Source organism: Lentzea kristufekii, from assembly GCF_033949925.1.
Taxonomy (GTDB): Bacteria; Actinomycetota; Actinomycetes; order Mycobacteriales; family Pseudonocardiaceae; genus Lentzea; species Lentzea kristufekii.
The window spans coordinates 1-57,671 of sequence record NZ_JAXAVV010000033.1 but is presented as its reverse complement, the minus strand read 5'-3'; the positions used below and the strand labels follow the sequence as shown (position 1 = coordinate 57,671).

Below are 57,671 nucleotides of genomic sequence, written 5' to 3'. Positions count from 1 at the left end.
CAAGCTGAAGGCCGTCCGCGTGCTCGACTGCTTCGGCAGCGGCTCGGTCGCCACCGAAGCGGCGGGGGTCGACTGGGTGACCGCGAACGCCGTTCTGCCGGCCGTCGCGAACATGAGCCTCTACACCGGCACCGCGAACGAGCCGAGCCGTGTGCTCGACGACGCCGTGCGCGCGTCGATCCGCGGTGGCGTCACCTACGTCGTGGCGGCGGGCAACTTCAACGACGACAGCTGCAAGTACTCGCCGCAGCGCGTCACCGAGACGATCAACGTCATGGCAACGGATCGCACCGACGCCCGCGCGCAGTTCTCGTCCTTCGGCACGTGCAGTGACCTGTTCGCTCCTGGCGTTCAGATCGTCTCCGCCTCGCACCGCAACAACTCCGACCCGTCCACGAAGGACGGCACGTCGATGGCGTCCCCGCACGTCGCGGGCGCGGCGGCGCTGTACCTCGCGGACAACCCGGCGAAGACCCCGGCCGAGGTGCACGCGGCGATCCTCGCCCAGGCCACCCCGGGCAAGGTCGCCAACCCCGGCGCCGGCTCGGCGAACCTGTTGCTGCGCACCAACGCCGGCGGCGTTCCGGGCGTCTCGGTGACGAACCCGGGCAACCAGTCCACGGCTTTGAACGGCACGGCCGGCCTGACGCTGTCCGCGTCCGGTGGCACCGCGCCGTACACGTGGTCGGCGACCGGTCTGCCCACCGGGCTCTCGATCGGGTCCTCGTCCGGTGTCGTCTCGGGCACGGCCACGACCGCCGGCACGTACAACGTGACCGTGACGGCCACCGCGGCCGCTGGCGGTTCGGGCAGCACGTCGTTCACCTGGACGGTCGGCACGGCCACCTGTGCCCCGCAGACCAACGGCACGGACGTCCCGATCCGCGACAACGCGACCGTGACGTCGGCGGTCGTGTTCAGCGGCTGCACGGGCACCGCGTCGGCGAGCAGCCAGGTCGAGGTGCACATCAAGCACACCTACAGGGGTGACCTCGTGGTCGACCTGGTCGCGCCGGACGGCTCGGTCTACAACCTGCACAACCGCGCGGGCGGCGGCACCGACAACATCGACCAGACCTACACGGTCAACCTGTCGTCCGAGACGCGCAACGGCACCTGGACTCTCCGGGTCCGTGACGCGGCCACGGCCGACGTCGGCACCATCGACACCTGGAGCCTGACGCTCTAAAGGCTTTTGAGCGTCTCGGTGAAGTAGTGCAACGTGAGCTCCGCGTCCCGCCACCGTTCGTGCGGGGCGCGGAGCTTTTCGGCGAAGTCCGCGATGTCGTCGACGGCCCACCGCAGCGAGTAGAAGGCGCTGTCACCGCCGGCCAGCCAGAGGTCGCGTTCCGGTGGGGCCAGTCCGACGGTGTCCCAGTCGACCAGGACCAGGCCCCGCGGCGTGTTGATCACGTTGCCCGCGTGGGGTTCTCCGTGGGTGACCACCCGCTCGTCCGTGAGCTCTCCGGCGAGCAGGTCCAGTTCGGCCAGTTTCTCGCGGACGATCCCGGTGTGGGCCACGAAGACCTCGCGGGCCCGGTCCGAGAACCACTTGCCGGGCTCGTCGAGCAACGCCGTCAGCGCGGCCCTGGCCGGGACGTCGATCGGGGCGACCGGGATGTCCGCCGGTGGTTCACAGCGGTGCAACGCCGTCAGCAGCTCGGTCACCCCGGCGTGGACCGGATCGCCGAAGGACCCGGATCTCCCCGCGACGTACGGGAAGACGCTCAGCGCGTAGCGGTCGTTGAGCAGGACCACGGTCTCGCCGTCGTCCGATCGCACCGGTGCCACGACGAACGGCAGTTGCTCGCCCAGACTCGCCGCGGTCTCCATCGCCCGCCGCAGACGGGCCAGCGGCTTGGTCGTCAGGTCCGACACCGAGGTGAACCACCGGTCGTAGACGGTCCAGTGGTAGTCGCCGAAGCCGACGGGGGCGTAGACCGGTTTCCCGGTGATGCCGAACCTGGCCAGGCCGGCCTTCAGCTCGTGTTCGGGCAAGCCGCTCGGAAGATCCTCCACGGTGCACGAAGTTAGCGCCTCGAATGGCACGATGTCCCGCGTGAACGTTTCTGCCGTGTTGCGCACCCTGGCGCGGTTGAGTGCCGCTGAGCAGCCGCAGAAGCTCGTGCTCGACCTCACCAAAGCGGCCGGGCTGCTCTGGCTCGGCGACCACGAGCCGTCGTGGCGGGCGATCACGCTCGTGCAGGAGGGTCCGCACTGGACGCCGGTCTCGTGGACCGCGCCGAAGCAGGCCCGCGGCGAGGTCGAGCACCTGGCCGCGTACGACGCGCTGCACCAGGAGGACCGGTTGCTGCGGCTGGGCTGGGCGTTCCTCGCCGGGCCCGCGCAGATCGGCGGGCAACGGCGCCGGGTGTGCCTGCCGCTGGTGTCGCGGCCGGTCCGGCTGCACCACGGGCTCGGCCTCGGCTACGCCTACCACGTCGCCGGTGACGCCGGGGTGTTCCCGCTGATCGACGACTGGGCCAGGACCGCCGAACGCGAGGCCGCGCTCGCGCCCACCAAGGCGTGGATCACCCAGACGTTGCGGCTCGCCGGGTTCGAGGACGTGCCGATCGTGCACGACGACCCCAAGAAGCTGATCTCCGGCAGCGAGCTCGTCGTCGCGATGGGAGCCGGGCTGCACGCGGGTGAGCCCGTCGTGAGCACCGAGCACGGCACGGCCCTGTACGACTGGTCGGGCAAGAAGGGCATCGACGGCACGGCGTTCGCGGCACTGTACGGCGCCGCCGCCGAGCCGGACCGCCACGACGAGCCGATCAGTTCGTCGTTGCCGCTCAGCCACAGCCAGATGCGCGCGGTCGAGCACGCTCGCCGTGCGCGGATTACGGTCGTGGGCGGGCCTCCTGGCGCGGGCAAGACGCACACTCTCGCGGCGTTGGCGCTCGATGCGGTGGCAGCGGGGAAGTCCGTGCTCCTCGCCAGCCGCACGCGCAACGCCGCCGACGTGCTCGGTGGTGCGCTGCGGAAAGCGGGCGGGCCGGTGCCGGTGCTGTTCGGTGACTCCGAACTGCGGCAGGAGATGGCACGCGAACTGAGCGACGGGCTGACCGCCACGAGCAACCCCGAGCGCCTGAACGAACTCGAGCGCGTCCGGCGTGCGGCCGCCGCCGCTGTCGCCCGTGTCGAGCGCACGACCGGCGGCTCGCTCACCGACGAACAGCTGGCCGCTGAAGCCAAGAAGCACCAGGCGTTGATGCCGGCGCATCGGGCCGTGGCGCCGAAAGCGTTCGACGCGGGCGTGGATTTCGCCGCGCTGCACGGACTTCTCCAGCCGCGCACCGGTTTCCTCGGTGGACTGCGGACCGGGTGGGCGGTGCGGAAGGCGCGCGGACTCGCCGGTGCGGGCGAGGCCTCGGTCGAGGACCTGCGCGCCGCGGTCGAGGCGGCCGAGCAGACCGCGGCGTCCGTCCGGATCGGAGCGAACGGCGGCACGGCGTTCGGTGAGCTGCGGCCGTTGCTGGCCGAGCAGGACGTCGCGAGCCGCACGGCCACGGCCACGTGGCTCAAGGAGTACTCGGTGAGCCGCCGGGGTGCGGGCGCGCGCCGGGCGGTGGCGGCGCTGGCGAAGGCGTTGCGGTCCGGCCGGGCGGCCCGGCGGCGCGGGCTCGCCGAGATCGACAGCGCGGATCTGGTGGCGGCACTGCCGTTGTGGGTCGGCACGCTGTCCGATGTGGAGGACATCCTGCCGCCCGTGCCCGGCATGTTCGACCTGGTGATCATCGACGAGGCCAGCCACGTCGACCAGCCGCTGGCCGCGCCCGCGTTGCTGCGCGGCCGGTCCGCGGTGATCGGCGGTGACCCCCGGCAGCTGCGGCACGTGTCGTTCGTCAGCGACCAGGCGGTGCAGGCGGCGGTCGACGCGGAGGGCACCCAGGACCTGCGCGACCGGCTGGACGTGCCCAAGGTGAGCCTGTTCGACGCCGGCGCGGCGACGGCCGGCGTGCACTGGCTCGACGAGCACCACCGCTGCGCGCCGCACCTGATCGGGTTCGCGGCGGCGAAGTTCTACGACGGCAAGATCGCGCTGCTCACCACGCACCCGTCGATCGCGGACGTCGACTGCATCGACACCGAGCGCATTGATGGCGACCGCACCGCGAAGGGCGTCAACCAGGCCGAGGTCGACGCCGTGCTCGCCCACGTCCGCAAGCGGGTGGCCGCGGGCGTGCGCTCGATCGGCGTCGTGACCCCGTTCCGCGCGCAGGCCGACGCGCTGGAGGAAGCACTCCTCAGCGAGCTCACGCTGGACGAGATCACCACCGGTGGTGTGCGCGTCGGCACGGTGCACGGCGTGCAGGGCAGCGAGTTCGACGAGGTGGTGATCAGCCTCGCCGCGGACGCCAAGCCGGGCGCGTGGCGGTTCGTCAACGACCCCGGCCTGCTCGCCGTGCTCACCACCCGTGCGCGCCGGAAGGTGCACGTCATCACGTCCGCGCCCGAACCGCCGGGACTGATCGGCGAGTACCTGCGGCACGCCGACGTCGCGCCGACCGAGACCGCCGGTGCCGAACCCGAGGACGAGTGGACCGCCCGCCTCGCGCACGAACTGCGGGCCGCGGGCCTGACCGTGCGCACGGGCTATCCGGTCGGGCAGTGGCGAGTGGATCTCGTGGTGGGGGAGAAGGACGACGCCGTCGCGGTGGAGACGCGCCCGCACCCTTCCGGAGTGCGGGCGCATCTCGCTCGCTGGCGTGCGCTCACCCACGCGGGGTGGCGCGTGCACGACGCGTTCGGCAGCCGGTTCGGCGACGACCCGGCGCGTGCCGCCGTGGAACTGACCCAGGAACTACCTGCGGCTGGGCTTGAACAGCGGCTCGGCTGAGGCGACCGACGGCAGGAACGGGTTCGGGTTCGCCGGGCACACCGTGCCGACGGGCGGCAACGCGCCGTTGAGCAGGTATGCGTTCGTGTGGTCGGTCGCGCACTTGCTCACGCCGTACGCCGTGTGGCCCCAACCCGCGTAAGCGAGCAAGCGGCTACCTGCGAGCTGACGGTTGGCGGCCTGCGCGCCGCGGAAGTCCGTCACGCCGTCGAAGTAGTTGCCCACCACCAGAACCGGCGCGCTGGTGCGGGTGCGCCACGGCCCGGTGAAGCGGTCGGGGTTGGTCGGCCAGTTCGCGCACGCCGCGTTGCCCCACCACCACGCCGGTCCGAACTCCGAACCCGCTTCGGCGTACCGGGAGATCGCCCTGTAGGAGTGGAAGTCGCGCGGGTACTCGATGTCCGCGCACGCGTTGCCGTTGTAGGCGTCGAACCCGTTGGGGTAATCCGGTTCCGCCGCGGCGGAAAGCGACCCGGCGGCCGCGTCGGACAGCTGGTCGAAGAACGCGGCGGCGTCCGGCCAGTCGCTCGGCGAGTACATGGCGCCGAGCGCGGTGTTGATCACGGCGTCGTAGGTGAAGACCTGACCACCGAGCTCGATCGGCTTGGCGCGCACCGACTTCAGCAACGCGTCCCAGCGCTTCTCCGGCTGCGGCCCGAAGACGCACGCTGCCTCGTCGCAGGTGCGGAGGAACTCGCGGAACTCCTCCTTCGTCGCGATCCGGTCCGACTCGATCTGCCGGCCGCTCGACCACAGCTCGGGATCCAGCACGCCGTCGATCACGAGCGCGCGGATGTTGTCCGGGAACAGGTTCGCGTAGGTCGCGCCCAGGAACGAGCCGTAGGAGAAGCCCAGGTAGCTGATCTTGCGGTCACCGACGGCGCGGCGCAGCAGGTCCATGTCCCGTGCGACGTCGGCGGTGCTCATGTGCCGGGCGATCCGCTGGTCGTCGCGGCATTCGGGGCCGAGCGAGCGGTAGCGGTCGAAGAACGGCCGCTCCTGCGCCGCCTGGTACGGGAAGCCGGGGATGCCCTCGAAGAACTTGCCGAGGTCCTCCTCGCTCTTGAAACAGTGCAGCGGATCGGATTTGCCGACGCCGCGCGGGTCGAACCCGACGATGTCGAACCGGCCCTGGAGGTTCGCCGACAGGGCGTTGCCGGCGCCGAGCGCGAAGTCCACGCCCGAGCCGCCGGGCCCGCCGGGGTTGAGGAACAGCGACCCGATCCGGCGCGCGGAGTCCGTCGCGGGCTTGCGCGCCAGCGCGACGGTGGTCGTGGCGCCGCGCGGGTCGTCGTAGTCGAGCGGCACCTTCACGGAGGCGCACTCGAAGCCGGGGTGTTCGGGTCCGCACGCCGCCCAGTCGATCTTCGGGACCTGCGCGCCACCTCCCGATGCCTGTACGGCGGGTGTGCCGGTGATCATGAGCGCGGCCGCGGCGGCCAGCACGGTGAATCGCATCGACAAGCTCCCCTCTCGTCCGCAGAAGCGCTCTTCCTACCGGCTCGCGACCGGCCGCGTCGACCGCCGAAAGTCGTGACCGGCCAGTTGGGACGCGTTGTCGAGGAACGGGTTCGGGTTCGCCGCGCACACCGTCCCCTCCGCGGGCAACGAACCGTTGAGCAGGTAGGAGTGGATGTGGTCGATCGCGCACTGACTGCGCCGGTACGCGATGTGCCCCCAGCCCGCGTACTCCAGCAGGCGACTGTTCGGCAGCTGTCGCGCGACCGCCTGCGCGCCACGGAAGTCGGTGGAGCCGTCGAACCGGTTGCCCGCCACCAGAACCGGCGCGGACGTGCGGGCCCGCCACGGCCCGGTGTAGCGGTCGGGGCCGGCTGGCCAGTCCGCGCAGGCGCTGTTGCTCCACCACCAGTGGGGACCGAACTCCGACCCCGCCTCGGCGTAGCGGGACACCGCCCGGTACGCGCCGAAGGTGCGCGGGAACTCGGTGTCCGCGCAAGTGGTGCCCAGGTTGGCGTCGAAGAAGTTGTCGTAGGCCGCCGCCGTCTCCGTCGACAGGTCGGTGGAGACGGCAGAGGCGTCGGACAGCTGGTCCAGCACCGCGGCCACGTCCGTCCAGCTCTCCGAGGCGAACCCGGCGAACAGCGCCCACGCGATCACCGCGTCGTAGGTCCACACCTCGGTCCCGAGCGTGATCGGCTGGGCGCGCACCGAGTCCAGCAACGCGTGCCACCGCTGTTTCGAGTTCGGCCCGAAGGCGCACGAGGCCTCGTCGCAGAGCCGGAAGAACTCGTCGAGCACCTCTTTCGTGGCGATCCGATCGGCCTCGATCTGACGCCCGCTCGACCAGAGCTCGGGGTTCAGCACGCCGTCGATCGCGAGGGCGCGGATGTTGTCCGGGAACATGTTCGCGTAGGTCGTGCCGATGTACGAGCCGTACGAGGTGCCGAAGTAGGTGAGCTTGCGGTCGCCCAGCGCGCGGCGCAGCAGGTCGAGGTCGCGCACGACGTCGGCGGTGCTCATGTGCCGTGCGATGGGCTGATCGCAGCGAGCCGCCAATGAGCGATAGCGGTCGAAGAACGGCCGTTCCTGCGCGGGCTCGTACGGGAAGATCGGTCCGGCGGCCAGGAACTCCGCCCGCTCCTGGTCGGACGCGAAGCAGCGCAACGGGTTCGACCGGCCGACGCCGCGCGGGTCGAAGCCCACGACGTCGAACCGGCCCTGCACCCCGGCCGACATCTTCTCGCCCCAGGCCCACACGTGGTCGATGCCCGAGGCACCGGGTCCGCCGGGGTTGAAGAGCAACGACCCGATGCGCCCTGCCTGATCGGTGGCGGGTTTGCGCGTCAACGCCACCGTCGTGGTCGCACCGCGCGGTTCGTCGTGGTCGAGCGGCACCGTGATCGTGGCGCACTCGAAACCGGGGTGTGCCGGCGCGCACGCCGCCCAGGTGATCGACGGAGCGGGAGGTGCGGCCTGGACCGCCGGGGTGAGGGCGACCACGAACGCCACCACGGCGCCGAACACGAAGAAGCGCATGGGGAGTTCATAGCCGCGCTCAGTCGGAGCGTCGATGCTTTTGGCGAACTCCCAGATGGTCGGCGATCTGGTCGTGGATGGGCGTGCTCATCACGACCGGGCTCGTCGGCGGGGTCTGTGGTGTCGCCGCGGGTGTGTCCTGGTTGTCAGGCATGAAGGGAGCGTAGGGATGGTCATTGACCCCTCAAGGACGCCGATCAAGGAATCACACCAGTCGTACCCCAAGAGGTGAATCGGGTTCCCCCTATCTATACCCAGCGTGGGACCTCGGACCTGCTACCGGACCCCCTGTGGGTGCCCCCGATGGAGTTAACGGGAATTGCCCGGCAACGTGGAATCTCAGCGGACGGACGCGCGGTTGCGTGATCTCGCGGCCATGCTGAACGATCGGATCGAGGGCCGGACGAGCGTGGAGCGTGACGATGGTCAGCGGCAAGCCGGGCATCGCCAAGCGGCAGCTCATCCTGCTCAGCGGCAGGGCGCACCCCGAGCTGGCCGAGGCCGTGGCCAAGCACCTGGGCGTCGCCATCACCCCGCAGGCCGCCTACGACTTCGCGAACGGCGAGATCTTCGTCCGCTTCGAGGAGTCGGTGCGCGGCGCGGACGCGTTCGTCATGCAGAGCCACAGCGCGCCCGTCAACGACTGGCTGATGGAGCAGCTGCTGATGGTCGACGCGCTGAAACGCGCCTCGGCCAAGCGCATCACCGCGGTCGTGCCGTCCTATCCGTACGCACGCCAGGACCGCAAGTACGCCGGCCGCGAACCCGTGTCGGCCCGCCTGGTCGCGGACATGTTCAGGACGGCAGGCGCCGACCGGATCGTCACGGTCGACCTGCACACCGCGCAGGCCCAGGGATTCTTCGACGGCCCGGTCGACCACCTGCACGCGATGTGGCTGCTCTGCGACCACGTCGGCAGCCGCTACCGGGGCGAGGACCTCACGATCGTCTCCCCGGACGCCGGCCGCACCAGGCTCGCCGAGAAGTGGGCCGACCTGCTCGGCGGCTGCCCGATCGCGTTCATCCACAAGACGCGCGACCCGTTGCGCCCCAACGAGGTCCTGGCCAACCGCGTCGTCGGTGACGTCGAGGGCCGCACCTGCGTCGTGGTCGACGACATGATCGACACGGCGCTGACGAGCACGACGGCGGCCCGGCAGTTGCTGGAGCAGGGCGCGAAGGACGTGGTGCTGGTCGCGACGCACGGCGTGCTGTCCGGAGACGCCCACGACCGGCTCGTCGCGAGCAAGGCGCGCGAGGTGATCCTCACCGACACCCTGCCGATCCCGCACGAGAAGCGGTTCCCCGGCCTGACCGTGCTGAGCATCGCGCCGCTGCTCGCCCGCGCGATCCAGGAGGTCTTCGAGGACGGCTCGGTGACGAGCCTCTTCGACGGCAACGCCTGACCGTCCGGGAAGCCCGCGCGGCGCTCCCGTGTTGGTATGGGGCATGGGCGACTTGCGAGTGGAGACCTCGGCGAAGAGGGTCCGTGCGTACTTCGGTGGCGAACTGGTCGCGGACGCGACCACGCCGCGCCTGGTCTGGGAGATTCCGCACTACCCGGCCTACTACCTGCCCCTGACCTCGGTCCGCGCCGACCTGAAGGCGACCGGGGAGACCAGGGGTGACGGCGTGGTCCACGACGTCGTCACGCCCGGCGGCACGGCCTCCGGCGCGGCGTTGACGTACCCGGACTCGGCGCTGCTGCGGGACCTCGTCCGGCTCGACTTCGCGGCCATGGACGAGTGGCTCGAAGAGGACGAGCCGATCTACGTCCACCCGCGCGACCCGTACAAGCGCGTCGACGTCCTGAGCAGCTCACGGCACGTGCGCGTCGCACTGGACGGGGTGACGCTGGCGGCTTCGTCGCAGCCGCGGATCCTGTTCGAGACGAGCCTTCCACCGCGCTACTACCTGCCGTTGAGCGATGTCCGGTTCGATCTGCTCAGGCCGTCGGACACGCAGACGCAGTGCCCGTACAAGGGCACGGCCACGTACTGGTCGGTCGAGGTGAACGGTGTGACCCACGACGACCTCGTCTGGATCTACCGGTCGCCTCTGCCCGAGAGCCAGAAAGTCGCTGGAATGGCCTGCTTCTTCAGTGAGAAGGTCGACCTCTTCGTCGACGGCGAGCTCCAGGAGAAGCCGAAGACTCCCTGGTCGTAGCTACCGTGAGCGAGTCATAGTTCACACACTGCAAAGTTGCAGTGACTGCAAAACGATCCTGTACTCTTGCCTCGTGAACCAACCGGGGGAGAGCCTGCGCGACCGCAAGAAGCGCCGCACCCGTGCCGCGCTCGAGCGGGCGACCGTGCGTCTCGCCGCCGAGAAGGGCTACGACCACGTCACCGTGGAGGAGATCGCAGCCGAGGCCGACGTCTCGGTGCGCACCTTCTTCAACTACTTCGCGAGCAAGGACGAGGCGCTCATCGGCGCGGACCCCGAGGCGGGCCCGCGCATGGCCGAGCGGATCCTCGCCTTCCCCGACACCGTCACGCCGTTCGAGGCGTACCGGTCGTCGGTGCTCGCGGAGATCACCGACGAGCTGAACAACGCCCGCGACCTGTGGCTGCTGCGCAAGGAAGTCCTCATGCAGCGGCCGGACCTGCTGGTCCGCGCGTTCGCGAACAGCGCCGAGTCCGAGCAGCTGCTCGCGGACGCGGTGGGACAGCGGGCAGGGCTGCCCGAGTCCCACGTGTACCCGCGGCTGCTGGTCGCCGCCGGCAGCGCCGCGTTCCGCTGCGCGGTGACGCGCTGGGCGCGCGACGACAGCGTCGCGCTGGGTGAGCTCGTCAGCGAGGCACTCGGCCTGTTCGGCACCGGGCTGGCTCACGCACCACGTCGTCACGAAGGGGGATCATGAGCATCGAGGCGGAACCGACACCGGTCCACAGCAAACGCGAAGTCGTCCAGGCCATGTGGGGCCTGATGCTCGGCATGTTCGTGGCCATCCTCGCCGGCACGGTCGTGTCGAACGCGCTGCCGCGCATCGTCGCCGAGCTGAAGGGCTCGCAGTCGATCTTCGCGTGGATCGTGACGGCCGAGCTGCTCGCGATGACCGCGACCGTGCCGTTGTGGGGCAAGCTCGCCGACCTCTACAGCCGCAAGCTGCTGATCCAGGCGTCGCTGAGCCTGTTCGTCGTCGGCTCGCTGATCGCGGGCTTCTCGCAGAACGTCGAGATGCTCATCGTCAGCCGCGTCGTGCAGGGCCTGGGCGCCGGTGGCGTCACGGCGCTCGCGACGATCGTGATGGCCGCGATGATCCCGCCGCGTGAGCTCGGCAAGTACTCCGGCATGTTCGGCGCGGTGTTCGGCGTCGGCACCGTCGCGGGCCCGCTGATCGGCGGCGTCCTGGTCGACACCTCGTGGCTCGGCTGGCGCTGGTGCTTCTTCATCGGCATCCCGTTCACCCTCGCCGCGATCTACATGCTGCAGCGCACGCTGCGCCTCCCGGTCGTGCGCAACGAGAAGACGAAGATCGACTACCTGGGCGCGTTCCTGATCGTGTCCGGCGTCTCGACGCTGCTGATCTGGTCGTCGCTGGCCGGGCAGAAGTTCGAGTGGGCGTCGGGCTGGACCGCCGGTCTCGTCTCGCTGGGCGTGCTGCTGCTCGTGGCGGCCGTCCGCGTCGAGGCCACCGCGCACGACCCGATCGTGCCGCTGTCGATCTTCCGCAACCGCACCGTCTCGCTGGCGACCATCGCGAGCGCCCTGGTCGGCATCGCGATGTTCGGCGGCACGGTCTTCCTCTCGCAGTACTTCCAGCTCTCGCTCGGCAAGACGCCCACCCAGGCCGGTCTGCTGGGCCTGCCGCTGATCTTCGGCCTGCTCATCTCGTCCACGGTGGCCGGTCAGATGATCACGAAGTTCGGCAAGTGGAAGGCATTCCTGGTCGCCGGTGGCGTGTTCATGGTCGGCGGCATGCTGCTGCTGTCCACGATCACCGCGCAGACCACCGTGTTCATGGTGTCCGTGCACATGTTCGTGCTCGGCGTCGGCGTCGGCCTGATGATGCAGAACCTGGTCCTCGCGGCGCAGAACGACGTACCGGCCAAGGACCTCGGCGCCACCACGTCCACCCTGACGTTCTTCCGCTCGCTGGGCGGCGCGATCGGCGTCTCGGCGCTGGGCGCCGTGCTGGCCAACAAGGTCTCGTCGCTCGCGGCCGAGAAGTTCGGCGCGATGGGCGGCGTCACCGGCGGCGAGAACAACGTGCCGGACATCTCGGTGCTGCCGCCGGAGATCAAGGCCGTGATCGCCGACATCTACGCGACGGCGACCGCGGAGATCTTCCTGGTGGGCGCGCCGTTCGCGGTGCTGGCGCTGCTCGCGGTGGCGTTCATCAAGGAGAAGCCGCTCAAGGAGACGAGCGGTGACGACCGGCTGGCGGCGGAGATGGCCGCGGGTCACTGAGTCCGTTTTCATCGAGGCCCTCGACCTTCGTGGTCGGGGGCCTCGGTGCGTTCAGAGCCGCGGGAGCTGTTCGCCGGGCTGCGGGTAGCGGCCCTGTTCCAGGCGGAAGAGGTAGGCGCGCAGGTCGTTCTCGAGGTCGCCCGCCAGGTAGGCGAGGAAGTCGTGTCCGCCTTCGGCGGCGCCGAGCTCCTCGGAACTGCTGCCCGCGGACCACTCGGCGATCAGCTCGGTGATGTGCTCCTCGACCTTGCCCCGGTCGTTCCACCAGGCGCGGACGGCGTCCGGCGTCCACCGCTCGTCACCGTCGCGACCGTAGCCGTCCCAGGGATCGTCCTCGCCCGCCTGCCAGACGTTCTGGACCTCGTCCGGGGTCTTGGGCTGGCGGTAGATGAACTCGTTCTGGAACTCGCCGCCGTAGAGGACGTGGCGTGCCGCGACCCGCCGCCCGGTCCAGCAGGTGTCGGTCTGGCCCGTGTAGAAGGGGCCGGGCACGTTCAGCCAGTGCTTCTCCGCCCAGTTGTCGGTCACCCACCCATGATCCCCGACTTTCGTCAGGGGTCCACTGTGTCTTTCAGGTCGGGTCTCGCCCCGCGCTGATCCCTACGTTCTGTCTCATGGTTCTCTGGGGTGCAGCACTCACGCTGCTGGTGTCCACGTACATGGGAGAGGCGTCCCTTCCGGGCGTCGCCGTCGCGATCACCAAGGGAGACCAGGTGATCGCGGTCCAGGGCTTCGGCCACGACTCGACCGGCGCGCCGATCACCGCGAACTCCAGGATGGCGATCGCCTCGGTCAGCAAGTCGTTCACGGCGCTCGCGGTCCGGCAGCTCGCGGACGCCGGGAAGATCGACCTCGACCGTCCGGTCCTCGGCTCGCGGGTCACGCCGCGGCAGCTCCTGGCGCACGAGTCCGGGATCAGCGACCGGACGTTGCCGGAGAAGAGCCTGCCGCAGCCCGGCGACGCGGCCGGGGCGGTGGAACGGGCCCGCGAGGCCCTGCGGGAGGCCGTGCCCGACGGCGAGTTCCGCTACACCAACACGAACTACCACCTGCTCGCCCGGCTGGTCGAGCAGGCTTCGGGCGAGAACTTCAACGCGTACCTGAAGAAGCACGTCTTCGAGCCGTTGGACATGAAGGACACGGTGGCGATCGACGTGACACCGCGGGATCTGCCGCCGGACTTCCGCAAGGGGTACGGCTACGCCTACGGGTTCTCGGTGCCGCTGACCGAGCCGGACCGGTTCGTCACGGGTTCGGACGGGGTGGTCAGCACGGCCGCGGACATGGCGAAGTGGCTGGCAGCACAGCCGAAGCTCGGCCCGCGTGACGGCATGGGGTGGAAGGCGGACGCGGAGGGGCGGTTGCGGCACAGCGGGATCTGGTTCACGGGCACGGCCGGGCAGCTGCTGACGTCGTCCGGGTACGGCATCGCGGTGATGGCCAACAGCGGGGTCACGCTCGGCAACGAGGGCACGCACGCGCTGGAGAACGCGATCGCCGACGTCCTCGACGGCGAGGAACCGCCGGAGCCGGAGTCGTACCGGCTGCTGGTCGATCTCGTGCTGGCCGGGCTGACGTTGTTGTCGGCCGGGCTGGGGATTCGCGCGTTGCGGCGGCCCCGGAGGTTCCACAAGGCGTGGCAGGTGTTCAGGTTCGTGCCGCTGGGCGTGCTGCTGGCGTTGCCCACGCTGCTCGGGCTGCTGTACGGCGGTGGGCGCGACATCACGTTCCTCCAACTGGCGCACTACTCACTGCCGCTTGTGGTGTGGTTGGGCGTGTCCAGCACGGTGAACCTGGCTCTGGCGGTCGTGAGGTGGGTGCGATGAGGGTCGTGGCGCTCGGGGTCTGCGTGGCCGTCGCGTTCGGCACGTCGTTCTTCATGGAGGAGAACGTGCCGCCGTGGACGATCGTGGTGTGCGCCGGGCTGTTCGTCGCCGCCTTCCTGCTCGGCAGGAGGACGGCGCCCGGCTGGCCCGCGATCATGTTCGCCGCGGCGGGCTTCATCGGGTTCACGCAGCTGATCGTCGTCGGGCTGGCGGTGGCGCTGCCGTGGTTCCTCGGCCGCGTCGCGGGGCAGCAGGCCGCGTTGGCCGCCGCCGAGGTGGAGGCCGCTCACCTGCGCGAACGCACCCGGATCGCGCACGAGGTCCACGACACGCTGGGCCACGAGCTCAGCCTGCTGGCGCTGCAGGCGGGTGCGCTGGAGCTGAACCTGCCTGCTGAGCACCAGGAGGCCGCGGCCCAGCTCCGGGTGACCGCCTCCACCGCCACGGAACGGCTGTCGGCCCTGGTGTTCCTGCTGCGCGACGGCGAACCGCCCGCGGTGGCCGACCTGCGGGACCTCGTGGACCGCGCCGTGGCGGCCGGGATGCAGGTTGAGTTCACGGTGGAGGGCGGCATCCCGTCCACTGTGGAACGCACGGTGCACCGGGTGGTGCAGGAAGCGCTGACGAACGCCGCCAAGCACGCGCCGAAGTCCGTCGTGGACGTGAAGGTGACGTCGGGGGAGGGCAGCACCGTGGTGGAGGTGGGCAACGAGGCCGGGTTGCGGCGGGGCGCGGGCAGCCGGCTGGGACTCGTCGCGTTGCGCGAACGGGTGCGGATCGCGGGCGGTACGCTCCGGGTCAGCCGCGACGAGGGCCGGTTCGAGCTGGTCGCGACGGTGCCGCACACGGGGGAGCTGTGATCCGGGTTCTGCTCGCGGACGACGAGGTGCTGGTGCGCGCGGGTGTGCGGGCCATCCTCGGCGCCGATCCCGAACTCGCGGTCGTCGCGGAGGCGGCGGACGGCCGCGAGGCGATCGACCTGACGTTGAAGCACCGGCCCGACGTCGTGCTGATGGACATCCGGATGCCCCGCCTCGACGGCCTGGAGGCGGCACGCGAACTGGCCCGTCTCGGGTTCGGCGTGGCGATGCTGACGACGTTCAACGACGACGGCTACCTCGAACGGGCGCTGGACGGCGGCGCCCGCGGGTTCCTGCTGAAGTCGGGCGATCCGCGCGAGCTGATCGCCGGTGTGCACGCGCTCGCGTCCGGCGGCGCCTACCTGGCGCCCAAGGTGGCGGCCCGGATGATCACGCGGTTCCGCGGCGGGCGGGTCGGGCAGGCGCGGTCGCAGGTGGAGTCGCTGACCGCGCGGGAACGCGACGTGCTGGCGTTGCTCGGCGAGGGCCTGTCGAACGCGCAGATCGCCCGGCGCCTCGACCTGGTCGAAGGCACCGTGAAGGGGCACGTGAGCGCGATCCTGAGCCGCCTGGGCGCGGAGAACCGCGTCCAGGCGGCCATCGTGGCCCACGAGGCGGGCCTGATCGGTTAGAAGAGTTCGCTCAGAACGGGAAGTGGCCGTGCTCGCTGGCGATCGTCACCCAGCGCGTCGCGGAGAACGCCTCGATGCCCCAGCGGCCGCCGAACCTGCCGTACCCGCTGGACTTCACGCCACCGAACGGTGCCTGCGGCTCGTCGTCCACCGTCTGGTTGCCGACGTGCACGATGCCGGTGCGGATGCGTTGCGCGAGCCCGAGTCCGCGCCGCGAGTCCTCGGTGAGGATGCCCGCGGTGAGGCCGTGCTCGGTGTCGTTCGCGATCGCCACGGCCTCGTCGTCGTCGGCGACGGGCACGACGATGACGGCCGGGCCGAAGATCTCCTCCTGGAACACCCGCATCTGCGGCGTGACGCCGTCGAGCACTGTCGCGCCGCCGTTGCCGCCCGCACGGACGGTGGCGCCGTTCGCGACCGCGTCCTCCACCAGCGCGGCGACGCGCGCAGCCGCTCGTGGGTTGATCACGGGACCGATGACGGTGCCGGGGTCGGCGGGGTCGCCGTGCGGCAGCGAACCGACCTTGGCCGCGAGCTTCGCGGTGAACTCCTCGGCCACGGCCCGGTGCACCAGGATGCGGTCGGTCGACATGCAGATCTGGCCCGCGTTGTGGAACGCGCCGAACGTCGCCGCGTCCACCGCGTGGTCGAGGTCGGCGTCGTCGAGCACCAGCAGCGAGTTCTTGCCGCCGAGCTCCAGCACGGCGGGCTTGAGGTGTTGTGCGGCAAGGGTTCCGACGATCCGGCCGACCTCGGTGGAGCCGGTGAAGTTCACGGCGCGCACGCGGGGGTCGGTGATCAGCGCCTCGGCGACCGCGGCGGCGTCTTCGGGGGCGTTCGTGACGACGTTGAGCACACCGTCCGGCAGCCCGGCCTCGCGCAGCACGTCGGCGATCAGCAGCCCGGCCGCGATCGGCGCGTCCTCGCTGGGCTTGAGCACGACGGTGTTCCCGGCGGCGATCGGCGCCGCCACGGCCCGCGTGCTCAGGATGACCGGCGCGTTCCACGGCGCGAACGCCGCGATGACGCCGAGCGGCTCCCGCACCGCGAGCGACAGCTGACCGGGCACGTCCGTCGTCAGCACCTCGCCGACCGGCTGGGTGACCGCCGCGGCCGCCTCGCGCAGGACGTTCGCCGCGAGCACGACGTTGAACCCCGCCCACCCGCCGACGCCGCCGACCTCGGCGGCCATCAGGGCGACGACCTCGGCCGTCCTGGCCTCCAGCCCGTCCGCGGCCCGCAGCAGGATCCCGCGTTTCACGGACGGCGACGTCGCCGCCCACCCCGCGAACGCCTGCTCGGCGGCGTCGACGGCCCGTGTGACGTCCGCGGGACCGGCCGCCGCGACGACGGCGTAGACCTCGCCGGTGAAGGGGTTGAGGTCGTCGGTGGTGCGGCCGTCCAGCGCCGGAACGCTGTCGCCGCCGATGAGGAGCTCACGTTTTTCGCTTGCCACGGTCACGGATTCAAGCGGCAGACCACCTGATCATCCAAGCCCGGCTTCCGGTGGGTGGAAACTGGGCTCCAGCATCCGCGCGATTCCCCGAGCCGCCACCTGCAACGCCGCCACCAGCCGGGCCCGCACGTTGCGCAGGTCGGGCACCACGATCCCGAGCGCGGCGACGACGTGCCCGTCCACCTCGACCGGCACCCCCACGCTGCACGCCCCGAGCGTCATCTCCTCGAACGTCTGCGCGTACCCGTCCCGCCGAATCCGGTGCAGCTGAGCCCGCATCCGCCCGGGCTCCGTCACCGTGAACGCCGTGATGCGCGTCAGCCCGTGCGTGAGCACCTCCTCCTGCACCTCCTTCGGCGCGTGTGCCAGCAACACCTTCCCGACTCCGGTCGCGTGCAACGGCAACCTGCTCCCGGTGGTGCTCACGATCGGCACCGACGCGTGCCCGGAGACCCGGTCCAGGTACAGCACCTCGGTCCCCTCCCGCACGGCCAGGTGCACCACAGCGCGGGTCGCCGCGTGGATGTCGTGCAGGAACGGCTCCGCGACCCGGCTCAGCTCCACCTCACCGGCGGCCAGCAGTCCGAGCCGCCAGATCCGCCTGCCGATCACGTACTCGCCGGAGTCCAGCCGCCGCACCGCGCCCCACTCCGCGAGCTCCGCGAGCAGGCGGTGGGTGGTGCTGATCGGCAGCCCGCTGCGTCGGGCGATGCCGCTCAGCGTCTGGCGGCGGTGCCGGCTGTCGAAGGTGCCGAGCAGCGACAGCAGCTTGGAGGAGACGGTGGCGGCCACCCTGGGGATTCTGCCCGGTCCGTCCCAGCTCAGCCGGTGAAGCCCAGGGCTAGTATCGGGCGGATGGCCGTGACACCGGAGGGAAAGCTGCGCGCCCTGCACCGGGCGCTGGCCGCACACCCCGACGAGCCGGTGCTGTTCGCCGACCTGATCCGTGAGGTCTGGGGCGAGAACCCGCCCGCGGGCCCCCTGCCCGCACTCCGCAGCCTGGTGAAACGGCTGCGTCGCTCCATTCCGGACGAGATCGTCACGGACGCCTCCGGCTACCGGCTCAGGGTGCGCACGCCCGGCCCGTGCCAGCTGCCCGCCGACCTCCCGGACTTCGTCGGCCGCGAGCACGAGCTGGCGCGTCTCGAACGCCTGCCCGGCGTCACGATCACCGGCGCGCCCGGCGTCGGCAAGACCGCGCTGGCCGTGCGGCTCGCGCACCGGTTGCGGGAGCGGTACTTCGACGGCCAGCTGTACGTGAACCTGCGCGCGTTCTCCTCGGGGTCGCCGGTCACCGCGGAGCAGGCGCTCAGCGGGTTCCTGCGCGCGCTGGGGGTGCCGCAGACCGCCATCCCGCCCGACCTGGAGGCCCAGACCGAGCTGTACCGGCAGAAGCTCGACGGCAGGAAGGTGCTGGTCGTGCTCGACAACGCGGCCGAGGACCTGGTCGAACCGCTGCTGCCGCGCGCGCCCGGCTGCCTGGCGATCGTCACCAGCCGGCACGACCTGCCCGGCCAGCTGCGGCTCGACGTGCTCACCGACGACGACGCGCACGAACTGCTGACCCGCATGGGCGTTCAGGGCACGCCCGAGGAACGCGCCGAGCTCGTCAGGCTCTGCGCGCACCTGCCGCTCGCGTTGCGCATCGCCGGGGCGAACGTGGCGCACGGCCACATCGAGGACTACCTGACCGAGCTGCGCGGCGATCGGCTCGACGTGCTGGAGATCGACGGCGACGCGGCCGTGCGGGCCACGTTCGAGCTGTCCTACCGGGCGTTGAGCGACGAGGCGAAGCGCGTGTTCCGGCGGCTCGGCCTGCCGCCGGGCGCGGACACCGGGCTCGACGCCACCGCCGCGCTCGCGGGCCGTGATCCCGGGCCGCAGCTCGGCGAACTCGTGAAAGCCGGGCTCGTCGACCACGTCGGCGTTCGCTATCAGCTGCACGACCTCATCAGGCTGTTCGCCGCCGAAGCAGCGGACGACGACGACCGGGCCGGCCTGCTCGACATGTACGCGTGGTACCTCAGGACGGCGTACAACGCCATCTCGAAGGTCGTGCCCGAGACGAGCCTCCTGACCCGGCCGGACCTGGCCGGGCCGAGCCTCGCGTTCAGCGAGCGGGCCGAGGCGGCGGCGTGGCTGGAGCAGGAACACGCCAACCTGGTCGCGGAGGTGGTCGCGGCACCGTCGCCGTACGCGCAGCAGCTCGCCGACGTCCTGCGGATCTACCTGCACGTCGGCCGGTTCGAGATCGACAAGGCCATGGTGTTCCACGCCGCGCTGCGCACCGCACGGGCGGCCGGCGACGGGGAAGGGCAGTGCGCCGCGCTGTTCGGGCTCGGCATGTCCGCGTGGACCCGCAGCGAGTACGGCGACGCGCTGGACCACTTCGCGCAGGCGCTGGAGCACGCCCGGACGCCGTTCGCGATGGCGGCGATCAGGAACGGCATGGGGATCGTGCACCTGGAGTCGGGCGACACCCGCCGGGCCGAGGAGTGCTTCGCCGAGGCCCTGCGGCTGCGCCGGGAGATCGGCGACGACCACGGCGCCATCGGCACGCTGATGAACCTCGGCATCACCCACGGCACCCGCGGCGACCTGCGCGAGGCTGCCCAGCACTTCCGGGAGGGCGCGGACCTCAGCCTGCGGCTCGAGCTGTTCAACCAGGCCGCGATCACCCTCGACAACCTGTCCGTGGCCTACTTCGAGCTGGGCGAGCTGGACCAGGCACTGGCCACCAGCCTCGAGTCGGTGCGGTTGCACGAGAGCCAGGACCAGCAGCGAGCACTCGCCAACGCGCTGGCCAGTCTCGCCCGCATCCACGCCGAACGCGGCGAGATCGCCGAAGGCCTGGCGGCGGCGGAAAGGTGCTTCGAGGTCGCGAGGGAGACCGAGCACCCCAAGGCGCGCATCGACTGCCTGGTCGCGATGGCCGTGCTGGATCCGGCCGGTGCGAAGCAGCACGCGGCGGACGCGGCCGAGCTCGGCCGCAAGATCGGCTACGGGCCGGGCGTGATCACCGCGTCGATCCTGCTCGCCCGCGCCACCGGGTCGGCCGAGCTGATCGACGAGGTGCTCGGCACCATCGAGGAGACCGACAGCCTCATGGACCAGTCCCGCGCGTTGCTCGTCCGCGCGCAGATCACCGGGTCCGTCCACACGGCACGCGCGGCGCTCACCGCCGCCGAGCGCCGCGGCCAGGAGAAAGTCGCTTCGGACGCACGGGAGTTGCTGGTAACACTGGGCGGGTGACGTACCTCGGTGAGGGCTGGGACAGCACGGCCGTCCTGGTCGGCGGACGCTGGGTGGAACGGCGGCCGCGCCGTCCGGAGATCGGGCCGCAGCTCGTGCGCGAGTCGGTGGTCATGCCGTGGCTCGCACCCCGGCTGCCGCTGCCCGTCCCGGTGCCCGTGGTCGTGTCCGAGGCACCGGTGGTGGTGCGGCACGAACTGGTGCCAGGGGAGGAGCAGCACGCGCTCAACGCCGTTCAGGGTCGCCAGCTGGGCGAGTTCCTGCGTGCCCTGCACGCCGCACCCGTCGCCGAGGCCGTCGGACGCGGCGTCGGCCCGAGGCGGCTGCCGATCGAACGCTTCCGGGCGGAGGTGCGCGTACCCGGCGCCGAGGAACTGCTCGCCGCGCTCGACGGCCTGCCCGCCGACACGCTCGTCCACGGCGACCTCGGACCCGAGCACGTGCTGGGCCGCGACGGCGTGCTGACCGGCGTGATCGACTTCGGCGACCTGCACGTCGGCGACGCCGCCATCGACCTCGCGTGGGCACTGCACTCCACACCGCCCGAGTTCGCCGACGCGCTCGCCGACGCCTATGGCGTCACGCCCGACCTGCGGAAGCGGGCACTGATCTGGCACCGGCTGGGACCGTGGCACGAGGTCCTGTACGGCAACGACATCGGTGATCCCGAGGTGGTGAAGGTTGGGCTGGCTGGAGTACAGCACCGGCTTGGAATCGGGTAACCCCCCTCTGACAGCCACAGTCGAGGAGGACGAGATGCCCTGGGTTCGCCGCCACCGCCGCAGCGCCCCGTACAGCTGGTTCCGCACCACGACGGTCCGCAGCCACTACCGCAGGCCGCAGGGTTCAATGTGGATCGGGATCGTGGTCGCGATCGCCGTGATCGTGCTGCTCATCGCTCTGTTCTGAGGGTAGGGTCGGGTGCATGGGACAGTTGGGCGAGTTGTTCCCCGGCCCCAAGGTCCGCCGCGAGGCGACGGACGCGGGCACGGGCGAGGACTACGAGGAGACCGGACCGCTCGACCTCACGGCGGGCGCGGTCCGCTTGAGGCCGCGCCCGAAGCCCGCGCCGCAACCCGAGAGCACCGACGGCACCGAGTGATCACCGGTACTACCCTTGCCCGGTGCTAGCCGGGCTGCTCTTCCTCATCCCCGCCACCTTCTTCGTCATCGGCGTGGTCCGAGACCGCCGGAGGCTGAGCAACGCCGTCTGGCTCGGCATCGCGCTCGTGATGCTGCTCCTGCTGCTGGCGGAGGCCGGGCGGGACAACCCGGTGCTGAGCATGCCGCTGCTGCTCGCGTTCACGCTGGCGGTGCTGGGCCTGCTGCTGCTCCCGCTCGCGTTGCTCGCCAACGGTGTGGTCATGGTCCGCCGCGAGGGCCGTTCGCTGGGCAACCTGTTGTCGTTGCTCGCGGGCCTGGCCCTGCTCGGCGAGATGGCCTACTTCGCGTGGGGCATCACCCAGCCCAACGACTGGATCCGCGGCTCCGCGTTCGGGTTGTTCCTGGTGTCCGCGTACATCGCGTTCCTGTTCGTGAGCCTGCTGCTGTACTCGGTGATCTACGGCCGCACCGGCCGCCGCCACGGGTTCGACGGCATCGTCGTGCTGGGCGCCGGTCTGATCGGGGACCGCGTGCCGCGGCTGCTGGCGAACCGGCTCGACCGCGCGCTGCGGCTCTACCGCCGTGACCGCGAGGCCGGCCGGTCACCGGTGATCGTGGTGTCGGGCGGGCAGGGCTCGGACGAGCAGGTGTCCGAGGCGTTCGCCATGAGCCGGTACCTGCTCGAACGCGGTGTGCCGGAGGACGACGTCGTACTGGAGGACCAGGCGACCACGACCGAGGAGAACCTCCGCTACAGCAAGGCTTTGCTCGCCGAGCGGGGTCTCAACGGCCGGGTGGTCGCGGTCACGAACAACTACCACGTGTTCCGCACCGCCGTGCTCTCCCGCAAGCAGGGCCTGCGGTTGCAGGTCATCGGCGCGCCGACGGCCTGGTACTTCGTGCCCAGCGCGTTCCTGCGGGAGTTCGTGGCGCTGCTGGTGCGCAACCCCGTCGTGCACGGCCTGGCGTGCGCCGTGCTGATGGCAGGCGGGCTCGCGCTGACCCAGATCGGCTGATCCGCTCAGGCGCGGGTGAAGCGCATGACCCAGTTCGGTTCCCAGGTCTCGCCGCCGTCGTAGGAGAACCGCTGCTCCCAGACGGGTTCGTCGCCGGGTGTCCAGTTGAACCGCACCTTCACCGCGTGCCCGCCGACCACGTCGTCACCGAAGAACACCCCGTGCCCGTCGGTGAACCGGCCCTCCAGCGGTGGGTCGAGGTGGCCGGGAGCGCGGGTGGAGGCCCACCAGATGCGCCAGACGTCGGCGGCGGGGTCGTACTGGCGCAGCGTCATGCCCTCCCAGTCCTCCGCGAAGACGCTGTCGATGATCGCCGCGCCGCCCAGGAGGGGTCTGGCTTCGGCCTGCGTCTCGAACTCGACCCACTCGGTGCCTCGGCCGACGATGTCGGCGATCTTGCGGTTGGCCACCCGCCAGCGGCCGTGGAGGAAGTTGAAATCGTTCTCACTCATGGAAAAGAAGCTAAACCGATTCACTGACACCTTTTGTCAGTGATCGACTATTGACCTAAAGGTCTGGACCATTTTACCGTTCCCGGCAGTGGCCGCCGCCCTAGCCAGGAGGTCCTTCCCTTGCGCCTGCTCGCCAGAGTGGTCCCGGTGCTAGCCCTGCTAGCCGGGACCGTCATAGCCGTGACCAACGCGCCGACCGCAGCCGCAGCCCACGAGGACTGCCGGCCGGACGGCCTGTACAAGACGCCGGGCGTCGAGGTGCCGTACTGCACCGTCTACGACACCGCCGGCCGCGAGACCATGGGGGACAAGTCCAGACGTGTCATCGGGTACTTCACCAGCTGGCGGACCGGCAAGAACGGTCAGCCCGGGTACCTCGCCAAGGACATCCCCTGGAACAAGGTCACGCACCTGAACTACGCGTTCGCGCACATCGACGCCCAGAACAAGATTTCGGTCGGCGCGAACGACGCGAACAACTCGTCCATCGGCATGGAGTGGCCGGGCGTCGCCGGCGCCGAGATGGACCCGTCACTGCCCTACAAGGGGCACTTCAACCAGCTCACGAAGTTCAAGAAGCAGAACCCGAACGTCAAGACGCTGATCTCGGTCGGCGGCTGGGCGGAGACCGGTGGCTTCTTCAACGCCGACGGCACGCGCAACGCGTCGGGCGGCTTCTACAAGCTCGGCCAGAACCAGGCCGCGATCGACACGTTCGCCGACAGCGTCGTGACCTTCCTGCGCCAGTACGGCTTCAACGGCGCTGACATCGACTACGAGTACGCGACGTCGAACAACCACGCCGGCAACCCGGACGACTTCTGGATCTCCAACGCCAACCGCGGCACGCTGTGGGCCGGCTACCAGGCGATCATGAAGACGCTGCGCGAGAAGCTCGACCGCGCCGGTGCCGCCGACGGCAAGCACTACATGCTGACCGCCGCCGTGCCCGCCTCCGGCTGGCTGCTGCGCGGCCAGGAGGCGTACCAGGTCGTCAAGTACCTCGACTACCTGAACGTCATGAGCTACGACCTGCACGGTTCGTGGAACCAGTTCGTCGGACCGAACGCCGCGCTCTACGACGACGGCAAGGACGGCGAGCTCGCGGCCGGTGGCGTGTACACGGCGCCTCAGTACGAGGGCATGGGCTACCTCAACACCGACTGGTCGTACCACTACTACCGCGGTGCCATGCAGGCCGGGCGCATCAACATCGGCGTGCCGTTCTACTCGCGCGGCTGGCAGGGCGTCACCGGCGGCACGAACGGCCTGTGGGGCAAGGCCCCGCTGCCGAACCAGTCGCAGTGCCCGCCCGGCACCGGTTCGTCGGTCGGCTCGACCACGCCGTGCGGCAACGGCGCGGCCGGCATCGACAACATCTGGCACGACGTCACCGCGGGCGGCGCCGAGGTCCCGTCCGGTGTGAACCCGTTGTGGCACACCAAGAACCTGGAAGCCAAGATCACCGGCTCCTACGGGACGCAGTACGGCCTCGACCCGGTCAACGACCCGACCGACCGCCTCACCGGCACCTACACGCCGTACTACGACTCGACGCTGAAGTCGCCGTGGCTGTGGAACAACGACAAGAAGGTGTTCCTCTCCACCGAGACCGAGCAGTCGATCGCCGAGAAGGCCAAGTACGTCAAGGACAAGGGCCTCGGCGGCATCATGATCTGGGAGCTCGCCGGCGACTACAGGTTCGACTCCGGGAAGAACGAGTACTTCATCGGTGACACGCTGCTGTCGACCATCAACACCGGCCTGAACGGTGCCGCGCCCTACGGCAACCTGAAGGCCTCGACGCAGCAGACCCAGTCCCTCGCGGTCGACGTGGACGTCCACGGCTTCGCGTTGGGCGACAACAACTACCCGATCACGCCGAAGATCAAGTTCACGAACCGCTCGACCGTCACCATCCCCGGTGGCACGAAGATCGCGTTCGACTACGGCACCAGCGCGCCGGGCAGCATGGGCGACCAGTCCGGCTTCGGCCTGAAGGTCGTCTCGAAGGGACACAGCGGGCCCAACGTCGGCGGCCTGAAGGGCGACTTCCAGAAGGCGGAGCTCACGCTGCCGTCGTGGCAGTCGCTCGCACCGGGCGCGTCGATCGAGGTGACCGTCAGCTACCAGCTGCCGATCTCGACGCCGTCGAACTTCGTGTTCACGTTCGGCGGTCAGTCGTACGCGATCAGCGCGGACCACCCGCGCATCGGTGGTGGCAACCCGCCGACCTCCACCACCACGTCCACGACCACCTCGACCACGACCACCACCACCACGACGACCACCACGACCACCACCACGAAGCCGCCGACCTGCACGCTGCCCGCGTGGGAGGCCGGCAAGGTCTACACCGGTGGCAACGAGGTGTCGCACAAGGGCCGCAAGTGGCGGGCCCAGTGGTGGACGACCAACGAGGAGCCCGGAACCACGGGTGAGTGGGGCGTCTGGCGCGACCAGGGTGCCTGCTAGTCCGTCGTAGATGTCAGGAATCTGTCAGGCGCGGGGCTTAGGCTGTCCATCGTGACCGCCCAAGACCCGCGCCTGCAGGAACTGGTGCTGCTGCGCAAAGTGCGCGACCGGATCGACCGCGACTACCGCCAGCCGCTGGACGTCGCGGCGCTGGCCCGCGGCGTGCACCTGTCGGCGGGCCATCTCTCGCGCGCGTTCCGCGCGGCCTTCGGCGAGTCGCCCTACAGCTACCTCATGACCCGCCGCATCGAGCGGGCCATGACGTTGCTGCGCCGGGGCGACATGTCCGTCACCGACGTGTGCTTCGAGGTCGGCTGCACCTCGCTCGGCACCTTCAGCACCCGCTTCTCCGAGCTGGTCGGCATGTCGCCGAGCCAGTACCGCAAGGTCGCCGCCGAGGACGGCCAGGGCATCCCGAACTGCCTCGCCAAAGCCGTCATGCGGCCGATCAGGAATCGAGAAGCGGCGACCGGCCCGTCCGATTAGGTTGACCGCCATGTCAGTCATCATCGCCGCCGCGTTCCTGCCCGCAGACGACCCCGAGAAGTCGCTCGGCTTCTTCCGCGACGCGCTGGGCTTCGAGGTCCGCCAGGACGTCGGCCAGGGCACCATGCGCTGGATCACCGTGGGCCCGCCCGGCCAGCCGGAGACCGGCATCGTCCTGCACCCGCCCGCCGCCGACCCCGGCGTGAGCGACGAGGAACGCCGCACGATCGCCGTGCTCATGGCGAAGGGCGTCTACACCGCGCTCTCGCTCGCCACGAAGGACCTGCAGGGCACGTTCGACCGCGCACGGGCGTGGGTCGAGTCGTCCGGCGCGGGCGAGGTGCTGCAGGAGCCCGAGGACCAGCCGTGGGGCGTGCGCGACTGCTCGTTCCGCGACCCGGCGGGCAACCTGGTCCGCATCAACCAACTCTGACCGTGGTGCCCGGCTCGGCGTAGCCGACCGGGCCGCTGAAACGGACCGAGGCACGGGTGACCGCTTCCTGCGGGGTCAGGAAGCGGCCCACGTGCGTCACGACCAGCCTTCGCGCCTGCGCCGCGGCGGCGGTGTCGCCCGCGTCCTCGGGCGTGTGGTGGACCATGTCCGGCGTCTTCTCCGCGCTCTCGGACTCGCACAGCAACACGTCGGTGCCGTTCGCCAGTTCGGTGAGGCTCGGGCACGGCGCGGTGTCGCCGGAGTACGTCAGCGACGCGCCTCCCGCCTCGATCCGCACGCCGAACGCCGGGATGCCGTGCTCGACGGCCGCTGTCGTAAGCCGCATCGAGCCGACCGCCGCCTCGAAGCCGTCGTGCAGCTCGACCACCTCGAACGCGTCCTCGACCGGGCTGCGCACCGGACCGTTGGTGAGGAACCCGGCCAGCCGGTCGGCGGTGCCGGGCGGGCCGTACAACGGCACCGGGTCTCGTTCGACGTCTGCGAAGAGCAGCGCGTAGTAGGCGGTGAGCAAATCCGCGCTGTGGTCCGCGTGCAGGTGGGAGATCCAGATCGCGTCCAGGTCCTCCAGCCGCGTGTGGCGCTGCAACGGGCCCAGCGTGCCGGTGCCGGCGTCCATCCACACACGAGTGTCGCCGTGCGACACCAGGTAGCCCGAGCAGGGGTTGTCCGCGCTCGGGTACGGCGTCGCGCACCCGAGCACGGTCAGGCTGAGGTCCATCGGTCAACGGTAGATCACGTCCCGGTTCCCGGAAACGCGCGACAGGTACCTTGATCGCGTGGAGGAGCCCGTGTGGAACGAGTGGCGGCGGCCCGGTCCGACCGCCGCGCAACGGCGGCGCGACATCGGCATCGCCGTGATCGTGCTGCTGTGCGCGATCGAGGTGACGACGCTCGTCAACAGCATGGGCGCCTACGTCTTCCAGAACCCTCCGGGACTGCTGGTGCAGGTCGCCTGGATGTTCGTGCTGTCCGTGCCGCTGGTGGTGCGCCGCCGCTACCCGCTCGCCGTGATGCTCGTGGTGTCCGCGCTGTTCATCGCAGCGCAGGTGAACCGGGCCGGTGACACCCTGGTGCCGTCCGCGATCCTGTTCCTCGCGATCTACACGGTCGGCGCCTGGGAGCAGAACCGCCGCTTCGCGCGCTGGTCGCGCATCGGCGTGATCACCGCGATGTTCCTGTGGCTCGGGTTCAGCCTCGTGCGTGCCCTGCTCGGACCCAAGGGGGACTTCAAGGACGCGGCCGGGCCGATGGACCCGGTGCTCGCCTCCGTCCTCTACGGACTGGAGTTCAACATCTTCTTCTTCCTGCTCGCCTACGTGGTGGGGGAGATGGCCTGGTCGGGTGCCCGGCGCCGGGCACAGCTGGAGTTCCAGGCCGAGGAACTGCACCGCTCGCAGGAGCAGAACACCCGTGGCGCCATCGCGGCCGAACGCATGCGCATCGCCCGCGACCTGCACGACGTCGTCGCGCACCACGTGTCCGTCATGGGCATCCAGGCCGGTGCCGCGCGCCGCGTCCTCGACTCCGACCCCGACCTGGCCCGTGACGCCCTGCAGACCGTCGAGCAGACCGCCCGCACCGCGATCAGCGAGCTGCGCGGCCTGCTGGGCGTGCTGCGCGCGGACGCGGACACCGACCTGAAGGCGGCGCCCGGCCTCGACGACCTGCCGGAGCTGTTCGAGAGCGCCCGAGCGGCCGGCCTTGAGGTCTCGCACGGCGTGTACGGCGACGCGCGCGAGGTGCCGTCCGGCGTCGCGTTGTCGGCGTATCGGGTCGTGCAGGAAGCACTGACGAACGTGGTGAAGCACGCCGACGCGCAGCACGTCGACGTGCGGATGCGGTTCCTGGACAGCGCGCTGGAACTGGAGATCACCGATGACGGCCGTGGCCGTTCCACCTCCACGAGCCCAGGTTTCGGCCTCGTCGGGATGCGCGAACGTCTTGCCGTGCACGGGGGTTCGCTGGAAGTAGGGCCACGGCGCGAGGCGGGCTTCCTGGTCCGTGCGTCGCTGCCGACGGTGTTGGAGGAGAAGGCGTGAGTCTGCGAGTAGTGCTGGCCGACGACCAGGACCTGGTCCGCGCCGGCTTCCGGGTCATCCTCGGCACCGAGCCCGGCATCGAGGTGGTCGGCGAGGCGGGCGACGGCGCCGAGGCCGTGGAACTCGTCGCCGAGCTACGCCCCGACGTCGTCCTGATGGACGTCCAGATGCCCCGCATGGACGGACTGCAGGCCACCCGCCACATCCTTTCCGCAGGCCACGGCACCCGTGTCGTCATCCTGACCACGTTCGACCGCGAGGACTACCTCTTCGAGGCACTGCAGGCGGGCGCGAGTGGCTTCCTGCTCAAGAACGCCTCCCCGGAAGACCTCGTGGAGTCCGTGCGGGTCGTCGCGCGCGGGGACGCGTTGCTCTCGCCCGAGGTCACCCGACGGGTGATCGCGCGCTTCAGCACGGCGCCGAGGGAACGCACCCGCCCGCCCGAGCTCACCGATCGCGAGTTCGAGGTGCTGGTGGAACTGGCCAAGGGCGCGTCGAACGCGGAGATCGCCGCGACGCTGTTCCTGGGGGAGACCACCGTGAAGACGCACGTGTCGCGCGTGCTCACCAAGCTGGGCCTGCGCGACCGCACGCACGCCGTGGTGTTCGCCTACGAGAGAGGGATCGTCACTCCGGGCGGTTAGACCGTACGCAATTTGACGTACGCGAGATCAGAACGTGAGCGGATGATGCAGCCGCCCGTGGTGGCGAGAGCAGGACGCGACACCACGGGAGAAGGAGTGCATCGCGATGGCCACCATCCGCAAGCTCAGCGGCCGCACCCGCAAGGCAGTGCTGCTCGTGCACGTCCTGTCGGCGGCGGCGTGGCTCGGCATCGACCTCGCGCTGGGCATCCTCGTCGTGGTCGCACTGTCCACTGAGGACAGCACTGCCGCCGGGGTGGCGATCCAGGCGGTCGACCTCTTCGCGATCTGGCCGATGTTCGGTGCCGGCGTCGTCTGCATGATCTCCGGCGTCGTCCTCGGTCTCGGCAGCAAGTACGGGCTCGTGAGGTACTGGTGGGTCGCTACCAAGCTCGTCCTGAACGCCGGCATGTCGCTGCTGATCGCGTTCGCGCTCCGGCCCGGCGTCGCGCAGGCGGCCGAGATCGGCGAGCGGATGCTGGCGGGTGACCCGGCCGCGGTCATCCCGTCCGGCATCCTGCACCCGGTGGTGGTCGCGCCGACGCTGCTGCTGTTCGCCTACTTCCTCTCCGTGTTCAAGCCGTGGGGCCGGATCCGCAGGTCAGCGGAACCAGTCGAGCGCCAGCGCCGCGACCTCGCCCGAACGTGGCCCTGATGGCGTCTGCAAGTACCACCAACCCAACATCAACAGGCACTTTTCTACCGCCAACAGCGTGGACCGGACCAGCCAGGACGGTTCGAGTTCGGCGGGCAGCGAACAGGTTGGGTGTGGTTGACGGCGATTCGATCAAGAGTTGGTGGTACTTGCAGACGCCTGTGGCCGCCACGAGAGCCCCGAGGTTTCGGACAAGACGTCAGGCCAGGTGCTTAGAGGTCCTGGGTCAGGTTGACCGGGTTGCCGTCCGGGTCGTAGACGTGCGCCACGCGCTGTCCCCAGGGCATGTCGTTCGCGGGCCCCCGCACCCGCCCGCCGGCGGCCTCGACCAGCGGCAGCACCGCGTCGACGTCCTCCACGCCGATGCTCAGCACGATGCGCGCGGGCAGCGACACGTCCACCTCCTCGGCCACGAGCCCCAGCTCCCCGTCGCCGATCTTGAGCGTCTTGTAGAAGACCGGTCCGTCAGCGGGGTGGCGGAACACCTCGACGGCGCCGAGCACCTGCGAGTAGAACGCCTGCACCCGGTCCAGGTCGGGCGTCACGATGATGGGCTGAACAGCCATGGACTTCCTCCAGAACTAGTCGTCCACAGATGTACGGGACGGCCGCCCGGAAATGATCGGCGTGGCCGAAGACGAGGCGAACAAAGGCAGGAACTCCTCCACGTTCAGGTACGTGGTGCTGCCGGTCACCAACCCGTCCCGCACGTCGAGGAACACCAGCCCGAACGGCTTGTCCAAGCCAGGCCGCATCTGCCAGAACGCGGGCGAGGCGTTGGCCCGCACCGGCACCAGCCAGGCGCCGTCGCAGGGGGAGTTGGGAACGCTCAACGCGAGGGAGATCGACTCGCGGCCCCGCAGCCACCAGCTGAACGGCGGCATCGACATGGTCGCGTCCTCGTGCAGCAAAGCCACGAGCGTCCGCACGTCATGCCGGTCGAACGCCTCGCAGTAGCGGCGCAGGAGAGACTTCTGCACGGGATCGGACACGTCCAGCGGTGCACCGACGTCGGCTACCCGCAGTGTTGCGCGGGCTCGTTGCAGTGCGCTGTTCACCGACGCGACCGAGTCCGACAGCAGTGCGGCGACCTCGGAGGCCTGCCACGCCAGGACGTCGCGCAGGATCAGCACGGCTCGCTGGCGGGGCGGCAGGTGTTGCAGGGCGGCCACGAACGCCAGGCGGACGGTCTCGCGCCGGATCGTCTGGTCCTCCGGCAGCACGGAGGCGTCCGGCACGGGCTGCACGAAGGCGTTCTCCAGCAGAGGAGCGCCCAGTTCCCCGCCGGACGGGCCCAGATCCACGGCCAGGGCGCGCCGCTGAGCACTGCGCTGCATGTCGATGCAGATGTTCGTGGCGATCCGGTAGAGCCACGTCCGCAGCGACGCGCGCCCGGAGTCGTAGCTGTCGAACGCCTTCCACGCGCGCACGAGTGTTTCCTGCACGGCGTCCTCGGCCTCGAAGCCGGAGCCGAGCATGCGGTAGCAGTAGCCGGTCAGCTCGACCCGGAACGGCTCCAGCGTCTCGATCACGCACAAGACCCTACGCGGACCGATGAGTTCCCGTCGCTCGACTCGTACATCCGGACATGACCGAAGACATCCGCGCCGCGGTGGCGGCGGAACGGCGTGCCCAGGCAGAACTCCTGAGCGGCCTCACCGCGGAACAGTGGCACGCGCCGAGCCTGTGCGAGGGCTGGACCGTGAAGCACGTCGTCGCGCACACGACGCTGCCGTTCCGGGCGTCGGGAACCAGAGTGGTCCTGGAGATCCTGAGATCAGCCGGCCGGTTCAACCACGCCTCCGACCGCATGGCCCGCAAGGACGCCCGGCTCCCGGCGAGCGACCTGCTGAACGCGCTGAAGAAGAACATCGACCACCCGTGGACGCCGCCCGGTGGCGGCCCGGCCGGCGCGCTGTCGCACGACGTCATCCACGGTCTGGACATCACCGTCGCACTGGGACTGGACCGCAGGGTCCCGCACGACCGGCTCCGCATCGTCCTCGACGGCATGAAGCCCGCCAACGTCAGGTACTTCGGCGCGGACCTCGACGGCAAACGCCTGGAGGCCACCGACCTGGACTGGACGTTCGGTGAGGGCGAGCCGGTCAGGGGACTGGCCCAGGACCTGTTGCTGCTGGTCTGCGGACGGACGCTGCCGGCCGGCCGGCTCAGCTGACCACCTCTTCGCGCACCCGGGCCGTCGCCTCGATCGTCGCCGCGAGGAAGCGCGCGACGACCTGCCGTTCCTCCGCGCTCATCCGCCCCCACGCCGCCGCGTAGCCGCGCGCCAAGGGCTGGAAGAACGTGGAGGCGAGTTCCGTCGCCGTGTCGAGCACCCGGAGATCGACACGGCGACGGTCACCGGGATCGCGATCGCGGACGACGTGACCTGCCCTCTCGAGGCGGTCGAGCACGGACGTCGTCGCCGACGCGCTGAGGTTCAGGGCCTTCGCCAGCGTGCCGGGTGTCATCGGAGCGGTCATGATGAGGTTCAGCGCTGTCATGTCCGTGGGATGCAACTCGTGGGCCGCGCTGAAGATCTCCAGGAACCGGTTCGACTCCATCACCAGCGCGCGCAGCATCATGCTCAGCTCGTAGTCGGTTGCATCGCTCACGCGCACAGCTTACTGTTTCGACCATCGAAACGTTCGACGATCGAAGGAATGTCTGATGCGAGTGCTTGCCGGGATCCTGCTCGTCGTCTGGCTGGCCTTGGGCGGCTTCACCGGGCCGTACGCGGGCAAGCTGTCGGAGGTCGCGGAGAACGACAGCAGCGCGTTCCTGCCCAACTCCGCCGAGTCCACGCAGGTCGCCGAGCTGCAGAAGAAGTTCCAGCGCGAGAACGCGATCCCGGCGATCGTCGTGGTCGAACGGTCCAGCGGACTGACCGAAGAGGACAAGAAGTATCTCGCCGACCAGGTCAAGGGCTTCCAGGCGTCGCCGGTCATCCCCTCGCCGAACGACGACCAGGCCGCCCAGGTCGTCCTGCTGCTCGACCCGGCCAAGGACGTCAAGGACTCGGTCTTCCAGCTCCGCGACGGCACGCGAGGTGCACCTCAGGGGCTGACCGTGCTGGTCACGGGCCCGGCGGCGCAGGTCGCGGACCTCGTCGAGGCGTTCGGCGGGATCGACGGGCTGCTGCTGATCGTCGCGGGTGCCGTGGTCGCGCTGATCCTGCTGGTGGTCTACCGGAGTCCGCTGCTGCCGGTCGTCGTGCTGGTGTCGGCGGTGTTCGCGCTGGGGCTGGCCAGCTTCGTCGTCTACCTGCTCGCGAAGAACGACGTCCTGGCGTTGAACGGCCAAAGCCAGGGCATCCTCTCGATCCTGGTGTTCGGCGCCGCGACGGACTACGCGTTGCTGCTGGTGTCGAGGTTCCGCGAGGAACTGCGCGACACCCAGGACAGGTTCGCGGCCGTCAAGGCGGCCTGGCGCGGCACGGTCGAACCCATCGCGGCCTCGGCCGGCACGGTGATCCTCGGCGTGCTGTGCCTGCTGTTCAGCGACCTCGACTCGAACAAGGGCCTCGGCCCGGTCGCCGCCATCGGCATCGGCGCCGCGCTGCTGACCACGATGACCTTCCTGCCCGCGACCCTCGCACTGCTCGGCCGTGGCGCTTTCTGGCCGTTCGCCCCGAAGTTCGGCTCGAAGCACCCCGAGACGAGCGGGCTCTGGGCCCGCGTCGCGAACCTGGTGCGCCGCAAGCCGCGCGCGATCTGGATCGTCACCACGCTCGTGCTGCTCGTCGGCGCCGCGTTCCTGCCGCAGCTCAAGGCGTCCGGCACCGCGCAGTCCGACGTGTTCCTGACCCCGGTCGAGTCCGTGGCGGGACAGGAGCTGCTGTCCCGGCACTTCCCCGGCGGCACCGGCTCGCCGACCGTGATCATCGCCGCCGAGGACAAGACCGCCGAGGTCGTGCAGAAGTCCAAGGTGGACGGTGTCGCGGACGTGCGGCCGTCCGGAACCGCCGAAGGCCTGGTGCGCATCGAGGCCACGCTGAAGGACGCGCCGGACTCCGATGCCGCGGTCGAGACCGTGCAACGACTTCGTGCGGCCGTCGACGGCATCGATGCGACGTTGGTGGGCGGACCGACGGCGACGTTGCTCGACACCAGGACGACGTCCGAGCACGACCGAATGCTGATCATCCCGATCGTGCTGGTCGTGATCTTCCTGATCCTGGCGATGCTGCTGCGGTCGTTGCTGGCACCGTTGCTGCTGATCGCGACCGTCGTGCTGTCGTTCGCGGCCACGATGGGCGTGTCGGCGCTGGTGTTCAACCACGTCCTCGACTTCCCCGGTTCCGATCCCGTGGTGCCGTTGTTCGGGTTCGTGTTCCTGGTGGCGCTGGGCATCGACTACAACATCTTCCTGATGACCCGCGTCCGCGAGGAGACCCAGCGGCTCGGCACGGTCGAGGGGACGCTGCGGGGCCTCAGCCTGACCGGTGGCGTGATCACGTCGGCGGGTGTGGTGCTGGCGGCGACGTTCGCGGCACTGGCCGTGCTGCCGATCCTGTTCCTCACGCAGATCGCGTTCATCGTCGCGTTCGGTGTCCTGCTGGACACGCTGCTGGTGCGGTCGCTGCTCGTGCCGGCGCTGTCCGTGGACGTCGGCGGGCGAATCTGGTGGCCGTCGAAGCTGAGGTGAGCCAGGATCTCGGCATGACCTTCACGGCACGCCAGCTCAACCGCGCCACGCTCGACCGGCAGATGCTGCTGCGGCGCGAACCGGTCGACGTGCCGACGGCCGTGGACCGGGTCGTGGCGATCCAGGCGCAGGAACCCGCGTCGCCGTACATCGCGCTGTGGAACCGGATCGAGGGCTTCGACCCCGCCGATCTGGACGAGGCGTTCGTGAGCGGGGTGGTCCGCAAGGCATCGCTGATGCGGATCACCCTGCACGCCGTGACGTCCGCGGACCACGAGGCGTTCCACCACGCGATGCTCCCCGCGTTGAGGGCGTCACGCCTGTACGACAAGCGGTTCAAGTCGATGAACGTCACGATCGACCAGGCCGACGCGCTGCTGGAGCACCTGCTCGAGTTCGCCGCGACGCCCCGGCAGAAGGCGGAGATCGAGGAACTGCTGCACGCGCACGTCGGCGACGTCGGCGAGCCCGGCGTCTGGTGGGCGCTGCGCACCTACGGCGGACTCGTGCACGCACCGACGGGCGGGCCCTGGTCGTTCGGGCTGCGACCGTCCTATCAGGCCGTGACGACCGAGCCGCGCGAACAACTGGCCGCCGTCGCCGAGATGCTGCGCCGCTACCTCACCGGCTTCGGGCCGGCGACCGTCCTCGACATGAACCAGTTCAGCATGCTGCCGCGCACCGCGATCCGGGAGGCGCTGGCATCGCTGGACCTCGTCCGGGACGGCGACCACTACGACGTTCCTGATCGGACGATCCCCGACGAGGACACCCCGGCGCCGCCGCGGCTGATGGCCATGTGGGACAGCACGTTGCTCGCCTACGCCGACCGCAGCCGGATCATTCCGGACGAATACCGCAAGCTCGTCATCCGCGACAACGGTGACACTCTGCCGACCCTGCTCGTCGACGGCCACGTGGCCGGGGTGTGGCGCCCGACCGAGGACGGAGGTGTCGAGGCGACCGCGTTCCACGCCCTTGACGAGGAGCAATGGGCCGGGCTGGCCGACGAGGCCGCGTCCCTGCGCAAGCTCCTCGGTGATCGGGAACCGCAGGTGTACAAGCGTTACGCACGGTGGTGGAACGGCCTTCCGGCCCACGACGTTCGTATTGTGTGAAAACGTCAAGATCCACAAAGGACGATCCGTGAGTCACCATTCCTCCACCCTGCATGGAGGAAAAGTTCAATGTCTCTCACGAGCAAGCGCGTGCTGCCGGCGTTCGCCGCCGGTCTGCTCGCGGCCAGTGCGATCACCCTGCTCGGCGCTTCCCCCGCCGCGACCGCCGTCGGCTCGGCCGAGTGCGCCGACACGCACGCCGACGAGCACTCGGCTGCCCGCGGCAGGCCCGGTAGCACCGGCCACGACCGCAACGAGATCTCCGACGCCCAGGCGGCCGCGATGAACGCCGACCTGCGCGCGAAGATCGCCAAGAACAACTCGCTGGGAGAGTTCAGCGCGCAGGCGGGCGGCACGATCAACGTGGTCTTCCACGTCGTGACCACCACGGCCGGCAAGGGCGCGATCACCGACGCCACCCTGACCAAGCAGCTCCAGGTCCTCAACGACGGGTTCGCCGGCGCGGAGTCGAGCGCCGCGGCGCAGACGGGCTTCAAGTTCGTGCTGCAGCAGACCAAGCGCTACGCGAACAACACGTGGTTCAACGGCGGCGCCGACAACGCGGGCACCGAACGCAAGATGAAGACCCAGACCCGCGTCGGCACGGCCGCGACGCTCAACATCTGGTTCACCGACATCGACGGCTTCGGCTTCGCCACGTTCCCGAGCTGGTACAAGAGCGACCCGAAGATGGACGGCGTCGTCGTCGACTACGCCACCGTGCCCGGCGGCTCCGAGGTGAACTTCAACCTCGGCAAGACGGTCACCCACGAGGTCGGCCACTGGATGGGTCTCTGGCACACCTTCCAGGGCGAATGCACCGCGACCAACGACGAGGTCGCGGACACCCCGGCGCAGGCCGGCCCCACCTCGGGCTGCCCGGAGGGCCGCGACTCCTGCTCGCTCGGCGGCGTGGACCCGATCCACAACTACATGGACTACTCCTTCGACGACTGCTACAACCAGTTCACCCCTGGCCAGAACACCCGCATGCAGAGCGCTTGGACGGCCTACCGCGCCGGCAAGTGATCCGACGGGAGGGCCTGCGCCGATAGCAGAAGAAGGCGCAGGCCCTCCCGCGACGCGTCGTCCGCAGCGGTGCAGGCGACGAGCAGCTGGTCCGGGTGAGTGTCCACAGTGAACTGCTGCACGTCGACGGTGAGCGTGCCGGCCGTCGGGTGGTGGTAGGTCTTGACGAGCTGCCGCGGCCCGCGCACCTGATGCGCCGCCCACCAGGTCCGGAAGTCCGGGTCCTTCACGCTCAACTCGCCGACCAGCGAGGACAGCGCCGAGTCGTGCGGCGTGCGGCCGGCTTCCATCCGCAGCACCGCGACGCACTCCCGCGCCGAGCGTTCCAGAAGGCGAGTGGACTCGAGGAGTTCCACTGGATCGACGCGCGTCGCACGTCGACCTGCACGACAGGTACGTGCCCCAGGTCGTCGAGCGGGTCGTCGAGTTCTTCGCGAAGAACCTCTAGACGCGGGCGGCCACCGAACGCGCGTGGTCGAGTTCGCGCTGATAGCGGGCGGGGTGGAACGCGGCGAGCTCCTCGTACATGGCGAGGGCCTCGGCGATCGCGGACTCGGCCTCGGCGCGTTCGGACCGCAGCACGCGGATCTCGGCGTGGTCGGTGAGCGCGTCGGCGAGCAGGTAGCTGTACTCGTACGGGTCCTCCGCGTGGCGTTCCCGGTAGTGGGCGACCGACTGCGACGACGGCTCCAGTGCCGCGTCGAGCGAGCCCGCGTGCGCGGACGCGAGGGCGAAGGTGTTGCGCGCCATGGCTTTGTCGTCCGCCGCCTGGTACAGCTCGACGCTCTTCGCGGCGGCCTCAGCGGCTTCGGGGTACTCGGCGCGGGTGATCAGGAGGCTGGCCCGGCTGTTGAACGCCCGCGCGAGTTCCCTGCGGCCGAGTTCGCGGTCCTCGTGCTTGGTCGCGAGGGCGATGGCCTCGTCGTTGGCGGCGAGCGACTCGTCGAGCCTGCCGACGTCGTGCAGCCTGCTGCCGAGACTGACGAGCGCGACCGCGAGCCGCAACTCCACTCTCATGACCATGGCACGGCGTTCGGTGTCGGCGAGCAGCGCGCGGTAGCGGTCGACCGACTCCTGGGCGGCTTCCACCGCCTCCGCGAAGACGCCCAGGTCCAGAAGGCGATTGCCGTGGTTGTGGACTCCTCCGGCGAGGTCGTCGAGGGACTGCCGGTCGCCCTCCTCGTCCGCGTGCTTCCGCAGCACGGCCACGGCCTCGTCGGCGGACACGCGGGCGTCCTCGAACCTGCCCAGGCGCACCTGCAGGAGGCAGAGCTCCTCGAACGCGCTGTGGCCGTTGATGTTGCGCCCCGAACCGTTGTCCCGCCAGAACACCGCGTTCATCGCGGTGAACTCCGCGGCCTGCTCGTGGTCGCCGATCGCCGCGAGGCGGTGCGCGTACTCCAGCCACGCGTGCGCGAGGTCGTAGCCCGGCAGCGAGTACGGCACCAGCTCCTGGCCGTCGAGCTCGGCGACGGCCTCGCGGGCGTTCTCGGCGGCCTCGGCGTGCCGGCCGAGCCTGCCCAGCAGGTTGGTGGTCCAGTACCGGGCCGTGTTGGCGATCCCCGTGCTGCGCTTGCCCGGCACTGCGAGTCGCAGGGCGAGCGGCAGCTCCTCCTGCACGACCGCCAGCGCTTCCTCGTACCGCTCCTGGCGCATGAGGTTGTCCCGCAACGAGGTCAGCACGACCCGCAGCTTCTCCGGGTCGCCGAGCTCCCGGCGGAACTCCAGGACCTCGTGGTGGGTCCGCAGGGCGAAGTCGTCCCACCCGGCTTCCTCGAAGTACTCCGCCAGCTCCGTCAGCGCGTCCGCCAGTGCGTCCGGCGCCGGCCACTCCTCGCGGGGCTTGCCCCGCAGCTCCTCGACGACCGGCCACACGTGGCCCAGCATCTTCACGGGGTCCGGATGGCCGGTCCTGGCCGGGCGGTGCCACGTCTCGCCGCGGCGCACTGGCTTGATCACCCGCGAGTGGATATCACGCGGGGCGCACCTCCGGGACGACCTTCGCCACATTCTCCTCCGATGCAACCGAAGCGAGGCGCTCGGCCATCGTGCCGCCCTCGGGGGTTCCGATCGGCGACGGCACCTTGCCCAGCAGGTACCCGGCGTGACTCACCGCGAGCAGCACCAGGAACGCACTGGAGAACTCGGGCAGCCCGGCGATGCCGGCGGGGTTGTCCACGGCCCGGAAAGCCGAGACGGCCTGCGCGATGTAGACCAGCACCAGCAGCACGGTGATCACGAAGTTCTGGAACTTCGCGAGGTCGATCGACTTGCCCGCCGACGTGCCCTCCTCGGCCGTGAGCATCTCCCAGAACCGCCCGCCTTTCGCGCCCAGCGGGTAGGCCGCCACCGAGTCGGGCCGGGTCGTGCTCTTCGTGACCTTGATGGCGGTCGCGACCACGCCGGACCCGACCGAGATGCCCAGCAGCCACAGCACCTGGTCCGGGATCTGGAACCCGGCCACGTCGACCTGCCCGGCCGCGAACCGGCCGAACGCCATGCCGCTGACCAGCGAGAGCAGCACGACCGTCCACACCATCACCTGCACCCGCGAGAGGCTGTAGCGGCCACGGGCGTCCCTGAGCACGTTCTGCGCACTGAGACGGGAGGGGACCACCACCGCGAGCAGCACGATGACGACTGCGGACACGAACCAAGCCCAGAACGTGGTCGCCATTGCGGCCTCCTCGTTACGCCGTTCGGACGCTGTCGCCCTTACGTCGTCGAGAAGTGACCTGGCGTTATCACGTTCGGTAACGATTTGGGGGTCGGTGTGCGTCGTAGTCGATCACCAGACCGGCCCGCGACGCCGGGTCGCACGTCGCCAGGTACAGCCGCTGGCCCTCGACGTAGCGGCGGTTGCGGGGATCGTCCGGATCGGACGGGCTGCCGTCGCGCCCGGCCATGCGCGCGACGGACACGGTGAAGCTGACGTCGAGGAACACCGAGAAGTCCCAGCGCGCGACGACCTCGTCGCGGTGCAGGAAGATCCCGTCCACCAGCAGGAGCGCGTCCGGTGACGCGACCTCGGCCGGCGGGTCGACGTACTCGTCGGTCTCCAGGTCGTGGCTCGCTCGCCGGAACGGCCGTCCTTCGGCGAACGGCGTGAGCAGGTGGTCGATGAACCGCGGGTAGTCGAAGCTGTCGAGGAAGAACCCCTCGGGCGACGCCTTCCCCCGCTGCCAGCGAATCGCCCGCGGGTGGTGGAAGTCGTCCACGGAGGCCCGCACGACCTCGCGGCCGCTGGAACGCAACACCTCGGCCAGCTCGTCGCAGAACGTCGTCTTGCCCGCCCCGTCGACGCCGTCGACCGCGACCAGTCCACGTGCGGGCAGCAGAGCAGCGATCTCGTTCAGCACCCCGGCACGATTTCACACATCGTGACCGCGCCAGGCCCGATCGGCTGAGACCCAGGTCTCCCCGGCCTCAAGAACGCGTAAAAGCCGGACCCGCCCCCGTAAGGACGCTGTCAGGCATCCCCTGATCAGGGATTTCGTGATGCACGCTTCCGGGCGTCATCAAGAACATCTTGTCGTTGAAGGGAGCGGCGTCATGGCCGACCTGGCCTATGCGTTGCTGCTGATCGGGAGTTTCGTCGTGCTGGGCCTGACGGTGCGTGGACTGGAGAAGTTGTGAGCACGGGACTCGTCGCGAACGCCGTAGCCGGCGTGATCGCACTCGGGCTCGTCGTCTACCTGTTCATCGCACTCGTCAGGCCGGAGAAGTTCTGATGTCACCCCTCGTGGCCGGCCTCCTGCAGACCGGCATCCTCGTCACGGCCCTGGCGGTCGTGTACCGGCCCCTCGGCGACTACATGGCCCGCGTCTTCACCGCCCAGGGCCACTTGAAAGCCGAGCGAGCCATCTACCGCTTCGCCCGCATCAACCCGGACGCCGAGCAGAAGTGGAGCACCTACGCGTACGGCGTGCTGGGCTTCTCGTTCGTCGGCATCGTGTTCCTGTACGTGATCCAGCGCGCACAGTCGTTGCTGCCGTTCGGTTTCGACCGCGGCAACGTCGGTCCCGGCATGGCGTTCAACACGGCGATCAGCTTCGTGGCCAACACGAACTGGCAGTCGTACGTGCCGGAAGCCGTCATGGGCCACGCGGTCCAGATGATCGGCCTGACCGTGCAGAACTTCGTGTCGGCGGCGGTCGGCCTGGCCGTGGCCATCGCGCTCGTCCGCGGTTTCGTGCGGCACCAGACCGACCGGCTGGGCAACTTCTGGGTCGACCTGGTGCGCGGCACCCTCCGGATCCTGCTGCCGATCGCGTTCATCGGCGCGATCGTGCTGATCGCGTTCGGTGTCACGATGTCGCTCAAGTCCGGAGTGGACGTCGACGGGCAGATCGTGGCGAACGCACCCGTTGCCAGCCAGGAGGTCATCAAGGAGCTCGGCACCAACGGTGGCGGTGTCCTCAACGCGAACTCAGCGCACCCGTTCGAGAATCCGGGCGAGTGGACCAACCTGATCGAGATCTTCCTGATCCTGGTCATCCCGGTCGCGCTGACCCGCACGTTCGGCCGGCTCGCCGGCGACAGGAAGCAGGGCTACGTCCTGCTCAGCGTCATGGGCGTCATCTGGACGGCCATGCTCGCCGTGATCTGGGCCGCGGAGGCCAACGGCATCAGGCCCCTGGAGGGCAAGGAACTCCGCTTCGGCATTCCCGGCAGCGCTCTTTTCGCGAACTCCACCACCGGCACGTCGACCGGCGCGGTCAACTCGCTGCACGACAGCTACACGGGGCTCGGCGGCGGTGCCGCGCTGCTCAACATGCTGTTCGGCGAGATGACGCCGGGCGGTGTCGGCACGGGGCTCTACAGCATCCTCGTGATGGCGGTCATCGCGATGTTCCTGGCGGGCCTGATGGTCGGCCGCACACCCGAGTACCTGGGGAAGAAGCTGGGGCGCAAGGAGGTCACGGCGGCCGCGGTGTCGATCCTCGCGATGCCGACGGTGCTGCTGATCGGCGCCGGCATCGCCGCGATCCTGCCGAGCACGCAGGGCGCTCTCAACAACCCCGGAGAGCACGGCCTGTCGGAGATCCTCTACGCCTACGCGTCGGCGTCGAACAACAACGGGTCGGCGTTCGGCGGGATCACGGTGACGAACGACTGGTTCCAGTCGTCGCTCGGCCTGTGCATGCTGTTCGGCCGGTTCGTCCCGATCGTCGCGGTGCTCGCGCTCGCCGGATCCCTTGCGGCGCAGAAGAAGGTGCCGGTGACGGCGGGCACGCTGCCCACCACCGGTCCGTTGTTCGCGACCCTGCTGACCGGCTCGATCGTCCTGGTCGCCGCGCTGACGTTCGTTCCCGCTCTCGCTCTCGGTCCCATCGCGGAGGCACTGCTGTGACCACCAAGCCCGGTCTCGCGGCCGCTCTTCCCGAGGCCCTGAAGAAGCTGCACCCGCGCCACCAGCTGCGCAGTCCCGTCATGTTCGTCGTCTGGGTGGGTTCGTTGCTGGTCACCGTGTTCGCGGTGACCGAGCCGAGCGTGTTCACCATCGCCGTCGCGGCGTGGCTGTGGTTCACCGTGCTGTTCGCGAACCTCGCCGAGGCCGTCGCGGAGGGCCGTGGCAAGGCGCAGGCGGAGTCGTTGCGCCGCACGAAGTCCGACGCCGTCGCGCGGCTCGTCAACGGTGACGTCGTGGCGGGCACCGAACTGAAGATCGGTGACCTGGTCGTCGTCGAGGCGGGCGAGGTCGTCCCCGGCGACGGTGACGTCGTCGAGGGCATCGCGACGGTGGACGAGTCCGCGATCACCGGCGAGTCCGCGCCCGTCATCCGCGAGTCCGGCGGCGACCGGTGTGCGGTCACCGGAGGCACGACCGTGCTGTCGGACCGGATCGTCGTCCGGATCACGACCAGGCCCGGCGAGTCCTTCGTGGACCGGATGATCGCGCTCGTCGAGGGTGCGGAACGGCAGAAGACGCCGAACGAGATCGCCCTGACGATCCTGCTGTCGACGCTGACGATCATCTTCCTGCTGGCCGTCGTGGCGCTGCAACCGTTCGCGATCTACTCGGGCGGCGAGCAGTCGGTCGTCGTGCTGACGGCGTTGCTGGTCTGCCTGATCCCGACGACCATCGGCGCGCTGCTGTCCGCCATCGGCATCGCGGGCATGGACCGGCTGGTGCAGCGCAACGTCCTGGCCACCTCGGGCAAGGCGGTCGAGGCCGCCGGCGACATCGACACGTTGCTGCTCGACAAGACCGGCACGATCACCTGGGGCAACCGGCGCGCGACCGAGTTCATCGCGGTCGGCCCGACCTCCGGCGAGACGCTCGTCGCGGCTGCCCGGCTCGCGAGCCTGGCCGACGACACCCCGGAAGGCCGCAGCATCCTGGAGCTGGCGGGCGGTGAACCCGCCAGTGAGCACGAGAAGACCGGCGAGTTCGTCCCGTTCACCGCCCAGACCAGGATGTCCGGCATCGACCTCGGGGAGCGCAGCATCCGCAAGGGCGCCGCGTCGGCGTTCGAGCTGACCGACACGGCCCGCGAGATCGTCGACGAGATCAGCGCGCAGGGCGGCACCCCGCTCGTCGTCGCCGAGAACGGGAAGGTCCTCGGCATCATCCGGCTGTCGGACGTGGTGAAGCCCGGCATGAAGGAACGCTTCGCCGAGCTGCGCGCGATGGGCATCCGGACGGTCATGGTCACCGGTGACAACCCGTTGACCGCCAAGGCCATCGCGGAGGAGGCCGGGGTCGACGACTTCCTCGCCGAGGCCAAGCCCGAGGACAAGATGGCCCTGATCCGCAAGGAGCAGGAGGGCGGCCGGCTGGTCGCGATGACCGGTGACGGCACGAACGACGCGCCCGCGCTGGCCCAGGCGGACGTGGGTGTCGCGATGAACACCGGCACGTCGGCCGCGAAGGAGGCCGGCAACATGGTCGACCTCGACTCGGACCCGACCAAGCTCATCGAGATCGTGGAGATCGGCAAGCAGCTGCTGATCACGCGTGGTGCGCTGACGACGTTCTCCGTGGCGAACGACCTGGCGAAGTACTTCGCGATCCTGCCCGCCATGTTCGCGGCGATCTACCCGGCGCTGGACAAGCTCAACATCATGCACCTGGCCACGCCGCAGTCCGCGATCCTGTCGGCGGTGGTCTTCAACGCCCTGGTCATCGTGGCGCTGATCCCGCTGGCGCTCAAGGGCGTGCGGTACCGGCCGTCCAGTGCCTCGGCGCTGCTGCGGCGCAACCTGCTGATCTACGGCCTGGGCGGCGTCGTGACGCCGTTCGCCGGGATCTGGCTGATCGACCTGCTCGTGCGACTCATCCCCGGGATCGGCTGAAGCGAATGACGAACTTCCTCAAGCAGTCGTGGGCGGGTCTGCGGATCCTGCTCGCACTCACGGTGCTCCTCGGTGTGCTCTACCCGCTGTCGGTGTGGGGCGTGTCGCGGATCCCCGGCCTGCACGCCAACGCCGAGGCCACGGACACGACGCTGGTCGCGGTGGCCCGCGAGGGCGACCGGTACTTCGTGCCGAGGCCGTCGGCCGCGACGCTGCCCGCGTCCGGTGGCTCGAACAAGGGCGAGCTGAACGAGGACTACACCAGGGTCGTCGCCGAGCGCCGCACCGCTGTGGCGCAACGCGAAGGCGTGCCCGAGAGCCAGGTGCCGCAGGACGCCGTGACGGCGTCCGCGTCCGGCCTCGACCCGCACATCAGCCCGGACTACGCGGCGTTGCAGGTGCCCCGTGTGGCACGCGCGTCCGGGCTGCCGGTGGAGGAGGTGCGTGAGCTGGTCGCTGCCCACACTCACGGCACCTTCACCACCACCGTCAACGTGACTGCGCTGAACCGTGCCATCGACAGCGCAACCCAAAAATGATGGGCGTTGACGGTCGCCGGGGTGAGCTGAGGATCTACCTCGGCGCCGCTCCCGGCGTCGGCAAGACCTTCGCCATGCTCGGCGAGGCACACCGGCGCCGGGAGCGCGGCACGGAGGTGGTGGTCGGACTCGTGGAGACCCACGGCCGCGACAAGACCGCCTCCCTGCTCGAAGACCTGGAAGTGGTGCCGCGCAGGGTGATGCGGCACCGTGAGCTGGAAGTGTCCGAGATGGACGTGGACGCGGTCCTGGCCCGCCGGCCCGAGGTCGCGGTGGTCGACGAGCTCGCGCACACCAACGCTCCGGGCTCGCGCAACGAGAAGCGGTGGCAGGACGTCGAGGAACTGCTCGAAGCGGGCATCGACGTCCTGTCGACGGTGAACGTCCAGCACCTGGAGTCGCTGAACGACGTCGTCGAGCGGATCACCGGTGTCCGGCAGCGGGAGACCGTGCCGGACGAGGTGGTCCGCCGCGCCGAGCAGGTCGAGCTGGTCGACATCACCCCGGAGGCGTTGCGACGGCGGCTGGCGCACGGCAACGTCTACCCGGCGCACCGGATCGACGCCGCGCTGGGCAACTACTTCCGGCCCGGCAACCTGACGGCGTTGCGCGAACTGGCGCTGCTCTGGGTCGCCGACCAGGTCGACGTCGCGTTGCAGCGGTACCGCAACGAGAAGGAGATCACCGACACCTGGGAGACCAGGGAACGGGTCGTCGTCTCGATCACCGGCGGCCCGGAGAGCGAGACGCTGATCCGCCGCGCGCGCCGGATCGCGACGCGGGCGGGCGCGGAACTGCTGGTGCTGCACGTGATGCGCGGCGACGGGCTGTCCGGCGCCGCGCCCGAGCACATCGCCCGCTCCCGCAGGATCACCGAGGACGTCGGCGCGACGTTCCACTCGGTGGTGGGCGACGACGTGCCGACGGCACTGCTGGAGTTCGCCCGCGGGGTCAACGCCACCCAGCTCGTCCTCGGGACCTCGCGCAGGTCGCGGGTCGCGCGGGCGTTCGACGAGGGCATCGGCGCGGCCGTGGTGCAGGAGTCCGGCGCGATCGACGTGCACATGGTCACGCACGACGAGTCGCGGCGGGGTCTGCGGTGGAAGACCGGCGCGGACCCGCTGTCGCTCCGGCGCCGCCTCATCGGCTGGGGCCTGTCGCTGGCGTTGCCGGCGGCGGTGACGGCGCTGGGCATGCTGTGGCGCGACGAACTGGACTTCTCGACCGACCTGGTGGCGTTCCTGCTGGTCACGTGCGTGGTGGCGATCGCGGGCGGGCTGGGCCCCGCGTTGTTCTGCGCGGTCCTCGGAGCCGGGCTGCTCAACTACTTCTTCACCGAGCCGTACTACAGCCTGGCCGTGCGCACGCCGGAGAACGTGATCACGCTGGCGGCCATGGTGATCGTCGCGACCGTGGTGGCGCTGACGGTCGACCGGGCGGCCCGGCTGGCGGAACAGGGCGCGCGGGCGCGAACCGAGGCCGCGTTGCTGGCCTCCTATTCGCGGACCGTGCTCACGAGCCCGTGTCCGCTGACCCGGCTGCTGGAGAAGATCCGGGAGAACTTCGGCCTGGAGTCGGTCGCTCTCGTGGAGCGGCGGGACGGCACCTGGACCCGCGTGGAGTGCGCCGGAAGGGACTCCGGTCCCGTGACCGAGGTGACGGTCACGGACGACGTGCGGCTGAGGCTGAGCGGTCGCGTGCTGCCCGCGAGCGACCAGCGGGTGCTGGAGGCCGCGGCCGGGCAGACGTTCGTGGCACTGCGGCAGCAGCGGATGGCCGCCGACGCCCTGCACGCGCAACGGAAAGCGGAGACGTCGGAGTTGCGCACGGCCCTGCTGTCGGCGGTGGGCCACGACCTCCGCACACCGCTGACGTCGATCAAGGCGGCGATCGGGAGCCTGCGCGACACCTCGCTGCCACTGTCCGAACAGGACGTCACCGAGCTGATGGCGACCGTGGAGGAGTCCGCGGACCGGCTGACCGGCCTGGTGGACAACCTGCTGGACTCGTCCCGGCTCGCGACCGGTTCGGTCGAGCCGGTGCTGCGGCCGGTCGGCTACTACGAGGTCGTGGCCAGGGCGCTCGCCGGCATCGGGGGAGAGGTGACGGTGGTGGTGGCCGAGGACCTCCCGCCCGTCCTTGCGGACCTGGGTCTGCTGGAGCGCGTGGTCGCCAACGTGGTGGACAACGCCCTGCGGCACGGCAGTCCGTCGCCGGTCACGATCCGTGCCAGCCACCACGGTTCCTCCGTCGAACTGCGGATCGTGGATCACGGTCCCGGCCTGCCGAAGAAGACGGGACACAGGTTGTTCGCACCGTTCCAGCGCCTCGGCGACCGCTCCGCCACACCGGGCGTCGGGCTCGGGCTGAGCGTCGCGAAGGGCTTCACCGCCGCCATGGGAGGGGAGATCAGCGCCGAGGACACCCCGGGCGGCGGACTGACCGTGGTCATCTCACTGCCCGCCTACGAGGAGACTTCCCGATGACATCAGTGCTGGTGGTCGACGACGAACCGCAGATCGTCCGTGCGTTGAGGATCAACCTCAGCGCTCGCGGCTACGAGGTCATGACGGCCTACGACGGCAGATCCGCCTTGGGCGTCGCCGTCGAGGGCAAGCCGGACGTGGTCGTGCTCGACCTCGGCCTGCCCGACATCGACGGCGTGGACGTGATCGCCGGGCTGCGCGGCTGGTCCACGATCCCGATCATCGTGCTGTCCGCGCGCACCGACTCGTCGGCCAAGGTCGAGGCCCTCGACGCCGGGGCCGACGACTACGTGACCAAGCCGTTCGGGATGGACGAGCTGCTGGCCAGGCTGCGTGCCGCCGTGCGCCGCACCGTGGCGCGCGAGGCCGGCGATCCCGTGGTCGAGACGGCGTCGTTCGTCGTCGACCTGGCGGTGAAGAAGGTGCAGCGAGGAGGCCGCGAGGTCCACCTGACACCGACCGAGTGGGGCCTGGTCGAGATCCTGGCACGCAACCCCGGCCGGCTCGTGTCGCAGAAGCAGCTGCTGCAGGAGGTGTGGGGGCCGATGCACGTCAACGAGTCCCAGTACCTGCGCGTCTACTTCGCTCAATTGCGGCGCAAGCTGGAGGACGACCCGGCCCGCCCGAAGCACCTGATCACCGAGCCGGGAATGGGATACCGGTTCGAGCTCTGAGGTTGACGCGGAGGCGTGAGAGCGCTTCCATGGGAGTCCGCTGCCGCACGATCGTGACAGAGAGGTCATCATCGTGGCTCGAAAACTTCGGTATGCGCTCCTGGCGCTGCTCCTGGCGCTCCCGCTGTCCGGCGTCGCCCGGGCGGCGGTCCCACCGACACCGCCCGGCTGGTCGCTGGCCTGGTCGGACGACTTCGACGGTGCGAACAACACGGCGCCGAACTCGAACAACTGGATCGTCGACACCGGTCACGGCTACCCCGGCGGCCCTGGCAACTGGGGCACCGGCGAGATCCAGCGCTACACCAACGACCGCGCCAACCTGCGCCTCGACGGCACCGGCAACCTGCGGATCATTCCGTGGCGTGCGGCCAACGGCGAGTGGACCTCGGCCCGCATCGAATCCCGCCGGGCGAACTTCAAGGCACCGGCAGGCGGCGTGCTGCGCATCGAGGGCCGCATCCAGATGCCGAACATCACCGGCACCGGCGCGCTCGGCTACTGGCCCGCGTTCTGGGCGTTGGGTGCCCCGTACCGCGGCAACTACTGGAACTGGCCGAGCATCGGCGAGTTCGACATCATGGAGAACGTCAACGGCATCAACAGCGTCTGGGGCGTGCTGCACTGCGGCGTGAACCCGGGTGGTCCGTGCAACGAGACGAACGGTCTCGGCGCCTCCCGCGCCTGCCCCGGCAGCCAGTGCCCCGGCAACTTCCACACCTACCGCTTCGAGTGGGACCGCTCGGTCAGCCCGAACCAGTTGCGCTGGTACGTCGACGGCCAGCAGTTCCACACCGTGCGGCAGAACCAGATGGACGCGACCACCTGGAACAACATGACGTCCCACCAGGGTTACTTCATCCTGCTGAACGTGGCGATGGGCGGCGCGTTCCCGAACGGCGTGGCTGGCCGCGGCACTCCTGTCCCGGAGACGACGCCCGGCCGTTCGATGGCGGTCGACTACGTGGCGGTGTGGACCCGGCCGTAGTTCTTCCGGCTAGCCCTACTGTTCCACCGCCCCGAAGTCGCTAGCGTGGCAACAGGGGACTTCGGGGGAAGGTGGAGCAGTGGGGGAGCTTGCGCGCCGGGACGTGCTGTCCTGGCTGGGGAAAGGCGCACTCGGAGCGGTCGCGCTGGGTGCGGTGGGACAACCCGCGATGGCGGCGAGCGGCGTGACCGTGCTGCGAGGAGCGACGCTCATCGACGGCACCGGCCGCCCGCCCGTCCGCGACGCGACCGTCGTGCTGGCCGGCGACCGGATCCTGGCCGCCGGCCGGCACCGTGACGTGCCCCGCGGCGTGCGGGTGATCGACGTGGCCGGGAAGTACGTGATCCCCGGCCTGTGGGACCTGCACACGCATGCGACGTTCTTCGAGAACACCGTCGCGCCACTGCACGTCGTCCAAGGCGTCACGGGCATCCGCGAGATGTGGGGCCGGCCCGAGACCCACGACACCCACCGTCGCATCGAGTCCGGCGAGATCCTCGGTCCGCGCATGGTGGTCGCCAGCACGATCGTCGACGGACCCGGCTCCATCTGGCCCGGTTCGGACGTCGTCCGCACCCCGCAGGAGGCCCGCGCCGCCGTGCGCAGGGCCAGGGACGGGGGAGCGGACTTCGTCAAGGTCTACTCGTTCCTCTCGCCGGAGTGCCACGCCGCCATCGCCGACGAGGCCCGCAGGCTGCGGATCCCGTTCGCCGGGCACGTTCCGGCCCGCGTGCCGGTGCAGGACGCGCTGGCGCAGCACACCCACGAACACCTCTACAACCTGTTCACGTCCACATCGGACAACGCCGACGCCCTGTACGCCCAGCTCCGTGCCATGCCCGACGACCCGGCCGACCCGAACTGGTGGGGCCGCCACGCGGGCCGGATGGAACGCGCGGCCGTCGCCACCCACTCACCGGCCCGCGCCCGGCAGTTGTTCGCCGCTATGGCCAGGCAGGGGACGTGGCAGTCGCCGACCCTCTTCGTCGAACGGAACATGTCCCGCTCACCCGAGACCATCACGAACGACCCGGTGGCCCTCGAACGGATGCGCTACATCCCCGTCGGCCTGCGCGCGCAGTGGCAGCAGATCATGTCCGGCCGCCCCGCCCGCACGCCCGAGGAAGTCGCGGAGCTGCGGAGGTTCGGGGACGCCCGCATGCGCCTGCTCCAGCAGATGCACGAGGCGGGCGTGGGCGTCGTCGCGGGTACCGACGCGGGCTTCGCCTACGTCTTCCCGGGCTTCTCCCTGCACGACGAACTGGCGCTGCTGGTCCAGGCGGGCCTCAGCCCGGACCAGGCCCTCCAGGCCGCCACCCGCGACGCCGCGCGCTGCGTCGGCCGGGAGCACGAGTCGGGCACGGTCACCCCGGGCAAGCGGGCGGACCTGGTCGTGCTGGACGCGGACCCGTTGCGGGACATCACGAACGTGGGCCGCATCCATGCCGTCGTCAGCCGGGGCCGCTACCTCGGCCCGGCCGACCGCACGCGCGTCCTCCGGGAGATCGAGGCCGCCGCACAGGAACCGGTGGAGGCACCGGCGACGCCGATGGGGTGCTGCGCGCACTGATGTGGTCCCCGCCACCGCGATCGTCAGGATCGCGTCAAGGCGGGGCCCGCCCGTGTCAGGGTCCCGTCCGGGATCTGGGCACGGACCCGCGGCAGGCGTGTGCTGGACGCATGACACTCGCGGAGTTGTTGCCCAGCACCGGATGCTCCACCGAACCGGTGCTGGAGGACGGTCTCTGGCCGGACGGCACCCGGATCGCCGGCCAGGACCTGGTCATCGGTGGACTTCCCGTCACGCAGCTGGCGGCGCGCTTCGGCACCCCGTGCCAGGTCCTGGACGAACAGACGGTCCGCAGCAGGGCGAGGGCCTTCCTCGCCGCACTGCCCGGCGCCGAGGTCGTGTTCGCGGGGAAGTCGTTGCCCTGCCCCGAGGTCTACCGCTGGATGGCGCAGGAAGGCCTGTCCCTGGACGTGTCCTCGGCCGGAGAGCTCGCACTGGCCAGGGCCGCCGGGTTCCCGGCGACGCGGATGGTCATGCACGGCAACGTGAAGACCGCCGAAGACCTCAAGGCGGCCCTGGAGCACGGCGTCTCCAGGATCGTCGTCGACTCGTTCGACGAGATCGCCCAGCTCGGTGCCCTGGCGACCCGCGGCCAGGAGGTCATGATCCGCGTGACGCCCGGCATCGACGCCCACACCCACGCCAAGATCGCGACCGGCGTCGAGGACCAGAAGTTCGGTTTCTCACTGGCTTCCGGCGCCGCCCTGGAAGCGGTCCTGCGGGTGGTCGAGCAGCCGTCGCTGAGACTCGTGGGCCTGCACTGCCACCTCGGCTCGCAGATCAGGCTCGTGGCGAGCTACGAGGAAGCCGTGCGCCGGATGGTCCGCCTGATCGCGTCCTGCGGCACCAGGATCGAGCAGCTCGACCTCGGTGGCGGCTTCTGCGCGCCGTACCTGCGGGGCGACTCGGACTTCGACCTCGCGGGGTTCGCCCACCGGGTCCTGGGCGCCCTCAACTACGAGTGCGCGCTGCACCGCGTGCCGCCGCCGCGCCTGCTCGTCGAACCCGGCCGCTCGATCGTCGCGAACGCCGGTGTGACCCTGTACCGGGTGTGCGCGGTCAAAGAATCAGTGCGCACGTTCGTGGCCGTCGACGGTGGCATGAGCGACAACCCGCGTCCCGCGTTGTACGGAGCCAAATACGCCGTCCGGCTCGTGGGCCGAGGTGGAAAACCCAAGCCTGTCACCGTTGTCGGCAGGCACTGCGAGGCCGGCGACGTGCTCGCCGAGGACGTGCTCCTCCCGAGGGACGTGCACGCCGGGGACCTGCTCGCCGTCCCCGCGACGGGTGCCTACCACCACGCCCTGGCGTCGAACTACAACCAGGTCTGCCGTCCGCCGGTCATCGCCGTCAAGGACGGGGTCGCCAGGCCGATCGTGCGCAGGGAGACCGAGGAGGACCTGTTGCGCCGCTACGTTTGATCATTCGGGTGCCGAGTCGAACGCCTGTTCCCTAGAGTGGCGCGATGCACTCGTACGCCTACGTGGCCGACTCCCGGCTGGACGAGACACGGCGCGCCCTCGGACTGCAGACCTCCGGCGGCCGGGCGCCGAACCCGCGCTTCTTCACCGGGTTCCTCGGCGACTCGCAGCAGGCCGCGACGGCGTTGCTCGCGATCGCCAAGGTCGCCGGCACCCGGTACTTCCAGCCCACCACCGAGCGCCTGCGGGACCCGGTCGTCACCTGCAACGGCGACCGGCTGCGCTTCGAGTCGTTCTCCGGCTGCTGCGGTGTCTACGCGCGCCTGGACGTCCTCGGCGACGCCCTCGACGGCGAGGTGCACGACCGCGGCACCACGAACGTCGACGTCAACGAGCCGTTGCGGCGTGCCCTCGCCCGCGTGACCAAGGGCGACCCGCTGCACCTCACGGTGGGGCCCGACCAGGTCGAGTTCGGCACGCTCGACGGCGCGGTCGTCGAGAAGAAGGTCCCGCTGCCACCGCGCTGGTTGCGGGGCTTCGCCGAGACCCAGGTCCTCACCTCGAAGTTCGACCTGAAGGCCAAGCTCTCGGCGGCGGACGCGCAGCGGTTCCTCAAGACGCTGCCCAAGGGCCGCGCGGCGGTGTGGGCCGTGCCGTCCGGGAAGTCGTTGCGGCTCAGCGGAACGGCCTCGGCCAACGCCGTGTGCCTGGCGGGCCCGAACCGCCTGGAGACCCTCATCCCGTTGCTGCGCTTCGCGAAGGCCGTCCGGCTCTACGGCCCGCCGCCCGCCGGCAAGCCCGTCGCGAGCGGCTGGGAGGTCGACCTCGGCGCGCAACGCCTGACGCTCGTCCTGTCGCCCGAGGTGACCCGAGGCCTGTCCGGCGAAGGCGCCGTTCTGGACGGGCTCGCGGCGGGAGACGCCGACACCGACGCCGAACTGGTCGGCGCGCTGCTCGACTTCGAACCCCGCGTGGACGTCGCCGACCTGGCCGACCGGTCCGGACTCGCCTCGGCCAGGGTGAAGGACGCGCTGGCGCAACTGGGCACGGCCGGCCGGGTGGGCTACGACCTCGCCGAGGCGTCGTACTTCCACCGCGAACTGCCCTACGGCGGCATCGACGTCGAGGCCATGAACCCCAGGCTGCGCAACGCGAAGGCGCTCGTCACGCAGAACGCCGTCAGCTGGGACGGCGACACCGCGGTCGTGGGGTCGTACCGCGTCAACGGCGAGGCGTGCACCTGCCAGTGGTGGGCCGAGTACCGCGGCGGGCGCGGCAAGTGCAAGCACGTGCTGGCGGCGGACATGGTCAGGGGAAAGGTGTGACGTTCGCCCGGATCCAGGCGCTGATCGAGTCGGGTCGCGCCTACCCGCTGGGGGAAGCGCTCAAGGGCCTCACCGCCGAGCAGCGCAAGGAGTGCGCGAAAGACCTGATCGCGTACGAGAAGGCGCACCGGGCGAGCGACGGGCGCTGGCAGCACGGCGAGCCGCTGGCGATCGCGGGCGCGGGACTGCTTCCGAGCGCGTCGGCCCTCACCCCGTGGCTGGTCCGCTACCCGATATCGATGCACCACAGCCGGCGGCACGACGACAACGCCGGTGCTCTCGTCGACGTGCTGCGGCATCGCGAGCTCACGTGGATGCCGGACCTGGTCACGAGGATCGCCGCGAGGATGCCGACGCGCGAGCGCTGGCGGCAGGACCTCCTCCACGTCGTCCTCGAGTTCTGCGGCGACGACCCGCCGGACTCGGACGGCTTTCTGTTGCACTTCATGGACTCCGGCGTCCACACGAGGTGGAAGCCCGCGTTCGACACGTTGATCCCGCGGATGCTGGAGGTCGTCGGCAGCGGCGGGATCATGGGCGCCCGGCGCCAGTGGCCCGAGTTCCTGCGCGACAGGGCGGACCGGCAGGTGCTCCTCGACGGCTGCCTGGCCCGCCTGCAGCAGGGCGGAACGGCCGCCGAGGTGGGCGGTTTCCTCGTCCTGCACGAGGTCATCGAGGTCACGGTCGAGGAGATCGCCGCGCACGCGCGGGACTACGTCGCCATGCTGCCGGACTCGCGTTCGACGGTCGCCGGTCTTGCCCAGGACCAGCTGAAGCGGCTCGACGATGCCGGAAGGCTCGACTTCGGCCTGCTGTGCGAGGCGAGCCGGTGGGTGTTCGGCCGCACCGAGAAGAAGCTCGTCCGCGCCCAGCTCACGTGGCTCGGCAAGCACGGCAAGGCGAACCCGGACGAGGTGGTGCTGACCGCGGCGGAGCTGTTCGCGCACAAGTCGGACGACCTGCGCGGCCAAGCCGTCAAGCTGATCGCGAAGCACCTCGGCAACGCCCGCGACACGACGCAGGCCGAGGTCCGGGCCCTGGCCGAGCAGCTGCCGGGAGACCTGGCGGAACAGCTCGGCGGCATCACGTCCCAGGAACAAGCCCCGGAACTGGCCGCGTTCGAGCCCAGGCCGTTCCCGAGTCTGATCGCCACCCTCGACGAACTCACCGGGGAGCTGCTCAGCGCGTTCGGCCGCAACTCGAGCTACGTCGAACCGTCCACAGCGGAACGCATCATCGAGGCGGTGGTCCGGTTCGCCTGGCAGGACAGGGAAGCTCTCGGCGAGGCGATCCGGCCGTTCTCCGAGAACACCCCGTGGTTCGACGACTCCCAGCACACCCCGCGTTCCGAGCTCATCGGAGCGGTTCTCGACGCGCGCGACAAGCCGCGCCCGCTGAAGCACGGGGTGAGCACCGAAGTGGACTTCGCTCGCAACCGGAAGCCGGAGCACGGCATCGGGGCGGTCGGGGACGAACTCGCCAAGCGGCTGTACGAGATCGGGAGAGGCCTCGTGCACCTGCCGAAGCCGGCCCTGGTGTCCACGCCCACCGAGATGTCCGGCCTGATCGACCCTGCGACGCTGGCCGACCGCCTGGCCAGGGCCGAGGCCGAGGGCTGGGAACCGTGGCAGCGCGACCTGCGCCAGGCCGTCCAGCGCCTGCCGCGCGACACGGACACCGCCGTGTTCGCGTCGCTGACCAGCAAGGCGGCCGCGAAGGTGCGCGACTGGCTCGCGAGCAGGACCGACCCCGAGATCGCCATCGTGGAACGCACCTACCGGCATCCGTGGCGGTACTCGTCCTACATGGCCGAGACCGGCCTGTACGCGACCGTCACCCCCGGCTTGGAGGAGCCGGAGCAGTTCCTGCGCGACAACGACGGCTGGGGCCCGATGATGGAGTGGTGGCCCTCCTCGCTGCCCGTCCAGCGGGAGGTCGTCGCCGCTCACCTCGTTCCGCACCTGCGGGCGCGGACGGCCTCGAAGGGCGCCGACGGCCCACTTCTGCCGATGCTCGCCGAAGCCCACGGCCCAGCGGGCCCTGCCCTGCACCTCGCCCTCTCCTACGGACTCGGGGCCGAGCTGACCGTCAACCGCGCCCACGCCGTTGACGCGGTGCTGATCCTCGCCGCACGCGACCAGCTCGACGGCCGGACGCTCGGTGATTTCCTGGGACGGTTGCTCGAACGCGGTGACCTCGTGATGAACCGGGTCGTGCCCTGCCTGCGCGACGCGGCCCGCTCCGGTGCCGCACGCCAGATCTGGGACGCCCTGACCACAGCCGTTCCGCGACTGTGGACCCACAACCGGGTGGCGGACGTGATCGAGCTCGCGGTCGAACTGGCCCAGCGGCTCCAGCCGGGCGGCACGGTCGGCGGACTGGCCGAGGTCGCCGCCCGCAAGGGATCGAGCAAGGCCGTCGTGCAGGCGAAGAGGCTGATGAGCGCACTGGGAGGGACCGCGTGAGCTTCGACAGGATCCAGGCTCTGATCGAATCAGACCAGTTGCTCGCGCTCGGGGAGGTGCTCAAGAGCCTCACGCCGGAGGAACGCAAGGAACGCGCTGCCGACCTCGTCGCGTACGAGAAGAAGCGGCGGGCGTCCGGCCGGAACTGGGACCACCACGCCGCCTTGCAGATCGCGGGCATCGGGTTGCTGCCGAACGCCTCCACGCTCACGCCGTGGCTGGTGCGCTACCAGATCTGGTGGCACGGCATGAGCCAGGAGAACGGCATCACCGAGGCGCTGGACGTGCTGCGGCACCGCGACCCCGCATGGCTGCCGGACCTGGTCGCACGGGTCGCCGCGAAGATGCCCACTCGGGAACCGAGCCGGCACGACCTGATGCGGATCGTGCTGGAGTTCTGCGGCGACAACCCGCCCGACACCGACGGGTTCCTGTTCCACTTCCTGTTCTACGGCGGCTACACGGACTGGCGTCCGTCCTTCGACGCGCTGATCCCGCGCATGCTGGAGGTCGTCGGCAGCGGGGCGATCTTCGCGAACACCGGGCAGTGGCCGCAGTTCCTGTGCGAGCGGGCAGACCGGCGGGTGCTCCTCGACGGCTGCCTGGCCCGGCTCCAGCAGGGCGGCAGCGCCTCGGAGATGGAGGGTTTCCTCGCGCTGCACAAGACTCTCGACGTGACGCTGGACGAGACCGCCGAGCACGTACGCGACTACGTCGCGATGCTGCCCGACTCGCGTTCGACGGTCGCCACCCTCGCGCAGGACCGGCTGAAGTCGTTGGACGAAGCGGGAAGGCTCGACTTCGACCTGCTCGCCGACGCGAGCCGGTGGGTCTTCGGCCGCACCGAGAAGAAGCTGATCCGCACCCAGCTCACGTGGCTCGGCAAGCACGCCAAGTCCACTCCGGACGAGGTCGTGCTGACCGTCGCGGAGCTGTTCGCGCACGAGTCGGACGACCTGCGCGGCCAGGCCGTCACGCTGATCGCCCAGCACCAGGCGAAGATCGGCGACACCACCCGGACCGAACTGCTGTCGCTGGCCGGGCAACTGCCTGCCGACCTCGCCGCCCAGCTCGGTGCCGAGACGGTCGCGGAGGAGACGGTCGAGCTCGCACCGTTCACGCCGCGGCCGTGGCCGGACCCGATCGCCACGCTGGACGAGCTGACCGGCGAGGTGCACGGGCTGTTCGGCCGCAACGCGGGGCAGGTCGACCTGGTGACCGCGGAACGGATCATCGAGGCGGTGGTCCGCTTCGCCTGGCAGGACAAGAAAGCGATCGCCAGCGCGTTCGCGCCGATCTTCGAGAAGTACCCGTGGGTGCTGAACCGCGGTGCCTACGAGACGTACCCCGACCACGCCCGGCGCGACTGCTGGTCGGTGCTCGTCTCGATCATCGGCGCCGTGTCCGAGACCGCCGCACCGCTCGGCCCGATCGAGTCGGTGCTGGAGGCGGCCAGGACGTGGATGAAGCAGCTCAGGCGGGCGGAGGTGGGCTCGGTGAGCCTGCAGCTCGCCAAGCGGCTCAACGAGATCGCCAAGGGCGTCGTCGACTCGCCGCGACCGGCGCTGGTGTCGACGCCGACCGTGACGAGCGGCCTGCTCGCCGCCGCCACGCTGCTCGAACGGCTCGCCAAGGCCGAGGCGGAGAACTGGGAACCGTGGCCTCGTGACCTCCGGCAGGCCTACCACCGGCTGCCGCGAGACACCCGGCCGGAGGACTTCGTGTCGTTGACGAGCAACGCGGGCAAGCTGCTGCGCGAGTGGCTCGAGGACTCGAGTGATCCGGTGTCCGAACTGGTCGAACGCACGCGCAAGCAGCATCACGCCTACGGGACCCCGCCGCCTCCGGAGAAGCGGCTGCTCGTGACGCTCACGCCCGGACTGCCCGACCCGGAGCGGTACTGGTTCAGCTACAACGGCTGGGGCGCCATGCTCCTGTGCTGGCCCGCTGTCCTGCCGGCGCAACGAGAGGTCGTCGCCGCCTACCTCGTGCCGATCCTCGCGAACGGCCGGGAGTCGAAGGTCGACGACGGCCCGGTGCTGCCCGCACTCGCCGAGGCGGAGGGTCCGATCGGCGCAGCCACGCATCTCGCGCTCGCCTACGGGCTGGGCGCCGAGGGGACGGTCGGCCGTGCCCACGCCGTCGACGCGCTGCTGATCCTCGCGGCCCGCGACCAGCTCGACGGCAAGGCGCTGGGCGAGGTCGTCGGCCTGCTGCTGGAACGCGGCGAACTCGCGCTGAACCGCGTGGTGCCGTGCCTGCGCGACGCCGCACGTTCCGGAGCCGCCGCGCAGATGTGGGACCTGCTGGCGACCGCGCTGCCGAAGGCGTGGTCGCACAACAGGGTCGCGGACCTGGTCGAGCTCGCGGTCGAACTGGCCCAGCGCCTCAAGCCGGGCGGCACCGTCGGCGGTCTGGCGGAGGTGGCGGCCCGCAAGGGTTCCAGCAAGGCGGTCGTCCAGGCTCGGAGGCTGGTGAACGCACTAGTAGAGCGTCGCGGCTA

Annotated in this window: 52 protein-coding genes (1 of these 52 running past the window's edge); 37 read left to right on the top strand and 15 right to left on the bottom strand. The window is 70.2% G+C overall.

Annotated features, from left to right (window positions below):
* Positions 1-1,189 carry the 3' portion of a S8 family peptidase gene (locus SK571_RS41390; protein WP_319989585.1) on the top strand. It extends 629 nt beyond the left edge of the window, so the window shows 1,189 of its 1,818 coding nt (coding positions 630-1,818); its start codon lies beyond the left edge, outside the window; its stop codon occupies positions 1,187-1,189.
* Here SK571_RS41390 and SK571_RS41385 read toward each other — a convergent pair.
* Positions 1,186-2,019, bottom strand: coding sequence for a phosphotransferase (locus SK571_RS41385; RefSeq protein ID WP_319989584.1), 834 nt, complete (start codon positions 2,017-2,019; stop codon positions 1,186-1,188). The genes SK571_RS41390 and SK571_RS41385 overlap by 4 nt on opposite strands.
* A 40-nt stretch (positions 2,020-2,059) precedes the next feature.
* On the opposite strand from SK571_RS41385, the gene SK571_RS41380 reads away from it, so the two are divergent.
* Entirely contained in the window at positions 2,060-4,843 is a 2,784-nt protein-coding gene (locus SK571_RS41380; protein ID WP_319989583.1) for an AAA domain-containing protein, read from the top strand.
* On the opposite strand, the gene SK571_RS41375 is transcribed toward SK571_RS41380, so the two are convergent.
* Together SK571_RS41375 and SK571_RS41370 are read right to left on the bottom strand one after the other, a co-directional pair.
* Positions 4,808-6,301, bottom strand: coding sequence for an alpha/beta hydrolase (locus SK571_RS41375; RefSeq protein ID WP_319989582.1), 1,494 nt, complete (start codon positions 6,299-6,301; stop codon positions 4,808-4,810). The genes SK571_RS41380 and SK571_RS41375 overlap by 36 nt on opposite strands.
* 36 nt (positions 6,302-6,337) lie before the next feature.
* Positions 6,338-7,840 carry an alpha/beta hydrolase gene (locus tag SK571_RS41370; protein WP_319989581.1) on the bottom strand — a complete coding sequence of 501 codons (1,503 nt, stop codon included), beginning with the start codon at positions 7,838-7,840 and terminating at the stop codon, positions 6,338-6,340.
* Between the two features lie 422 nt (positions 7,841-8,262).
* Here SK571_RS41370 and SK571_RS41365 point away from each other — a divergent pair, with 422 nt between their 5' ends.
* The 4 genes from SK571_RS41365 to SK571_RS41350 all read left to right on the top strand — a co-directional run bounded on the left by SK571_RS41365 (position 8,263) and on the right by SK571_RS41350 (position 12,253).
* Positions 8,263-9,246, top strand: coding sequence for a ribose-phosphate diphosphokinase (locus SK571_RS41365; RefSeq protein WP_319989617.1), 984 nt, complete (start codon positions 8,263-8,265; stop codon positions 9,244-9,246).
* 43 nt (positions 9,247-9,289) lie between these two features.
* Positions 9,290-10,006 (top strand): DUF427 domain-containing protein, encoded by a 717-nt coding sequence (locus SK571_RS41360; protein WP_319989580.1) that lies wholly within the window; start codon positions 9,290-9,292, stop codon positions 10,004-10,006.
* 73 nt (positions 10,007-10,079) lie between these two features.
* Positions 10,080-10,703: a TetR/AcrR family transcriptional regulator gene (locus SK571_RS41355; protein WP_319989579.1), complete on the top strand. Its 624-nt coding sequence runs from the start codon at positions 10,080-10,082 to the stop codon at positions 10,701-10,703.
* Positions 10,700-12,253, top strand: a complete 1,554-nt coding sequence (locus tag SK571_RS41350; protein ID WP_319989578.1) for an MDR family MFS transporter — start codon at positions 10,700-10,702, stop codon at positions 12,251-12,253. Before SK571_RS41355 ends, SK571_RS41350 begins: the two co-directional genes overlap by 4 nt.
* A gap of 51 nt (positions 12,254-12,304) precedes the next feature.
* Here the strand turns inward: SK571_RS41350 and SK571_RS41345 are convergent, their stop codons facing one another.
* Positions 12,305-12,781, bottom strand: coding sequence for a hypothetical protein (locus SK571_RS41345; RefSeq protein ID WP_319989577.1), 477 nt, complete (start codon positions 12,779-12,781; stop codon positions 12,305-12,307).
* Positions 12,782-12,867: 86 nt separating this feature from the next.
* Here SK571_RS41345 and SK571_RS41340 point away from each other — a divergent pair, with 86 nt between their 5' ends.
* The 3 genes from SK571_RS41340 to SK571_RS41330 are packed head-to-tail and all read left to right on the top strand — an operon-like array spanning position 12,868 to position 15,571.
* The gene (locus SK571_RS41340) at positions 12,868-14,079 is read left to right on the top strand and encodes a serine hydrolase domain-containing protein (protein WP_319989576.1); all 1,212 of its coding nucleotides are present in this window, start codon (positions 12,868-12,870) and stop codon (positions 14,077-14,079) included.
* The gene (locus tag SK571_RS41335) at positions 14,076-14,939 is read left to right on the top strand and encodes a sensor histidine kinase (RefSeq protein ID WP_319989575.1); all 864 of its coding nucleotides are present in this window, start codon (positions 14,076-14,078) and stop codon (positions 14,937-14,939) included. Before SK571_RS41340 ends, SK571_RS41335 begins: the two co-directional genes overlap by 4 nt.
* Positions 14,936-15,571 (top strand): response regulator transcription factor, encoded by a 636-nt coding sequence (locus SK571_RS41330; protein WP_319989574.1) that lies wholly within the window; start codon positions 14,936-14,938, stop codon positions 15,569-15,571. Before SK571_RS41335 ends, SK571_RS41330 begins: the two co-directional genes overlap by 4 nt.
* 10 nt (positions 15,572-15,581) lie before the next feature.
* Here the strand turns inward: SK571_RS41330 and SK571_RS41325 are convergent, their stop codons facing one another.
* Together SK571_RS41325 and SK571_RS41320 are read right to left on the bottom strand one after the other, a co-directional pair.
* Positions 15,582-17,027, bottom strand: coding sequence for an aldehyde dehydrogenase family protein (locus SK571_RS41325; RefSeq protein WP_319989573.1), 1,446 nt, complete (start codon positions 17,025-17,027; stop codon positions 15,582-15,584).
* Positions 17,028-17,057: 30 nt separating this feature from the next.
* Positions 17,058-17,819, bottom strand: a complete 762-nt coding sequence (locus SK571_RS41320) for an IclR family transcriptional regulator (protein WP_319989572.1) — start codon at positions 17,817-17,819, stop codon at positions 17,058-17,060.
* Positions 17,820-17,882: 63 nt separating this feature from the next.
* Between SK571_RS41320 and SK571_RS41315 the strand changes: the two genes are divergently transcribed.
* From SK571_RS41315 to SK571_RS41295, 5 genes are read left to right on the top strand one after another with little or no spacing between them, the layout of a single operon-like run.
* Entirely contained in the window at positions 17,883-20,279 is a 2,397-nt protein-coding gene (locus SK571_RS41315; protein WP_319989571.1) for an ATP-binding protein, read from the top strand.
* Positions 20,276-21,001 (top strand): phosphotransferase, encoded by a 726-nt coding sequence (locus SK571_RS41310; protein ID WP_319989570.1) that lies wholly within the window; start codon positions 20,276-20,278, stop codon positions 20,999-21,001. The genes SK571_RS41315 and SK571_RS41310 overlap by 4 nt, the downstream gene beginning before the upstream one ends.
* 34 nt (positions 21,002-21,035) lie before the next feature.
* Positions 21,036-21,188: a hypothetical protein gene (locus SK571_RS41305; protein ID WP_319989569.1), complete on the top strand. Its 153-nt coding sequence runs from the start codon at positions 21,036-21,038 to the stop codon at positions 21,186-21,188.
* 16 nt (positions 21,189-21,204) lie between these two features.
* Positions 21,205-21,381 (top strand): hypothetical protein, encoded by a 177-nt coding sequence (locus SK571_RS41300; RefSeq protein ID WP_319989568.1) that lies wholly within the window; start codon positions 21,205-21,207, stop codon positions 21,379-21,381.
* A gap of 22 nt (positions 21,382-21,403) precedes the next feature.
* On the top strand, positions 21,404-22,399 hold the full coding sequence (locus SK571_RS41295; protein WP_319989567.1) for a YdcF family protein: 996 nt from the start codon (positions 21,404-21,406) through the stop codon (positions 22,397-22,399).
* Positions 22,400-22,404: 5 nt separating this feature from the next.
* Here the strand turns inward: SK571_RS41295 and SK571_RS41290 are convergent, their stop codons facing one another.
* Positions 22,405-22,851, bottom strand: a complete 447-nt coding sequence (locus SK571_RS41290) for a hypothetical protein (protein WP_319989566.1) — start codon at positions 22,849-22,851, stop codon at positions 22,405-22,407.
* 180 nt (positions 22,852-23,031) lie between these two features.
* On the opposite strand from SK571_RS41290, the gene SK571_RS41285 reads away from it, so the two are divergent.
* Genes SK571_RS41285 through SK571_RS41275 form a run of 3 tightly spaced genes read left to right on the top strand, consistent with a single transcriptional unit; the run spans position 23,032 to position 26,245 of the window.
* Positions 23,032-25,326, top strand: coding sequence for a glycosyl hydrolase family 18 protein (locus tag SK571_RS41285; protein ID WP_319989565.1), 2,295 nt, complete (start codon positions 23,032-23,034; stop codon positions 25,324-25,326).
* Positions 25,327-25,377: 51 nt separating this feature from the next.
* Positions 25,378-25,812 (top strand): helix-turn-helix transcriptional regulator, encoded by a 435-nt coding sequence (locus SK571_RS41280; protein ID WP_406602107.1) that lies wholly within the window; start codon positions 25,378-25,380, stop codon positions 25,810-25,812.
* Between the two features lie 10 nt (positions 25,813-25,822).
* Positions 25,823-26,245 carry a VOC family protein gene (locus tag SK571_RS41275; RefSeq protein WP_266033613.1) on the top strand — a complete coding sequence of 141 codons (423 nt, stop codon included), beginning with the start codon at positions 25,823-25,825 and terminating at the stop codon, positions 26,243-26,245.
* Here SK571_RS41275 and SK571_RS41270 read toward each other — a convergent pair.
* The gene (locus SK571_RS41270; protein WP_319989564.1) at positions 26,232-26,984 is read right to left on the bottom strand and encodes an MBL fold metallo-hydrolase; all 753 of its coding nucleotides are present in this window, start codon (positions 26,982-26,984) and stop codon (positions 26,232-26,234) included. The two genes, SK571_RS41275 and SK571_RS41270, sit on opposite strands and share 14 nt — an antisense overlap.
* A gap of 58 nt (positions 26,985-27,042) precedes the next feature.
* On the opposite strand from SK571_RS41270, the gene SK571_RS41265 reads away from it, so the two are divergent.
* From SK571_RS41265 to SK571_RS41255, 3 genes are all read left to right on the top strand, one after another.
* Complete coding sequence (locus SK571_RS41265; protein WP_319989563.1) at positions 27,043-28,305, top strand: sensor histidine kinase; 1,263 nt, start codon at positions 27,043-27,045, stop codon at positions 28,303-28,305.
* Positions 28,302-28,949 (top strand): response regulator, encoded by a 648-nt coding sequence (locus tag SK571_RS41260; protein ID WP_266033610.1) that lies wholly within the window; start codon positions 28,302-28,304, stop codon positions 28,947-28,949. The genes SK571_RS41265 and SK571_RS41260 overlap by 4 nt, the downstream gene beginning before the upstream one ends.
* Before the next feature lie 106 nt (positions 28,950-29,055).
* The gene (locus SK571_RS41255; protein WP_319989562.1) at positions 29,056-29,604 is read left to right on the top strand and encodes a hypothetical protein; all 549 of its coding nucleotides are present in this window, start codon (positions 29,056-29,058) and stop codon (positions 29,602-29,604) included.
* A 212-nt stretch (positions 29,605-29,816) separates the two neighbouring features.
* Here SK571_RS41255 and SK571_RS41250 read toward each other — a convergent pair whose 3' ends face one another.
* Together SK571_RS41250 and SK571_RS41245 are read right to left on the bottom strand one after the other, a co-directional pair.
* A complete protein-coding gene (locus SK571_RS41250) occupies positions 29,817-30,170 on the bottom strand; it encodes a VOC family protein (protein ID WP_319989561.1) in 354 nt (117 codons plus the stop codon).
* 15 nt (positions 30,171-30,185) lie between these two features.
* Entirely contained in the window at positions 30,186-31,136 is a 951-nt protein-coding gene (locus tag SK571_RS41245; protein ID WP_319989560.1) for an RNA polymerase subunit sigma-70, read from the bottom strand.
* A gap of 56 nt (positions 31,137-31,192) precedes the next feature.
* Between SK571_RS41245 and SK571_RS41240 the strand changes: the two genes are divergently transcribed.
* On the top strand, positions 31,193-31,783 hold the full coding sequence (locus SK571_RS41240) for a maleylpyruvate isomerase family mycothiol-dependent enzyme (protein WP_319989559.1): 591 nt from the start codon (positions 31,193-31,195) through the stop codon (positions 31,781-31,783).
* On the opposite strand, the gene SK571_RS41235 is transcribed toward SK571_RS41240, so the two are convergent.
* On the bottom strand, positions 31,776-32,222 hold the full coding sequence (locus tag SK571_RS41235; protein WP_319989558.1) for a MarR family winged helix-turn-helix transcriptional regulator: 447 nt from the start codon (positions 32,220-32,222) through the stop codon (positions 31,776-31,778). The genes SK571_RS41240 and SK571_RS41235 overlap by 8 nt on opposite strands.
* A gap of 55 nt (positions 32,223-32,277) precedes the next feature.
* Between SK571_RS41235 and SK571_RS41230 the strand changes: the two genes are divergently transcribed.
* From SK571_RS41230 to SK571_RS41220, 3 genes are all read left to right on the top strand, one after another.
* Positions 32,278-34,254, top strand: coding sequence for an MMPL family transporter (locus SK571_RS41230; protein ID WP_319989557.1), 1,977 nt, complete (start codon positions 32,278-32,280; stop codon positions 34,252-34,254).
* A 14-nt stretch (positions 34,255-34,268) separates the two neighbouring features.
* A complete protein-coding gene (locus SK571_RS41225) occupies positions 34,269-35,372 on the top strand; it encodes a winged helix DNA-binding domain-containing protein (protein WP_319989556.1) in 1,104 nt (367 codons plus the stop codon).
* A gap of 69 nt (positions 35,373-35,441) precedes the next feature.
* Positions 35,442-36,401 (top strand): zinc metalloprotease, encoded by a 960-nt coding sequence (locus SK571_RS41220; protein ID WP_319989555.1) that lies wholly within the window; start codon positions 35,442-35,444, stop codon positions 36,399-36,401.
* Here SK571_RS41220 and SK571_RS41215 read toward each other — a convergent pair.
* The 4 genes from SK571_RS41215 to SK571_RS41200 all read right to left on the bottom strand — a co-directional run bounded on the left by SK571_RS41215 (position 36,383) and on the right by SK571_RS41200 (position 39,760).
* Positions 36,383-36,757, bottom strand: coding sequence for an MmyB family transcriptional regulator (locus tag SK571_RS41215; protein ID WP_319989554.1), 375 nt, complete (start codon positions 36,755-36,757; stop codon positions 36,383-36,385). The two genes, SK571_RS41220 and SK571_RS41215, sit on opposite strands and share 19 nt — an antisense overlap.
* A gap of 88 nt (positions 36,758-36,845) precedes the next feature.
* Positions 36,846-38,360: a tetratricopeptide repeat protein gene (locus SK571_RS41210; protein ID WP_319989553.1), complete on the bottom strand. Its 1,515-nt coding sequence runs from the start codon at positions 38,358-38,360 to the stop codon at positions 36,846-36,848.
* A gap of 13 nt (positions 38,361-38,373) precedes the next feature.
* Positions 38,374-39,078: a hypothetical protein gene (locus SK571_RS41205; RefSeq protein WP_319989552.1), complete on the bottom strand. Its 705-nt coding sequence runs from the start codon at positions 39,076-39,078 to the stop codon at positions 38,374-38,376.
* A gap of 67 nt (positions 39,079-39,145) precedes the next feature.
* Positions 39,146-39,760, bottom strand: a complete 615-nt coding sequence (locus tag SK571_RS41200) for a nucleoside/nucleotide kinase family protein (protein WP_319989551.1) — start codon at positions 39,758-39,760, stop codon at positions 39,146-39,148.
* A gap of 139 nt (positions 39,761-39,899) precedes the next feature.
* On the opposite strand from SK571_RS41200, the gene SK571_RS41195 reads away from it, so the two are divergent.
* From SK571_RS41195 to SK571_RS41135, 13 genes are all read left to right on the top strand, one after another.
* Positions 39,900-40,037: a hypothetical protein gene (locus SK571_RS41195; RefSeq protein WP_319989550.1), complete on the top strand. Its 138-nt coding sequence runs from the start codon at positions 39,900-39,902 to the stop codon at positions 40,035-40,037.
* A complete protein-coding gene (gene kdpF / locus SK571_RS41190) occupies positions 40,034-40,132 on the top strand; it encodes a K(+)-transporting ATPase subunit F (protein ID WP_319989549.1) in 99 nt (32 codons plus the stop codon). Before SK571_RS41195 ends, kdpF begins: the two co-directional genes overlap by 4 nt.
* Positions 40,132-41,754: a potassium-transporting ATPase subunit KdpA gene (gene kdpA, locus SK571_RS41185; protein ID WP_319989548.1), complete on the top strand. Its 1,623-nt coding sequence runs from the start codon at positions 40,132-40,134 to the stop codon at positions 41,752-41,754. The genes kdpF and kdpA overlap by 1 nt, the downstream gene beginning before the upstream one ends.
* Entirely contained in the window at positions 41,751-43,700 is a 1,950-nt protein-coding gene (gene kdpB / locus SK571_RS41180; protein WP_319989547.1) for a potassium-transporting ATPase subunit KdpB, read from the top strand. The genes kdpA and kdpB overlap by 4 nt, the downstream gene beginning before the upstream one ends.
* A gap of 5 nt (positions 43,701-43,705) precedes the next feature.
* Positions 43,706-44,239 (top strand): potassium-transporting ATPase subunit C, encoded by a 534-nt coding sequence (locus tag SK571_RS41175; RefSeq protein WP_319989546.1) that lies wholly within the window; start codon positions 43,706-43,708, stop codon positions 44,237-44,239.
* Positions 44,239-46,725 carry a sensor histidine kinase KdpD gene (locus tag SK571_RS41170; RefSeq protein WP_319989545.1) on the top strand — a complete coding sequence of 829 codons (2,487 nt, stop codon included), beginning with the start codon at positions 44,239-44,241 and terminating at the stop codon, positions 46,723-46,725. The genes SK571_RS41175 and SK571_RS41170 overlap by 1 nt, the downstream gene beginning before the upstream one ends.
* Positions 46,722-47,399 carry a response regulator gene (locus tag SK571_RS41165; protein WP_319989544.1) on the top strand — a complete coding sequence of 226 codons (678 nt, stop codon included), beginning with the start codon at positions 46,722-46,724 and terminating at the stop codon, positions 47,397-47,399. The genes SK571_RS41170 and SK571_RS41165 overlap by 4 nt, the downstream gene beginning before the upstream one ends.
* A gap of 73 nt (positions 47,400-47,472) precedes the next feature.
* The gene (locus SK571_RS41160) at positions 47,473-48,387 is read left to right on the top strand and encodes a glycoside hydrolase family 16 protein (protein ID WP_319989543.1); all 915 of its coding nucleotides are present in this window, start codon (positions 47,473-47,475) and stop codon (positions 48,385-48,387) included.
* A gap of 79 nt (positions 48,388-48,466) precedes the next feature.
* Complete coding sequence (locus SK571_RS41155) at positions 48,467-49,957, top strand: amidohydrolase family protein (protein WP_319989542.1); 1,491 nt, start codon at positions 48,467-48,469, stop codon at positions 49,955-49,957.
* Positions 49,958-50,067: 110 nt separating this feature from the next.
* Positions 50,068-51,378 (top strand): diaminopimelate decarboxylase, encoded by a 1,311-nt coding sequence (gene lysA, locus SK571_RS41150; protein WP_319989541.1) that lies wholly within the window; start codon positions 50,068-50,070, stop codon positions 51,376-51,378.
* A gap of 44 nt (positions 51,379-51,422) precedes the next feature.
* On the top strand, positions 51,423-52,703 hold the full coding sequence (locus SK571_RS41145; RefSeq protein WP_319989540.1) for an SWIM zinc finger family protein: 1,281 nt from the start codon (positions 51,423-51,425) through the stop codon (positions 52,701-52,703).
* A complete protein-coding gene (locus SK571_RS41140) occupies positions 52,700-55,168 on the top strand; it encodes a DUF6493 family protein (protein ID WP_319989539.1) in 2,469 nt (822 codons plus the stop codon). The genes SK571_RS41145 and SK571_RS41140 overlap by 4 nt, the downstream gene beginning before the upstream one ends.
* On the top strand, positions 55,165-57,671 hold a 2,507-nt coding region (locus tag SK571_RS41135), incomplete at its 3' end, for a DUF6493 family protein (RefSeq protein ID WP_319989538.1). The genes SK571_RS41140 and SK571_RS41135, both read left to right, overlap by 4 nt.

Coding starts and splice junctions, on each gene's coding strand:
- SK571_RS41250 (WP_319989561.1), bottom strand. CDS start 30,170: ATGGCTGTTCAGCCCATCATCGTGACGCCCGACCTGGACCGGGTGCAG.
- SK571_RS41240 (WP_319989559.1), top strand. CDS start 31,193: ATGACCGAAGACATCCGCGCCGCGGTGGCGGCGGAACGGCGTGCCCAG.
- SK571_RS41270 (WP_319989564.1), bottom strand. CDS start 26,984: ATGGACCTCAGCCTGACCGTGCTCGGGTGCGCGACGCCGTACCCGAGC.
- kdpA (WP_319989548.1), top strand. CDS start 40,132: ATGTCACCCCTCGTGGCCGGCCTCCTGCAGACCGGCATCCTCGTCACG.
- lysA (WP_319989541.1), top strand. CDS start 50,068: ATGACACTCGCGGAGTTGTTGCCCAGCACCGGATGCTCCACCGAACCG.
- SK571_RS41365 (WP_319989617.1), top strand. CDS start 8,263: ATGGTCAGCGGCAAGCCGGGCATCGCCAAGCGGCAGCTCATCCTGCTC.
- SK571_RS41195 (WP_319989550.1), top strand. CDS start 39,900: ATGCACGCTTCCGGGCGTCATCAAGAACATCTTGTCGTTGAAGGGAGC.
- SK571_RS41375 (WP_319989582.1), bottom strand. CDS start 6,301: ATGCGATTCACCGTGCTGGCCGCCGCGGCCGCGCTCATGATCACCGGC.
- SK571_RS41290 (WP_319989566.1), bottom strand. CDS start 22,851: ATGAGTGAGAACGATTTCAACTTCCTCCACGGCCGCTGGCGGGTGGCC.
- SK571_RS41275 (WP_266033613.1), top strand. CDS start 25,823: ATGTCAGTCATCATCGCCGCCGCGTTCCTGCCCGCAGACGACCCCGAG.
- SK571_RS41335 (WP_319989575.1), top strand. CDS start 14,076: ATGAGGGTCGTGGCGCTCGGGGTCTGCGTGGCCGTCGCGTTCGGCACG.
- SK571_RS41360 (WP_319989580.1), top strand. CDS start 9,290: ATGGGCGACTTGCGAGTGGAGACCTCGGCGAAGAGGGTCCGTGCGTAC.
- SK571_RS41220 (WP_319989555.1), top strand. CDS start 35,442: ATGTCTCTCACGAGCAAGCGCGTGCTGCCGGCGTTCGCCGCCGGTCTG.
- SK571_RS41175 (WP_319989546.1), top strand. CDS start 43,706: ATGACGAACTTCCTCAAGCAGTCGTGGGCGGGTCTGCGGATCCTGCTC.
- SK571_RS41225 (WP_319989556.1), top strand. CDS start 34,269: ATGACCTTCACGGCACGCCAGCTCAACCGCGCCACGCTCGACCGGCAG.
- SK571_RS41315 (WP_319989571.1), top strand. CDS start 17,883: ATGGCCGTGACACCGGAGGGAAAGCTGCGCGCCCTGCACCGGGCGCTG.
- SK571_RS41300 (WP_319989568.1), top strand. CDS start 21,205: ATGGGACAGTTGGGCGAGTTGTTCCCCGGCCCCAAGGTCCGCCGCGAG.
- SK571_RS41370 (WP_319989581.1), bottom strand. CDS start 7,840: ATGCGCTTCTTCGTGTTCGGCGCCGTGGTGGCGTTCGTGGTCGCCCTC.
- SK571_RS41230 (WP_319989557.1), top strand. CDS start 32,278: ATGCGAGTGCTTGCCGGGATCCTGCTCGTCGTCTGGCTGGCCTTGGGC.
- SK571_RS41255 (WP_319989562.1), top strand. CDS start 29,056: ATGGCCACCATCCGCAAGCTCAGCGGCCGCACCCGCAAGGCAGTGCTG.
- SK571_RS41145 (WP_319989540.1), top strand. CDS start 51,423: ATGCACTCGTACGCCTACGTGGCCGACTCCCGGCTGGACGAGACACGG.
- SK571_RS41170 (WP_319989545.1), top strand. CDS start 44,239: ATGGGCGTTGACGGTCGCCGGGGTGAGCTGAGGATCTACCTCGGCGCC.
- SK571_RS41305 (WP_319989569.1), top strand. CDS start 21,036: ATGCCCTGGGTTCGCCGCCACCGCCGCAGCGCCCCGTACAGCTGGTTC.
- SK571_RS41205 (WP_319989552.1), bottom strand. CDS start 39,078: ATGGCGACCACGTTCTGGGCTTGGTTCGTGTCCGCAGTCGTCATCGTG.
- SK571_RS41340 (WP_319989576.1), top strand. CDS start 12,868: ATGGTTCTCTGGGGTGCAGCACTCACGCTGCTGGTGTCCACGTACATG.
- SK571_RS41165 (WP_319989544.1), top strand. CDS start 46,722: ATGACATCAGTGCTGGTGGTCGACGACGAACCGCAGATCGTCCGTGCG.
- SK571_RS41350 (WP_319989578.1), top strand. CDS start 10,700: ATGAGCATCGAGGCGGAACCGACACCGGTCCACAGCAAACGCGAAGTC.